At 75.5% G+C, this 57,671-nt stretch carries 50 protein-coding genes (1 of these 50 running past the window's edge); 43 read left to right on the top strand and 7 right to left on the bottom strand.

Going from position 1 to position 57,671, the window contains the following annotated elements; genetic code table 11:
* From argS to E4A51_RS11390, 7 genes are all read left to right on the top strand, one after another.
* Window positions 1-1,053 carry the 3' portion of an arginine--tRNA ligase gene (argS, locus tag E4A51_RS11420; RefSeq protein WP_134851826.1) on the top strand. The gene continues 630 nt to the left of window position 1, outside the view, so 1,053 of the gene's 1,683 nt are visible here — the last part of the coding sequence; its start codon lies off the left edge, out of view; the stop codon is at window positions 1,051-1,053.
* On the top strand, window positions 1,050-2,453 hold the full coding sequence (gene lysA / locus E4A51_RS11415; RefSeq protein ID WP_070318836.1) for a diaminopimelate decarboxylase: 1,404 nt from the start codon (window positions 1,050-1,052) through the stop codon (window positions 2,451-2,453). Before argS ends, lysA begins: the two co-directional genes overlap by 4 nt.
* 153 nt (window positions 2,454-2,606) lie before the next feature.
* Window positions 2,607-3,746, top strand: a complete 1,140-nt coding sequence (locus E4A51_RS11410; RefSeq protein WP_206120032.1) for a hemin ABC transporter substrate-binding protein — start codon at window positions 2,607-2,609, stop codon at window positions 3,744-3,746.
* Between the two features lie 92 nt (window positions 3,747-3,838).
* Window positions 3,839-4,909 carry an iron ABC transporter permease gene (locus E4A51_RS11405; RefSeq protein ID WP_070318852.1) on the top strand — a complete coding sequence of 357 codons (1,071 nt, stop codon included), beginning with the start codon at window positions 3,839-3,841 and terminating at the stop codon, window positions 4,907-4,909.
* Window positions 4,906-5,736 (top strand): heme ABC transporter ATP-binding protein, encoded by an 831-nt coding sequence (locus E4A51_RS11400; protein WP_134851825.1) that lies wholly within the window; start codon window positions 4,906-4,908, stop codon window positions 5,734-5,736. The genes E4A51_RS11405 and E4A51_RS11400 overlap by 4 nt, the downstream gene beginning before the upstream one ends.
* Complete coding sequence (locus tag E4A51_RS11395) at window positions 5,733-6,599, top strand: hypothetical protein (RefSeq protein ID WP_134851824.1); 867 nt, start codon at window positions 5,733-5,735, stop codon at window positions 6,597-6,599. The genes E4A51_RS11400 and E4A51_RS11395 overlap by 4 nt, the downstream gene beginning before the upstream one ends.
* A gap of 117 nt (window positions 6,600-6,716) precedes the next feature.
* The gene (locus E4A51_RS11390) at window positions 6,717-9,173 is read left to right on the top strand and encodes an HtaA domain-containing protein (RefSeq protein WP_134851823.1); all 2,457 of its coding nucleotides are present in this window, start codon (window positions 6,717-6,719) and stop codon (window positions 9,171-9,173) included.
* A gap of 70 nt (window positions 9,174-9,243) precedes the next feature.
* Here E4A51_RS11390 and E4A51_RS11385 read toward each other — a convergent pair whose 3' ends face one another.
* Window positions 9,244-9,918 carry a heme oxygenase (biliverdin-producing) gene (locus tag E4A51_RS11385; protein WP_134851822.1) on the bottom strand — a complete coding sequence of 225 codons (675 nt, stop codon included), beginning with the start codon at window positions 9,916-9,918 and terminating at the stop codon, window positions 9,244-9,246.
* Window positions 9,919-10,208: 290 nt separating this feature from the next.
* On the opposite strand from E4A51_RS11385, the gene E4A51_RS11380 reads away from it, so the two are divergent.
* The 4 genes from E4A51_RS11380 (at window position 10,209) to rho (ending at window position 16,015) form a co-directional block, all read left to right on the top strand.
* Window positions 10,209-11,525: a homoserine dehydrogenase gene (locus E4A51_RS11380; protein WP_070320758.1), complete on the top strand. Its 1,317-nt coding sequence runs from the start codon at window positions 10,209-10,211 to the stop codon at window positions 11,523-11,525.
* Window positions 11,526-11,558: 33 nt separating this feature from the next.
* Window positions 11,559-12,650 carry a threonine synthase gene (gene thrC, locus E4A51_RS11375; protein ID WP_134851821.1) on the top strand — a complete coding sequence of 364 codons (1,092 nt, stop codon included), beginning with the start codon at window positions 11,559-11,561 and terminating at the stop codon, window positions 12,648-12,650.
* A gap of 5 nt (window positions 12,651-12,655) precedes the next feature.
* Window positions 12,656-13,636: a homoserine kinase gene (thrB, locus tag E4A51_RS11370; RefSeq protein ID WP_134851820.1), complete on the top strand. Its 981-nt coding sequence runs from the start codon at window positions 12,656-12,658 to the stop codon at window positions 13,634-13,636.
* Between the two features lie 399 nt (window positions 13,637-14,035).
* Window positions 14,036-16,015, top strand: a complete 1,980-nt coding sequence (gene rho, locus E4A51_RS11365) for a transcription termination factor Rho (protein WP_370297502.1) — start codon at window positions 14,036-14,038, stop codon at window positions 16,013-16,015.
* Between the two features lie 83 nt (window positions 16,016-16,098).
* Here the strand turns inward: rho and E4A51_RS11360 are convergent, their stop codons facing one another.
* Entirely contained in the window at window positions 16,099-16,569 is a 471-nt protein-coding gene (locus E4A51_RS11360; RefSeq protein ID WP_134851818.1) for a hypothetical protein, read from the bottom strand.
* 132 nt (window positions 16,570-16,701) lie between these two features.
* On the opposite strand from E4A51_RS11360, the gene E4A51_RS11355 reads away from it, so the two are divergent.
* The 20 genes from E4A51_RS11355 (at window position 16,702) to E4A51_RS11260 (ending at window position 32,262) form a co-directional block, all read left to right on the top strand.
* A complete protein-coding gene (locus E4A51_RS11355) occupies window positions 16,702-17,430 on the top strand; it encodes a HEAT repeat domain-containing protein (RefSeq protein ID WP_134851817.1) in 729 nt (242 codons plus the stop codon).
* 152 nt (window positions 17,431-17,582) lie between these two features.
* Window positions 17,583-17,798 (top strand): 50S ribosomal protein L31, encoded by a 216-nt coding sequence (rpmE, locus tag E4A51_RS11350; protein WP_046527782.1) that lies wholly within the window; start codon window positions 17,583-17,585, stop codon window positions 17,796-17,798.
* A 110-nt stretch (window positions 17,799-17,908) separates the two neighbouring features.
* On the top strand, window positions 17,909-18,997 hold the full coding sequence (gene prfA, locus E4A51_RS11345; protein ID WP_087509603.1) for a peptide chain release factor 1: 1,089 nt from the start codon (window positions 17,909-17,911) through the stop codon (window positions 18,995-18,997).
* Window positions 18,994-19,911, top strand: coding sequence for a peptide chain release factor N(5)-glutamine methyltransferase (gene prmC / locus E4A51_RS11340; RefSeq protein ID WP_082740241.1), 918 nt, complete (start codon window positions 18,994-18,996; stop codon window positions 19,909-19,911). The genes prfA and prmC overlap by 4 nt, the downstream gene beginning before the upstream one ends.
* The gene (locus tag E4A51_RS11335) at window positions 19,908-20,651 is read left to right on the top strand and encodes an L-threonylcarbamoyladenylate synthase (protein WP_134851816.1); all 744 of its coding nucleotides are present in this window, start codon (window positions 19,908-19,910) and stop codon (window positions 20,649-20,651) included. Before prmC ends, E4A51_RS11335 begins: the two co-directional genes overlap by 4 nt.
* A complete protein-coding gene (locus E4A51_RS11330; RefSeq protein WP_134851815.1) occupies window positions 20,648-21,787 on the top strand; it encodes an MraY family glycosyltransferase in 1,140 nt (379 codons plus the stop codon). The genes E4A51_RS11335 and E4A51_RS11330 overlap by 4 nt, the downstream gene beginning before the upstream one ends.
* 25 nt (window positions 21,788-21,812) lie before the next feature.
* On the top strand, window positions 21,813-22,313 hold the full coding sequence (locus E4A51_RS11325) for a hypothetical protein (protein WP_070320456.1): 501 nt from the start codon (window positions 21,813-21,815) through the stop codon (window positions 22,311-22,313).
* Window positions 22,314-22,496: 183 nt separating this feature from the next.
* A complete protein-coding gene (gene atpB, locus E4A51_RS11320) occupies window positions 22,497-23,216 on the top strand; it encodes a F0F1 ATP synthase subunit A (protein WP_226236535.1) in 720 nt (239 codons plus the stop codon).
* A gap of 100 nt (window positions 23,217-23,316) precedes the next feature.
* Window positions 23,317-23,535, top strand: coding sequence for an ATP synthase F0 subunit C (atpE, locus tag E4A51_RS11315; protein WP_304438274.1), 219 nt, complete (start codon window positions 23,317-23,319; stop codon window positions 23,533-23,535).
* A gap of 4 nt (window positions 23,536-23,539) precedes the next feature.
* The gene (locus E4A51_RS11310; protein ID WP_087509607.1) at window positions 23,540-24,124 is read left to right on the top strand and encodes a F0F1 ATP synthase subunit B; all 585 of its coding nucleotides are present in this window, start codon (window positions 23,540-23,542) and stop codon (window positions 24,122-24,124) included.
* Entirely contained in the window at window positions 24,124-24,939 is an 816-nt protein-coding gene (locus E4A51_RS11305) for a F0F1 ATP synthase subunit delta (RefSeq protein ID WP_070320453.1), read from the top strand. Before E4A51_RS11310 ends, E4A51_RS11305 begins: the two co-directional genes overlap by 1 nt.
* Before the next feature lie 63 nt (window positions 24,940-25,002).
* Window positions 25,003-26,631 (top strand): F0F1 ATP synthase subunit alpha, encoded by a 1,629-nt coding sequence (gene atpA / locus E4A51_RS11300; RefSeq protein WP_046527788.1) that lies wholly within the window; start codon window positions 25,003-25,005, stop codon window positions 26,629-26,631.
* A 2-nt stretch (window positions 26,632-26,633) separates the two neighbouring features.
* A complete protein-coding gene (locus E4A51_RS11295; protein ID WP_046527789.1) occupies window positions 26,634-27,530 on the top strand; it encodes a F0F1 ATP synthase subunit gamma in 897 nt (298 codons plus the stop codon).
* A gap of 67 nt (window positions 27,531-27,597) precedes the next feature.
* Window positions 27,598-29,085, top strand: coding sequence for a F0F1 ATP synthase subunit beta (gene atpD / locus E4A51_RS11290; protein ID WP_070320451.1), 1,488 nt, complete (start codon window positions 27,598-27,600; stop codon window positions 29,083-29,085).
* A gap of 44 nt (window positions 29,086-29,129) precedes the next feature.
* Complete coding sequence (locus E4A51_RS11285; RefSeq protein ID WP_046527791.1) at window positions 29,130-29,417, top strand: F0F1 ATP synthase subunit epsilon; 288 nt, start codon at window positions 29,130-29,132, stop codon at window positions 29,415-29,417.
* A gap of 21 nt (window positions 29,418-29,438) precedes the next feature.
* On the top strand, window positions 29,439-29,876 hold the full coding sequence (locus E4A51_RS11280; RefSeq protein WP_134851813.1) for a DUF2550 family protein: 438 nt from the start codon (window positions 29,439-29,441) through the stop codon (window positions 29,874-29,876).
* Between the two features lie 28 nt (window positions 29,877-29,904).
* Window positions 29,905-30,600 (top strand): endonuclease NucS, encoded by a 696-nt coding sequence (nucS, locus tag E4A51_RS11275; RefSeq protein ID WP_134851812.1) that lies wholly within the window; start codon window positions 29,905-29,907, stop codon window positions 30,598-30,600.
* A 50-nt stretch (window positions 30,601-30,650) separates the two neighbouring features.
* Window positions 30,651-31,154, top strand: coding sequence for a hypothetical protein (locus E4A51_RS11270; RefSeq protein WP_070320449.1), 504 nt, complete (start codon window positions 30,651-30,653; stop codon window positions 31,152-31,154).
* Window positions 31,151-31,813 carry a TetR/AcrR family transcriptional regulator gene (locus E4A51_RS11265; RefSeq protein ID WP_070320448.1) on the top strand — a complete coding sequence of 221 codons (663 nt, stop codon included), beginning with the start codon at window positions 31,151-31,153 and terminating at the stop codon, window positions 31,811-31,813. The genes E4A51_RS11270 and E4A51_RS11265 overlap by 4 nt, the downstream gene beginning before the upstream one ends.
* Complete coding sequence (locus E4A51_RS11260; RefSeq protein ID WP_070320447.1) at window positions 31,810-32,262, top strand: hypothetical protein; 453 nt, start codon at window positions 31,810-31,812, stop codon at window positions 32,260-32,262. The genes E4A51_RS11265 and E4A51_RS11260 overlap by 4 nt, the downstream gene beginning before the upstream one ends.
* Window positions 32,263-32,266: 4 nt before the next feature.
* Here the strand turns inward: E4A51_RS11260 and E4A51_RS11255 are convergent, their stop codons facing one another.
* Both E4A51_RS11255 and E4A51_RS11250 read right to left on the bottom strand, forming a co-directional pair.
* Window positions 32,267-33,520: an N-acetylglucosamine-6-phosphate deacetylase gene (locus E4A51_RS11255; RefSeq protein ID WP_134851811.1), complete on the bottom strand. Its 1,254-nt coding sequence runs from the start codon at window positions 33,518-33,520 to the stop codon at window positions 32,267-32,269.
* A gap of 187 nt (window positions 33,521-33,707) precedes the next feature.
* Window positions 33,708-36,569 (bottom strand): glycoside hydrolase family 3 C-terminal domain-containing protein, encoded by a 2,862-nt coding sequence (locus tag E4A51_RS11250; RefSeq protein ID WP_240696447.1) that lies wholly within the window; start codon window positions 36,567-36,569, stop codon window positions 33,708-33,710.
* Between the two features lie 322 nt (window positions 36,570-36,891).
* On the opposite strand from E4A51_RS11250, the gene E4A51_RS11245 reads away from it, so the two are divergent.
* From E4A51_RS11245 to E4A51_RS11235, 3 genes are read left to right on the top strand one after another with little or no spacing between them, the layout of a single operon-like run.
* Window positions 36,892-38,547 (top strand): extracellular solute-binding protein, encoded by a 1,656-nt coding sequence (locus E4A51_RS11245; RefSeq protein WP_070320400.1) that lies wholly within the window; start codon window positions 36,892-36,894, stop codon window positions 38,545-38,547.
* Complete coding sequence (locus tag E4A51_RS11240; RefSeq protein WP_070320401.1) at window positions 38,544-39,578, top strand: sugar ABC transporter permease; 1,035 nt, start codon at window positions 38,544-38,546, stop codon at window positions 39,576-39,578. Before E4A51_RS11245 ends, E4A51_RS11240 begins: the two co-directional genes overlap by 4 nt.
* Window positions 39,575-40,576, top strand: a complete 1,002-nt coding sequence (locus E4A51_RS11235) for a carbohydrate ABC transporter permease (RefSeq protein ID WP_046527800.1) — start codon at window positions 39,575-39,577, stop codon at window positions 40,574-40,576. The genes E4A51_RS11240 and E4A51_RS11235 overlap by 4 nt, the downstream gene beginning before the upstream one ends.
* A 40-nt stretch (window positions 40,577-40,616) precedes the next feature.
* Here E4A51_RS11235 and E4A51_RS11230 read toward each other — a convergent pair whose 3' ends face one another.
* Complete coding sequence (locus E4A51_RS11230; protein ID WP_070320402.1) at window positions 40,617-41,624, bottom strand: LacI family DNA-binding transcriptional regulator; 1,008 nt, start codon at window positions 41,622-41,624, stop codon at window positions 40,617-40,619.
* 299 nt (window positions 41,625-41,923) lie between these two features.
* Between E4A51_RS11230 and E4A51_RS11225 the strand changes: the two genes are divergently transcribed.
* From E4A51_RS11225 to E4A51_RS11200, 6 genes are all read left to right on the top strand, one after another.
* A complete protein-coding gene (locus E4A51_RS11225) occupies window positions 41,924-43,963 on the top strand; it encodes a beta-galactosidase (protein ID WP_134851809.1) in 2,040 nt (679 codons plus the stop codon).
* Window positions 43,960-46,239: an alpha-xylosidase gene (gene yicI / locus E4A51_RS11220; protein WP_070320404.1), complete on the top strand. Its 2,280-nt coding sequence runs from the start codon at window positions 43,960-43,962 to the stop codon at window positions 46,237-46,239. Before E4A51_RS11225 ends, yicI begins: the two co-directional genes overlap by 4 nt.
* 184 nt (window positions 46,240-46,423) lie before the next feature.
* Complete coding sequence (locus tag E4A51_RS11215) at window positions 46,424-47,872, top strand: GH1 family beta-glucosidase (protein ID WP_134851808.1); 1,449 nt, start codon at window positions 46,424-46,426, stop codon at window positions 47,870-47,872.
* 99 nt (window positions 47,873-47,971) lie between these two features.
* Window positions 47,972-48,277, top strand: coding sequence for a hypothetical protein (locus E4A51_RS11210; protein WP_082740230.1), 306 nt, complete (start codon window positions 47,972-47,974; stop codon window positions 48,275-48,277).
* Window positions 48,274-49,200, top strand: a complete 927-nt coding sequence (locus tag E4A51_RS11205; RefSeq protein ID WP_134851807.1) for an HAD family hydrolase — start codon at window positions 48,274-48,276, stop codon at window positions 49,198-49,200. The genes E4A51_RS11210 and E4A51_RS11205 overlap by 4 nt, the downstream gene beginning before the upstream one ends.
* Before the next feature lie 38 nt (window positions 49,201-49,238).
* Window positions 49,239-49,988, top strand: coding sequence for an alpha/beta fold hydrolase (locus E4A51_RS11200; protein ID WP_046527806.1), 750 nt, complete (start codon window positions 49,239-49,241; stop codon window positions 49,986-49,988).
* Between the two features lie 57 nt (window positions 49,989-50,045).
* On the opposite strand, the gene E4A51_RS11195 is transcribed toward E4A51_RS11200, so the two are convergent.
* Both E4A51_RS11195 and E4A51_RS11190 read right to left on the bottom strand, forming a co-directional pair.
* Window positions 50,046-50,543, bottom strand: coding sequence for a hypothetical protein (locus E4A51_RS11195; RefSeq protein WP_240696446.1), 498 nt, complete (start codon window positions 50,541-50,543; stop codon window positions 50,046-50,048).
* 19 nt (window positions 50,544-50,562) lie between these two features.
* Window positions 50,563-52,737 (bottom strand): hypothetical protein, encoded by a 2,175-nt coding sequence (locus E4A51_RS11190; RefSeq protein WP_134851806.1) that lies wholly within the window; start codon window positions 52,735-52,737, stop codon window positions 50,563-50,565.
* Window positions 52,738-53,073: 336 nt separating this feature from the next.
* Between E4A51_RS11190 and E4A51_RS11185 the strand changes: the two genes are divergently transcribed.
* The 3 genes from E4A51_RS11185 to E4A51_RS11175 all read left to right on the top strand — a co-directional run bounded on the left by E4A51_RS11185 (window position 53,074) and on the right by E4A51_RS11175 (window position 57,000).
* On the top strand, window positions 53,074-54,897 hold the full coding sequence (locus E4A51_RS11185) for a hypothetical protein (RefSeq protein WP_134851805.1): 1,824 nt from the start codon (window positions 53,074-53,076) through the stop codon (window positions 54,895-54,897).
* Window positions 54,894-55,928, top strand: a complete 1,035-nt coding sequence (locus tag E4A51_RS11180) for a hypothetical protein (protein ID WP_134851804.1) — start codon at window positions 54,894-54,896, stop codon at window positions 55,926-55,928. The genes E4A51_RS11185 and E4A51_RS11180 overlap by 4 nt, the downstream gene beginning before the upstream one ends.
* A gap of 133 nt (window positions 55,929-56,061) precedes the next feature.
* Complete coding sequence (locus E4A51_RS11175; protein ID WP_070320409.1) at window positions 56,062-57,000, top strand: tetratricopeptide repeat protein; 939 nt, start codon at window positions 56,062-56,064, stop codon at window positions 56,998-57,000.
* The last annotated feature ends 671 nt before the right edge of the window (window positions 57,001-57,671 follow it).

Below are 57,671 nucleotides of genomic sequence, written 5' to 3'. Positions count from 1 at the left end.
GCCGACGCGCTCGCGGCCGGCGAGCCCGACCCGCGCACGCTCCCGGACGACGAGGCGCGCGAGGCGTTCCGCGCGCGCGGCGTCGAGCTGATGTTCGCCGAGATCAAGCAGTCGCTGCACGACTTCGGCGTGGACTTCGACGTGTACTTCCACGAGGACTCGCTGCACGAGTCGGGTGCGGTCGACCGCGCGATCGCGCGCCTGCGGGACGCGGGGCACGTGTTCGAGGCCGACGGCGCGACGTGGCTGCGCACGACCGACTTCGGTGACGACAAGGACCGCGTCATCGTGAAGTCGGACGGCGAGGCCGCGTACATCGCGGGCGACATCGCGTACTACCTCGACAAGCGCGAGCGCGGCTTCGACCGCGTGTTCATCATGCTGGGCTCCGACCACCACGGGTACGTGGGCCGCATGATGGCCGTGTGCGCGGCCTTCGGCGACACGCCGCACGTCAACCTCGAGCTGCTCATCGGCCAGATGGTCAACCTCGTCAAGGACGGCGCTCCCGTGCGCATGTCCAAGCGCGCGGGCACGGTCCTCACGATCGACGACCTCGTCGACGCGGTCGGCGTCGACGCCGCGCGCTACGCGCTGTCGCGCTCGTCGTCGGACCAGCCGATCGACCTCGACCTCGACCTGCTGGCCAAGGCCACCAACGAGAACCCCGTGTTCTACGTGCAGTACGCGCACGCGCGCACCGCCGCGGTGGCCCGCAACGCGGCCGAGGCGGGCGTGCGTCGCGAGGACGGGTTCGACGCGTCGCTGCTCGACCATGACTCCGAGGGGGTGCTGCTGGGCCTGCTCGCGGACTTCCCGCGGGTCGTCGCGCAGGCGGCCGACCTGCGCGAGCCGCACCGCGTCGCGCGGTACGCCGAGGACGTCGCCGGGGCGTACCACAAGTGGTACGACCAGAAGCGTCGCGTCGTGCCGTGGGGCGACGAGGAGCTCACCGACGCGCACCGCACGCGGCTGTGGCTCAACGACGCGACGCGCCAGGTGCTCGCGAACGCGCTCGCGCTGCTCGGGGTGAGCGCGCCGGAGCGCATGTGACGCGCGACGGGGCGACCGCCGACGGGGGCACGCCGCTCGGGCTGCCGTGGTCGACGGGCGTCGTGCGCGGCACCGACGGGGCCGTGCGGGTCGCGGGCGTCGACGTGCGCGACCTCGCGGCGACGCACGGCACGCCCGCCTACGTGCTGGACGAGGCGGACCTGCGGGCCCGGGCCCGTGCGTACCGGTCGGCGTTCGAGACCGCGTGCGCGCAGGTCGGCACGGGCGTCGACGTCTACTACGCGGGCAAGGCGCTGCTGACGCGCGCGGTCGCGCGCTGGGTGCACGCCGAGGGGCTGCGCGTCGACACCGCGAGCGGCGGCGAGCTGGCGGTCGCGCTCGCGGCCGGCGTCCCGGGCGCCCACCTGGGCCTGCACGGCAACAACAAGTCCGAGGACGAGCTGCGCACCGCGCTCGACACGGGCGTGGGGCGGATCATCGTCGACTCGCTCGTCGAGGTCGACCGGCTCGCGGACCTCGTGCGCGCGCACCGCGGCGACGGCGGTGCGCCCGCCCCCGTGATGGTGCGCGTGACCACGGGCGTGCACGCGGGCGGGCACGAGTTCATCTCGACCGCGCACGAGGACCAGAAGTTCGGGCTGTCGCTCGCGGCCGTGCCCGGCGGCGACAGCCCCGCCCTGACGGCGCTGCTGCGGGTCGTCGCGCGTCCCGAGCTGCGGCTGCTCGGCATCCACTCGCACATCGGCTCGCAGATCCTCGACCCGTCGGGGTTCGCGGTCGCGGCGCAGCGCGTGCTCGCGCTGCGCGCCGAGCTGCACGCCCGCACGGGCGTGCTGGTCGACGAGGTCGACCTGGGCGGCGGGTACGGCATCGCCTACCTGCCCGGCGAGGTGCCGCTCGACCCGGACCGCATCGCGAAGGAGGTCGCGCAGGCCGTGGCCGACGCGTGCCGCGACCTGGGGCAGCCGCTGCCGCGCCTGTCGATCGAGCCCGGCCGTGCGATCGTCGGGCCCGCCGGGCTCACGCTGTACACCGTGGGCACGGTCAAGCCCGTGCGCCTCGAGGACGGGCGCGTGCGCACGTACGTGTCGGTCGACGGCGGCATGAGCGACAACATCCGCCCCGCGCTGTACGGCGCGCACTACCACGCCGAGGTCGTGTCGCGGACGTCGGACGCCGCGCCGGTGCTGGCGCGCGTGGTCGGCAAGCACTGCGAGAGCGGCGACGTCGTGGTCCACGAGGTCCGGCTCCCGGGCGACGTGCGCGCGGGTGACCTGCTCGCGGTCGCCGCGACGGGCGCGTACGGGCGCTCGATGTCCTCGAACTACAACCTGCTGACGCGCCCGCCCGTGGTCGCGGTCACGGCGGGGGAGTCGCGCGTGCTCGTGCGCCGCGAGACGGTGGACGACCTGCTCGCGCTCGACGTCGCGGCCGACTGAGCCGCACCGACCGACCGCCCGGGTGCCCCGCGAGGGTGCCCGGGCGTCGTCGTCCGCGCGCACGGTCGTGCGGTGCAGGACGTGCGTCCCACCACGCCTCGGGACCGGTTTGATAGGTGAGGCTCACCTAGGTTAGGTTCCCCTCACCGACGCGTGGGCGTCGATCCCCTCTCCTCGAAGGCGGTGGCCGGCGTGCGCACGCGTGCGACCCGAGCGTCCCTCGCGGCCCTCGCCGCGCTGCTCGTCGCGGTGAGCGCCGCGTGCTCGAACGGCACCGCGGCCGCGACCGGCGTCCCCGACGGCGGACGCCGCCTCGCGGGCGTCACCCCGGTCGACGACCCGCGCACCCTCGAGGGGCCCGCGACGGCCGTCGTCGCCGACGCCGCCGTGCGTCCCGTCGTCGAGGACCCGGTGCCCGCGCTGCCCGTGACCGTCACCGACGCGCAGGGCACCTCCGTCACGGTCGCCGACGTCAGCCGGATCCTCGCGCTCGACGTCCACGGCACGCTGTCGCGCACGGTCTTCGAGCTCGGGCTCGGTGACCACGTCGTCGGCCGCGACGTGTCCTCGGGGTTCGCCGAGATCGCCGACCGACCGCTCGTCACGTCGGGCGGTCACGACCTGTCGGCCGAGGCGATCCTCGACCTCGCGCCCACCGTGCTGGTCACCGACACGACCCTCGGACCCTGGGACGTCGTGCTGCAGGTGCGCGACGCGGGCATCCCCGTGGTCGTCGTCGACGCGCACCGCGACGTCGCGGGCGTCGGCGACCTCGTGCGCCAGGTCGCGGCCGCGCTCGGCGTCGCCGACGCGGGCGAGCGGCTCGCGCAGCGCGCGCAGGGCGAGATCGACGCGAAGGTCGAGCAGATCGCCGCGGTCGCGCCGGCCGACCCCGCGCAGCGCCTGCGGATCATGTTCCTCTACGCGCGCGGCCAGGCCGGCGTCTACTACCTGTTCGGCGAGGGCTCGGGCGCCGACTCGCTCGTCGAGGCGGTCGGCGGCGTCGACGTCGCCCGGGAGATCGGCTGGCAGGGCATGCGCCCGCTCAACGACGAGGGCCTCGTGGCCGCCGCGCCCGACGTCATCCTCATGATGACCGACGGCCTCGCGTCCGTCGGCGGCGTCGACGGGCTGCTCGAGCGGCTCCCCGCGATCGCCTCGACGCCCGCGGGCGAGCACCGCCGGGTCGTCGACATGGCCGACGCGCAGGTGCTGTCGTTCGGGCCCGCGACCGCCGACGTGCTCGACGCGCTCGCGGTCGCGCTGTACGCGCCGGGCGAGGACGCGGCGTGAGCGTCGACGCGCGCGCCGCGACGCCCTCCGCCACGTCGCCCGCACCCTCCGCACCCTCCGCGCCCGCCGCGGCTCCCGAGGCCGCGGGAACCGTGCCGCGCGGACCCGGGACCGTCCCCGCCCGTCCCCGGGCGGTCCGTCGCGTCGCGCTGTTCGCCGGGCTCGGCGCCGCGCTGCTGGTCCTCGCGGTCGTCGCCGCGGGCACCGGGCAGCTGCACGTGCCGCCCGCCGAGGTGCTCGGCTCGGTGCTGCACCGCCTCGGGCTCGACGTCGGGCCGCTGCCCGCGCACGCGCACGGCGAGGCCGCGCTGTGGACCGTCCGGTTCCCGCGCGTCGTCATGGCCGTGCTCGTCGGCGCCGCGCTCGCGACGGGCGGCACCGTCATGCAGGGCGTGTTCGGCAACCCCCTCGCCGAGCCGGGCGTCGTGGGCGTCTCGTCCGGCGCGGCCGTCGGCGCGTGCCTCGTCATCGTCACAGGGTGGACGTTCGCCGGGTCGTGGACCGTCGCGCTGCTCGCGTTCGCCGGTGGCCTCGCCGCGACGCTCGTGGTCTACGCGACCGCACGCGAGGCGGGTCGCACCGAGGTCGTGACCCTCGTGCTCACCGGCGTCGCCGTCAACGCCGTCGGCGGCGCGGCCGTCGCGTTCCTCACGTTCCTGGGCGACACGCAGGCGCGCGAGCAGATCGTGTTCTGGCAGCTCGGCAGCCTCAACGGCACGCGCTGGGCGTACGTCGCGGTCGTCGCGCCGCTCGTCGTCACGGGGCTCGTCGCGGCCGTGCTGCTCGCGCGGCGGCTCGACCTGCTCGCGCTGGGGGAGCGGCCCGCACGGCACCTCGGCGTCGACGTCGAGCGGCTGCGGCTGGTCGTCGTCGTGGTCGTCGCCGTGCTCACCGCCGCGGCCGTCGCGTTCTGCGGCGTCATCGCGTTCGTCGGCCTCGTCGTGCCGCACGTCGTGCGCATGGTCGTCGGGCCCGGGCACCGCGTGCTCGTGCCCGCCTCGGCGCTGGGCGGCGCGACGCTGCTGCTGGGCGCCGACCTCGTCGCGCGCACGGCCGTGCCCTACGCCGACCTGCCGATCGGCATGCTCACCGCGCTCGTCGGCGGCCCGTTCTTCTTCTGGCTCATCCGCCGCACGCGCCGCGCCGCCGGGGGCTGGGCGTGAGCGCGCGGCTCGCGGCGCGCGGCGTGCGCGTCGCGTACGGCCCGTCCGTCGTCCTCGACGACGTCGACCTGGACGTGCGCGGCGGCGAGCTCGTCGCGCTCGTCGGGCCCAACGGCGCGGGCAAGTCGACCCTCCTCGCGGTGCTGTCGGGCGACCCCCGGCCCGACGCGGGACTCGTGCTGCTCGACGGCGTCGACCTGCGGCGGCAGCCGCTCGTCCACCTCGCGCGGCGACGCGCGGTCATGCTGCAGGAGGCGCGCGTGTCGTTCGCGTTCCGTGCGCTCGACGTCGTGGCCATGGGCCGCCACCCGTGGCGCGGCACGCCCCGCGCGGCCGAGGACGACGCCGTCGTCGCGCGGGCCATGGCCGACGCCGACGTCGCGCACCTCGCGCCGCGCACGTTCCCCACGCTGTCCGGCGGCGAGAAGGCGCGCGTCGCGTTCGCGCGCACGCTCGCGCAGCAGGGCGACGTCCTGCTGCTCGACGAGCCGACCGCCGCGCTCGACGTGCGGCACCAGGAGGCCGTGCTCGCGCGGGCCCGCGCCGCCGCGCGCGCCGGGGCCGCGGTCGTCGTCGTGCTGCACGACCTCACGCTCGCGGCGGCCTACGCCGACCGCGTGGTGGTCCTCGCGGCCGGCCGCGTGCGCGCCGACGGGCCGCCGCACGACGTGCTCACCGCCGCCCTGCTCACCGAGGTGTACGAGCACCCGGTCGACGTCTGGCACCGCCCCGGCGCCGCGGCCGGCGAGCCCCCCGAGCTCGTGGTGCTGCCCGTCCGCGCGGCGCCCGCCGCCCCACCCGCCCGCGTCACCGAGGAGACCGCATGACCCGCCCGGCCCCGACCGCCCGCCCGGCCCCGACGGTTCGTCACCCGCGCGCGGCGCGTCGTGCGCTCGTGGCGCTCGCGGCCGCCGCGCTGCTCGGCGTCACAACCGGCGCGCCCGCGTGGGCCGCCGCCGACCGGACGCTCGGCGCGTCCGGCGCGACGGTCACGGTCGAGGCGCCCGCGGGCGTCGCCGCCGACACGGCGACCACCGTCGAGGTCCGCGGCACCGGGTTCCAGGTGGTGCCCGGCGGGTTCGGCGGCGTCTACGTGCTGTTCGGCTGGGTCGACGACCCCGCGGGCGGCACGTGGCAACCGTCCGCCGGGGGCACGACCGGCACGACCCTGCGCTACGCGGTCGACGACGCGGCCCGCGAGAACGCCGGGTACCAGCGGTTCGTCGCGTTCCCGGGCGCGAGCACCGCGGTCGAGGCCAACGGCGGCGAGCTCGCCGCCGACGGCTCGTGGGCGACCACGCTCACCGTCCCCGGCGCGCGGTTCACGGCGCTCGACGCGTCGGGCGGCACGGTCGAGCTCGACTGCACCACCGTGACCTGCGGCGTCATCACCATCGGTGCGCACGGCATCGCGAACGCCCACAACGAGACGTTCACCCCGGTCGTGCTGACGGGCGCGACGCCCGACGACGCGGCGGTCGGGACGACCCCCGAGCCGCCGCCCGCCGCGACCGACGCACCGACCGGGCCCGCGGTCGCGGACGAGCGCCCCGCGTCCGTCGCGGCGTCGGCCGACGACTCCGCGCGCCCGGCCCGGTCGCTCGCCGTGCCCGTGGGTGCCGCGGCGGCCGCGCTCGCGGCGGTGGCGACGGCCGTCGTCGTCGTGCGCCGCCGGCGCAGCGCGTCGTGACCGGCGCGCGGCCGTCCGCCGTCCGCCGCGACCCCGTGCGGCTCGACCGCACCACCCCCTGACCCCCACCCCCGAGGCGCCCCCGCCCGGTCCCGCACGTCCCGAGGAAGGAACACGATGGAACGACGAACGACGACCCGCGCGAGACGCGGGCTGACGGCGGCGCTCACCGCGCTCGTCATGAGCCTGGGGGCCGCGCTCGCCGCGCTGCCGGCCGCCGCGGCGGGGGGACCCGAGGTCACGGTGCGGCAGACGCCCGCGGCCGACGGCACGCTCGACCTCGTGGTCACGGGGACGGGCTTCGAGGCGGCCGTGGCCGGCCCCGGCGTCTACGTGGCCGTGGGCCCGAAGGTCGGTGCCGACTGGTTCGTCGACGCGTCGCGCTTCCAGAAGGTCAAGTGGGTCAGCGTGTCGGCGACCGCCGAGACCGACTCGCGCGCGCCGCTCACGCCGCAGGGCACGTTCGAGCTCACGATCACCGGCGTCGCACCGACGTTCACGGGCGGCGGCTCGACGTACGACCACGCGACGACGCCGTTCCAGGTGCTGACGATGGCCGCGCACGGGTCGCCCGACCGGTCGCTCGACACCGCGACCGCGCTGACGTTCCCGACGCCCGAGCCGACCCCGGAGCCGACGCCCGAGCCGACCCCCGAGCCGACGGTCGAGCCGTCCCCGGAGCCGACGCCCGGACCCGCTCCCGCCGTGCGCGTGTCGCGGACCGCGCTCTCGGCGGACGGCCCGACCACCGTCACGGTCGAGGGCACGGGCTTCCTGCCCTCGCTCGCGACCGGGACGCGACCGCCGCTGGCGGGGCGCGCCGCGGGCGTGTACGTCGTCTTCGGCGCGTTCCCCGAGGTGTGGGGCGCGTCGCAGGGCGCACCGTCGTCCGCGCGCGCGGCGACCGGCGCGACGCGCTGGGCCGTGCCCGCGGACTCGATGGCGACGATCGGCGGCCCCGGTGCGGGTGCCGTCGAGCTGCGGCCCGACGGGTCGTTCACGGCCGAGGTCGTCGTCGACAAGTCGGCGGTCGACGCGAAGTCGCCGGCGGCGGGCGCGCGGTACGGCATCTACACGTACGCCGGCTCGGGTGCCGTCGTCGCCGCCTACGAGACGGCCACGCCGCTGACGTTCACGTCCCCCGAGCCGACCCCGGAGCCGACGCCCGAGCCCAGCCCGGAGCCGACGCCGGAGCCCAGCCCCGAGCCGACGCCCGGTCCCGCCGTGACCGTGGACCGCACGGTCCGCGCCGACGGCCGGCTCGACCTCACGGTCCGCGGCACGGGCTTCGCCGCGGCCGCCGCCGGCCCCGGCCTGTACGTCGCGGTCGGACCGAAGGTCGGCGACCGCTGGTACGCCGACGCGTCGCGGTTCCAGCAGGCGAAGTGGGTGAGCGCGCGCACGACGGCCGAGACCGCGACGACCGCGCCGCTCGCGGCCGACGGCTCGTTCACGGTCCACCTCACGGGCGTCGCGTCGACGTTCACGGGCGGTGGCACGACGTACGACCACGCGACGACGCCGTTCCAGGTGCTGACGATGGCCGCGCACGGCTCGTCCGACCGGTCGTTCGACACCGCGACGCCGCTCTCGTTCGCCGGGACGCCCGCGCTCCCGGGTGTGGGCGAGCCGACCCCGGCCCCGGTCGAGGCCGGGACGGTCACGGTCGAGGGCCTGACGTCGGGGCGGGTCGTCGCCGGTGGCGAGCTCACGGTGACCGGCAGCGGCTTCGGCCCGGGCGAGACGGGCATCCGCCTCGAGCTGCGCTCCGACCCGGTCGTGCTGGCCGCGAACCTCACGGCCGACGCGTCGGGCGTGGTCACGGCGACGGTCACGGTCCCGGCGGGCACGCCGGCCGGGCGCCACACCCTCGTGCTGGTCGGCGCCGGGCAGACGCTGACGCAGGAGATCACGGTCACGGCGGCGCCCGCACGGTGCGTCGCGCGTGCCGTGACGGGTGCGACCCTCACGTGGGGCGTGCGGGACTCGTTCCGCACGTACGTGACCGGGCCGGTCGCGGGTGGTGCGGTGAGCGCCTCCGGCGTCTCGGGCGACGGTCCGTGGACGTGGTCGGGCGGCACCGGCCGGTTCAACCCGGACGGTCCCGCCGGGGCCGCGTCGTGGTCGGGCCGAGTGCACTTCACGGGCCACCACGGCCAGCTCGACCTCACGGTCGCCGACCCGCGCGTGCAGGTGACGAGCGCGTCGTCGGCCGTGCTGACCGCGAGCGTGACGTCGCCCGAGGGTTCCTCGCGCGTCACGCTCGCGACGCTCGCGCTGGGGTCGGGCTCGCGCACGGCGACCGCGGACCGGGTCGCGTACAGCGGCGTGCCGGCGACGCTGACCGCCGCGGGCGCGACGGCGTTCGCGGGCTTCTACCAGGCCGGTGAGCCGCTCGACCCGGTGTCGTTCACGCTGCCGCTCGGCGGCCAGGTGGAGTGCGACACGTCGACGGGGCTCGCGGTGACGGGTGCGGACGCGGCCGGTGCCGCCGGTGCGGCGGTCGTCTTCGTCGCCCTGGGCAGCGCGCTCGCGGTCGCGGCGCGGCGTCGTGCGCGGCTCGTGACCGTCTGACGTGCGGACGACGACGGGGGCGGCACCGACCGGTGCCGCCCCCGTCGTCGTCGGTGCGGGTGCGTGCCGCTCAGGACAGGTGCGCCGCGCCCAGGTCGGCGAACATCGCGCGGTTGAGGCGGAACGCGAGGCGCGCCTCCTCGACCACGTCGGCGCGCTGGGCGGGCGTGAGGTCGAGCGCGTCGAGGCGCTCGCGGTACACGTCCTTGAACGGCTTGAGCTTGTGGATCTGCGGGAAGTCGTAGAACCGCACGCCGTCGCCGTCGAGCCCGTGGTGGCGCTCGATCATGCGCTTGAGCACCTGCCCGCCGGACAGGTCGCCGAGGTAGCGCGTGTAGGCGTGCGCGGCGTAGCGGGGCAGGTCGTCGCCGACCTCCTCGAGCCGCGCGACGTAGGCGGCGGTCGCGGGCAGGACGCGCACGCGGGCGCGCCAGTCGGGCCCGTGCAGGTGCGTCAGGTCGGCCTCGATCGCGGGCACGCGCTCGAGCTCGGCGAACACGAGCCCGGCGTCGGCGCCCGCGGCGACGAGCCGGTCGCCCGCGGCCTCGAGCGCGCGGTAGACGGCGTGCTGCTGGGCCGCGAGGTCGGCGTACCCGGCGAGCGGCAGGCGTCCGTCGACGAGGTGCTCGACGAACGGCGAGCGCTCGGTGTCCTCGTGGTCGGCGCGCGTGCCGGCGCGCAGCGCGGCGGACAGCGGCACGTCCGCGTCGGTCCCGGGGGCCCGCTCGTCGGTCTGTGCGGTCATGGGCGGGCTCCTCGGTGCGGCGGGGGCATGGACGGGCATGGACGGGCACGGACGCGCGCGGCGGTGCCGCGACGGTTGCTGACAGAACGTCAGGACGACACCGTAGATCAGGTGAGCCTCGCCTAACAAGACCGTCCGTCCAGGACCGCCGCGCCCGCAGCCCGGACGGTTCGGACGGTGCGCGGGCCGCCGCCCTATCCTGGGCGGCGGTCGACGCCCCGCACGCGCGTGCGGGGCGGCGCCGACGACACCCGCGCGGCCCGCCGGCCGCCCCGTCCGGAAGGCACCCCGTGGTCCTCTCGCCCGACGCCCCGTCCGTCCTGCGCATCGCCGTCCTCGGCTGCGGCGTCGTCGGCACGGAGGTCGTGCGCCGCCTGGTCACGGAGGCCGACGAGCTCGCGGCGCGCACGGGCGCGAAGCTCGAGCTCGTCGGGGTCGCGGTCCGCTCGCTCGACGCCGAGCGCGACCCGGTCGTCGACCGCGCGCTGCTGACCACCGACGCCGAGGCCCTGGTGGCCCGCGCCGACGTCGTCGTCGAGCTCATGGGCGGCATCGAGCCCGCGCGCTCGCTCGTGCTGCGCGCCGTCGAGCACGGCGCGTCGGTCGTCACCGCCAACAAGGCGCTGCTCGCGCAGGACGGACCGGCCCTCTACCAGGCGGCCGACGCCGCGGGCGTCGACCTCTACTTCGAGGCCGCGGTCGCCGGCGCCATCCCGATCGTGCGACCCGTGCGCGAGTCGCTGGCCGGCGACACCGTGCAGCGCGTGCTCGGGATCGTCAACGGCACCACCAACTACGTGCTCGACTCCATGACCACCACGGGCGACGGGCTCGACGAGGCCGTCGCCGAGGCGCAGGCGCTCGGCTACGCCGAGGCCGACCCCACCGCCGACGTCGAGGGCTACGACGCCGCCGCCAAGGCCGCGATCCTCGCGTCGCTCGCGTTCCACACGCGGGTCGCGCTCGACGACGTCGAGCGCGCGGGCATCACCGGGCTCACCGCGCAGGACGTCGAGTGGGCCGGGCGCACGGGCCACGTGCTGAAGCTCCTCGCGGTCGCCGAGCGCGCGCAGGGCGACGACGGCACCGCCGGCGTGCTCGTGCGCGTGCAGCCGACGCTCGTGCCCGCCGAGCACCCGCTGGCCGGCGTGCGGCAGGCGTTCAACGCGGTGTTCGTCGAGGCCGAGGCCGCGGGCGAGCTGATGTTCTACGGTCGCGGCGCGGGCGGTGCGCCCACCGCGTCGGCCGTGCTCGGGGACCTCGTGTCGGTCGCGCGGCACCGCGTCCTGGGCGGCAAGGGCCCGGTCGAGTCCTCGCACGCCGACCTGCCGGTGCTCGACGCGGGCCACGCGCGCTCGCGCTACCAGGTGCGCCTCGAGGTCGACGACCGCCCGGGCGTGCTCGCGCGCGTCGCGCACGCGCTGGCGGACCAGCACGTGTCGATCGAGTCGGTCCGCCAGACGCCCCGGGCCACCGGCGACGACGCGTCCGCCACGCTCGTCATCACGACCCACACCGCCCCCGTGCGCGCGCTGCGCACGACCGTCGACGCCGTCGCGGCGCTCGACGTCGTGCGCCGCGTCGTGTCCGTGCTGCCGGTGCTCTGAGACCCACCCCACCCACCCGAGAGAGCCGAACCCATGGCCCACCAGTGGCGCGGCGTCATCGCCGAGTACGCCGACCGTCTGCCCGCGCACGTCCAGGAGCGCGTCGTCACGCTGGGCGAGGGCGGCACGCCGCTCGTGGCCGCCCCGGCGCTGTCGGCGCTCACGGGCGCCGACGTGCACGTCAAGGTCGAGGGCATGAACCCGACCGGGTCGTTCAAGGACCGCGGCATGACGACGGCGATCTCCGCGGCCGCGGCGCGCGGCGCGCGCGCGGTCGTGTGCGCGTCGACGGGCAACACGTCGGCGTCGGCCGCCGCGTACGCGACGCGCGCCGGCATGGTCTGCGCCGTGCTCGTGCCCGACGGCAAGATCGCGATGGGCAAGCTCAGCCAGGCCGTCGCGCACGGCGCGCGCCTGCTGCAGGTCGACGGCAACTTCGACGACTGCCTGGTCGCGGCGCGCAAGCTCGCCGAGGCGTACCCCGTCGAGCTCGTGAACTCGGTGAACCCCGACCGCATCGAGGGGCAGAAGACCGGCGCGTTCGAGATCGTCGACGCGCTCGGCGACGCACCCGACATCCACTGCCTGCCGGTCGGCAACGCGGGCAACATCACGGCGTACTGGCAGGGCTACCGCGAGTACGCCGGGCTCGACGCGGGCGCCGCGCTGCCCGCCGTCGCGACGCGGACGCCCGCGATGTGGGGCTTCCAGGCCGCCGGCGCCGCACCCATCGTGCTCGGGCACCCGGTCGACCACCCCGAGACCATCGCGACCGCGATCCGCATCGGCAACCCCGCCTCGTGGCGGCAGGCCGAGGACGCGCGCGACGTGTCGGGCGGCGTCATCGAGTCCGTGACCGACGAGCAGATCCTCGCGGCGCACCGCGTGCTGTCGGCCGACGTCGGCGTGTTCGTCGAGCCCGCGTCCGCGTCGGGCGTCGCGGGCCTGCTGGCGCGTGCCGAGCGCGGTCTCGTGGCGGCGGGCGCACGCGTGGTCGTGACCGTCACGGGCCACGGGCTCAAGGACCCGCAGTGGGCGCTGCGCACGGCCGACGGCGGCGAGGTGCAGCCCGTGCGCGTGCAGGCGGACGTCGTGTCGATCGCCGACGCGCTCGAGCTGGCCTGACCGCCGTGCGGCTGCGTGCGGCGCACGTCCGGGTCCGGGTGCCCGCGACGTCGGCCAACCTGGGCCCGGGCTTCGACGCGCTCGGCGTCGCCCTCGGGCTGCACGACGAGATCGACGTCCGCGCGCTCGGCACGCCCGAGGTGCGCGTCGAGGTCACGGGGGAGGGTGCCGGCGAGGTGCCCGACGGCGAGGACCACCTCGTGGTGCGGGCGCTGCGTGCCGCGCTGGACCACGTGGGCGCGCCGCAGACGGGCCTGCACCTCGTGTGCCGCAACCGCGTGCCGCACGGCCGCGGCCTGGGCTCGTCGGCCGCCGCGGTGGTCGCGGGGATCCTGGCGGCGCGCGGCCTGGTCGCCGACCCCGCCGCGCTCGACGACGACGTGGCGCTCGCGCTCGCGACGCGCCTCGAGGGGCACCCCGACAACGCGGCCCCCGCGCTGCTCGGCGGCCTGACCGTCGCCTGGTCGGACGACGCGCCCGCGGGCGGCGTCGCCGCGACCGGCCTGCCCCCGGTCCGCGCCGCGCGTCTCGCGGTGCACCCCGACGTCGCGCCGGTCGCGATCGTGCCGCCCGGTCACCTGTCGACGCACGCCGCGCGCGGCGTGCTGCCCGCGCAGGTCCCGCACGCCGACGCCGCGTGGCAGGCGGGTCGTGCCGCGCTGCTCGTCGAGGCGCTCGGCAGGCGCCCCGACCTGCTGCTCGCGGCGACCGGCGACCGCCTGCACCAGGGGTACCGGCGCGCGGTCATGCCCGCGTCGCTCGCGCTCGTCGACGCGCTGCGGGCGCGCGGCGTCGCCGCCGTCGTCTCGGGCGCCGGTCCGACCGTCCTGGCGCTCGCGCGGCATGCGGGCGAGCGCGACGGCACCGAGGGGACCGACGCCGACGCCGCGGTCGCCGACGCGTTCGGCGGCGTCATGGCCGGCTGGCGCGTCCTCCCGCTGCCGGTCGACGCGACCGGCGGCACCGTCGCGACCCTGCTCGACTGACGCGCGCGCGGCCTGGTCCGGGCGGTCGCGGGTGAACACCCGCGACCGGCCACGGGCGTCGGACCCGCGGTGCTAGGCTGTTCGACGTTCCCCGGACCTCGTCCTCCGGCCCCCTGCGGATCCGACCGTCGACACCGTCGACGGACGACCGAGGTCTGCGACCTCCTGCTCGCGGACACCGCCGGACGGTCACCCGAGTCGACGACGAGGGGAACATCCCGCCCGCGTGAGCACACGTCGTCGTACGCAGCACGCGTGGTCACGCTCCACCTGGTCGCCGACCGGGTGCCGGCCCTGCCCCGGGAGCACCGGGAGGGCCCCGACGAGGGGGAAGGATCCTTCGTGACAGACACCATCGACGCCGCCGCGGGCGGCTCGGCCGCGGGCAGCATCTCCGCCATGAAGCTGCCCGAGCTCCAGTCGCTCGCCGCGCAGCTCGGCGTCAAGGGCACGAGCAAGATGCGCAAGGGCGACCTCGTGCAGGCGATCTCCGCCGCGCGCTCGGGCGAGCGCCCGCAGGCGCTCGAGGCGCGCACGACGCGTCGTGCGCGGGCCGTCGTCGAGGAGCCCGCTAAGGCTCCCGCCGAGCGTGCGGCCGAGGCGCCCGCGCCCGTGGCGCAGGCCCAGGACGACGCGCCCCGCGCGAGCCGGTCGCGCACCGCGCCGCGCGCCGCGACGGGTCAGGACGCCCTCGCGGGCCTCGAGGCCGCGCTCGACGCGCGGCTCGCGCCGCACGAGGAGCGCGACGACCGTGCCGCGCGCGCGGTCGACGCCGTGGCCGCCGTGACCGGCGAGCGCCGCTCGCGCCGTGCCGGTCGGGGTGCGGGTGCGCCCGCGGCCGTCGAGCCCGAGGCGCCGCAGGACGACGAGCAGGGTGGCGAGCGCCGCTCGCGCGACCGCCAGCAGGCCGAGCGCCGTCAGGACCGCGCGCCCGACCGTGCCTCCGACCGTGCGCAGGGCGCTGCGGCGGGCGACCGTCGGCAGGCCGAGGCCCGCGACGACGAGCGCGCGCAGGACGACCGTCGCCAGGGTGCGACGCGCGGTGCCGCCCCGCAGGGCGACGCCGCGGACGACGACGAGCGCGGCGGCCGCCGTCGCCGCTCGCGCGACCGCTACCGCGACCGGGACCGCAAGCGCGGCCGCGGTCGCACCGGCGACCTCGCCGGCCTCGACGAGGTCGAGGTCGCCGAGGACGACGTGCTGCTGCCCGTCGCGGGCATCCTCGACGTGCTCGACTCGTACGCGTTCGTGCGCACCACCGGCTACCTCCCGGGCCCGAACGACGTCTACGTCTCGCTCAACCAGGTCAAGCGCCACGGCCTGCGCCGCGGCGACGCGATCACGGGTGCCGTGCGGCAGCCGCGCGAGGGCGAGCAGCCCGCGCCGGGCGGCCGTCCCAGCAAGTTCAACGCGCTCGTGCGGCTCGACACCGTCAACGGCCTCACTCCCGACGAGGCGCGCCAGCGCCCCGAGTTCTCCAAGCTCACGCCGCTGTACCCGCAGGAGCGCCTGCGCCTGGAGACCGAGCCGGGCCGTCTCACGCCGCGCGTGATCGACATCGTCGCGCCGATCGGCAAGGGCCAGCGCGGCCTCATCGTCGCGCCGCCCAAGGCCGGCAAGACGATCATCATGCAGCACATCGCGAACGCGATCACCGCGAACAACCCCGAGGTCCACCTCATGGTCGTGCTCGTCGACGAGCGCCCCGAGGAGGTCACCGACATGGAGCGGACGGTCAAGGGCGAGGTCATCGCCTCGACCTTCGACCGCCCCGCGTCGGACCACACGGTCGTCGCGGAGCTCGCGATCGAGCGCGCCAAGCGCCTGGTCGAGCTGGGCCAGGACGTCGTGGTGCTGCTCGACTCGCTGACCCGCCTGTCGCGCGCCTACAACCTCGCGGCGCCCGCGTCGGGCCGGATCCTGTCGGGCGGCGTCGACGCCTCGGCGCTGTACCCGCCCAAGAAGTTCTTCGGCGCCGCGCGCAACATCGAGAACGGCGGCTCGCTCACGATCCTCGCCTCGGCGCTGGTCGAGACGGGCTCGAAGATGGACGAGGTCATCTTCGAGGAGTTCAAGGGCACCGGGAACATGGAGCTGCGCCTGTCGCGCGGCCTCGCGGACAAGCGCATCTTCCCCGCGGTCGACGTCAACGCGTCGGGCACGCGCCGCGAGGAGGTCCTCATGAGCGGCGACGAGCTGAAGATCATCTACAAGCTGCGTCGCGTGCTGGGTGCGCTCGACCAGCAGCAGGCGATCGAGCTGCTGCTCGGCAAGCTGCGCGAGACCAAGTCGAACGTCGAGTTCCTGCTGCAGGTGCAGAAGACGACGCCCGGGCACAACGGCCCCGCGCTCGAGGACGGCGTGGGCAAGGTCGTCTGACCCGGCCACCGGCACCGACGCCGACGGCCCCGCACCCTCCCGGGTGCGGGGCCGTCGACGTGCCCGGCCGGGGTCCGGCGCGGCTACAGGCTCATCCAGCAGTAGAGCTGCTCGTCGGCGGCGACCGCGCGGCGCGCGAGGGCCGTGAGGTCGGTGACGAACGGGTGCAGGTCGTCACCGGTCGCGCCGGCGAGCTCCTCGGCGGTGGCCCAGCGCTCCGCGACGCCGGGCGCGCGCTCGTCGTCGAGCGACGCGAGCGCGTCGCGCGTGGACGCGGGCAGCTCGACGACCCACGGGCCGTCGGACGCGGCGGCGGACTCCTCGTCGGGCCAGACCAGCGCGGGGTCCTCGTCGTGGTCCTCGCCCGTGATCGCCGAGATCAGCGAGCCGAGCACGACGACGGGCTCGATGCCCTTGGCCTCGACGCCGTCGACCGTGGCGGTGCCCGGCCCCGCGCCCGGCACGGGCGTGAGGGGGCCGGCGTTCTCGCGCGACCCGAGCGCACGCGCGGCGTCCTGGTCCGCGGCGCGGAAGTAGTCGGTCAGCAGGCCCATGCGTGTCCTCCGGGGGGTCGGTCGCCGCGGTCTCGCGGCCTGTCGCATGCTGCCACGCGCGGGCCGTCGTTCCTGCACCGGGGCGCCCGCAGGTCCCGGGTGCGGCGCGCGCGTCGGGTGGACGATGCCCGCATGGACGCGTGGACCGAGCGGGTGGCCGCGGCGTGCGCCGCGGGCGAGGCCGCCGTGACCGAGCTGCTGACGACGCACTCCGGGCTGCCGGGGCCGCGGGCGAACCTCGCGCTGCTCGCGGCGTTCGGGGACGTCGCGCCGGCGGACCTCGTGGTGCTCCTGGCCGACGCCGACGACGAGTACCTGCGCAGCTGCGGGACGGCCGCGCTCGGTCGCCTGCTGCTCGAGCACGCGCGCGCCGCGAGCCCGCGCGCGGCCGACGCCGGGGCGTGGCGCGCGACGCTCGACGCCCGCGCGTGCGACGCGTCGTGGCGCGTGCGCGAGGCCGCGGCGATGGCCGGTCAGCGGCTCGGCGCGGGGGAGCCCGCGGCGCTCGTGGCGCTCGCCGACGCGTGGCTGCGCACCGGCGACCCGCTGCCCGCGCGGGCGGCCGTGGCCGCGCTGTGCGAGCCCGCGCTGCTGCGCGTGCCGGCGCTGCGGGTGGCCGCGCTCGACGCGTGCGCGCGCGCGACCGACCTGCTGCGAGCCGTGCCGGCGGCGCACCGGCGGGACGCCGACGTGCGCACGCTGCGGCAGGCGCTCGGCTACGCGTGGTCGGTCGCGGTCGCGGGCGACCCCGACGCGGGGCTGCCGGCGTTCGTGGTCCTCGCGCGCGATCCCGACGCCGACGTCGCGTGGGTCGTGCGGGAGAACCGGAAGAAGAAGCGGCTCGCGGCGCTGCTGGCCTGAGGGGGCCTGCGCCGGCCGTGCCGGCCCGTGCCGACCCAGCCGGGAAGGTTTCGACCCCGTCGGTGGTTCTGGCACAATGGTTCGTCGGTCTGCGGTTCACCGGCGCGGCACGCGCGTCCGGACCCGGAGGCACCCCCACCAAGGAGAGTTCAGTGAAGTCTGGCATCCACCCGGAGTACGTGGCCACCGAGGTCACGTGCACCTGCGGCAACACCTTCGTGACGCGCTCGACCGTGACGTCCGGCAAGATCCACGCCGACGTCTGCAGCGCCTGCCACCCGTTCTACACGGGCAAGCAGAAGATCCTCGACACCGGCGGCCGCGTGGCCCGCTTCGAGGCGCGCTACGGCAAGAAGAGCGCCAACTAGCACCCCGGCAGCGCCGGTGCGCGCGCGGACGACGGCCCTCCATGGCCGTGCCCGCGGCGCACCGGCGCTGTCGCTTTGTGCCGGTCGGGTCACGCGTGGGAGGTCAGCAGGTGGAGCAGCTCGACGCCGTCGAGGCGGCCCTCGCCGAGCACGCGCAGATCGAGCGTGACCTGTCCGACCCCGCGGTCCACGCCGACGCGGGCCGCGCGCGCCGCCTCGGGCGGCGCTACGCCGAGCTCGGGCGGGTCGTGCAGGCCTACCGGGCGTGGCGGACGGCCGCCGACGACGCGCAGGCCGCCGCCGAGCTCGCGGACGAGGACCCGGCGTTCGCCGACGAGCTGCCCGCGCTGCGCGCCGCGGCCGACGAGGCCGCCGAGCGTCTGCGCCGCGTCCTGGTGCCGCGCGACCCCGACGACGCGCGCGACGTGATCCTCGAGATCAAGGCCGGCGAGGGCGGTGAGGAGTCCGCGCTGTTCGCAGGCGACCTGCTGCGCATGTACACGCGCTACGCCGAGCGGCAGGGCTGGGCGGTGCAGGTGCTCGACTCCACGGCGTCGGACCTGGGCGGCGTCAAGGACGTGCAGGTCGCGATCAAGGCGCGCGGGGCGACGACGCCCGAGGACGGCGTGTGGGCGCACCTGAAGTACGAGGGCGGCGTGCACCGCGTGCAGCGCGTGCCGGTCACCGAGTCCCAGGGCCGCATCCACACGTCGGCGGCCGGCGTCATGGTCTTCCCCGAGGCCGACGACGAGGGCGACGTCGAGATCGACCAGAACGACCTGCGGATCGACGTCTACCGCTCGTCCGGGCCGGGCGGGCAGTCCGTCAACACGACGGACTCGGCCGTGCGGATCACCCACCTGCCGACCGGCATCGTCGTGTCGATGCAGAACGAGAAGTCCCAGCTGCAGAACCGCGAGCAGGCGCTGCGCGTGCTGCGCGCGCGGCTGCTCGCGGCGCGGCAGGAGGAGGCCGCGGCCGCCGCGAGCGAGGCGCGCCGCTCGCAGGTGCGCACGGTCGACCGCTCGGAGCGGATCCGCACGTACAACTTCCCCGAGAACCGCATCGCCGACCACCGCACCGGCTACAAGGCGTACAACCTCGACCAGGTGCTCGACGGCGACCTCGGCCCGGTCGTCGCGTCCGCCGTCGAGGCCGACGAGGCCGCGCAGCTCGCCGCCGCGGGCGGCCACGCGTGACCGACGCCGTGCGCCCGGCGCCCGGGCTGCGGGCGTACGTCGACGGCGCCGCGGCCGTGCTCGCCGAGGCGGGCGTCGCGTCGCCGCGGCACGACGCGCTCGCGCTCGCCGCGTACGCGCTGGGCCTGCCGCGCGTCGAGCTGGTGCTGCCGCCGCCGCTGCCCGACGGGTTCGCCGCCGAGTTCGCGGGGCTCGTCGAGCGTCGTCGTGCGCGCGAGCCGCTGCAGCACATCGTCGGGTACACGGTCTTCCGCTACGTGACGCTGCGCGTCGAGCCGGGCGTGTTCGTGCCGCGGCCCGAGACCGAGACCGTCGCGCAGCTCGCGATCGACGAGGCGACGGCGCTCGCGGCGCGGGGCGCCCGCCCGCTCGTCGTCGACCTGTGCACGGGCACCGGGGCGATCGCGATCGCCGTCGACACCGAGGTGCCCGCGAGCCGGGTCGTGGCCGTGGACCTGTCCGACGAGGCCGTCGGTCTCGCGCGCGCCAACGCGGGCGCGGTCGGCACGGCCGACCTGCGCGTCGAGCGGGGCGACGTGCGCGACCCCGCGCTGCTGGCCGAGCTCGACGGCGCCGTCGACGTGCTCGTCTCCAACCCGCCCTACATCCCGCCCGACGCGGTCCCGCTCGACCCCGAGGTGCGCGACCACGACCCCGACCTCGCGCTCTACGGCGGGGGAGCGGACGGGCTCGAGGTGCCGCGCGCCGTGATCGCCGCCGCGGCCCGGCTGCTGGGCGACGGCGGCCTGCTGGTGATGGAGCACGCCGAGGTGCAGGGCCCCGCCGCACGTGCCGCGGCCGAGGCGACCGGCGCGTTCGCCGAGGTCCGGACGCTGCCCGACCTCACCGGCCGGGAGCGCACGCTCGTCGCGCGGCGGGTCGCACGGCCGGTCGTGGGAGACTCGCCCGCGTGAGCCTCATCCGCATCAAGGACGCGACCGACCCGGCGACCTGGGGCCCTGCGATCGACGAGGCCGTGAACGCGGTCGGTCGCGGCGAGCTCGTGGTGCTGCCCACCGACACCGTGTACGGCATCGGTGCCGACGCGTTCGCGCCGCGCGCCGTGCAGGCGCTGCTCGACGCCAAGGGCCGGGGCCGCCAGATGCCGCCACCCGTGCTCATCCCCGACGTCCGGACGCTCGACGGCCTCGCGACCGACGTCCCCGCCGGCGTCCGCGCGCTCGCCGAGGCGTTCTGGCCCGGCGGTCTGACGATCATCGTGCGCGCGCAGCCCTCCCTCGCGTGGGACCTGGGCGAGACGCACGGGACGGTCGCGCTGCGCATGCCCGACCACCCCGTGGCGCTCGCGCTGCTGCGCCGCACGGGTCCGCTCGCCGTCTCGAGCGCCAACCTCACGGGCCGGCCCGCGGCGACGACCGCGGCCGAGGCGTACCGCCAGCTCGGCGCCAAGGTCCCGGTGTTCCTCGACGGCGGCGAGGCGCCCGGCGGCGTCGCGTCGACCATCGTGGACGCCACGGGCGACGTGCTGCGCATCGTGCGGCTCGGCGCGCTCGACGTCGCGACCCTCGCCGCGGTGGCGCCCGTGATGGGCCCGCCCCCGCCGGCGCCGGCGACGGACGCGCCCGAGGCGGACGGCCGCGGGGACGGTGCGCCCGACGACGACGCCGCGGCGGGCGGGACCGCCGCGCCGTGAGGGTGTACCTGCTCGTCGCGGTGGTCGCCGCGGTCGTCACCTACCTCACGACGCCGCTCGCGCGCTGGTGCGCGCTGCGCTGGGGGGCGATCACGGCCGTGCGCGACCGTGACGTGCACGCGGTCCCGACGCCGCGGCTCGGCGGCATGGCGATGTTCGTCGGACTGCTGGTCGCGCTGCTCATCGGCTCGCGCGTCCCGTTCCTCGAGCCGGTGTACGCCAACCCGCGGCCCATCTTCGGCATCGTCGGCGGTGCCGCGATCGTGTGCGCGCTCGGCGTCGCCGACGACATCTGGGACCTCGACTGGCTCACGAAGCTCATGGGGCAGATCCTCGCGGCCGGGTTCCTGGCCTGGCAGGGCGTGCTGCTCTACCAGCTGCCGGTCGCCGAGAACGTCATCAGCGGCTCGTCGCGCTCGGCGGTGTTCCTCACGGTGGTGTCGGTCGTCGTCGCGATGAACGCCGTGAACTTCGTCGACGGCCTCGACGGCCTCGCGGCGGGCGTCCTGGCGATCGGGGGCGCGGCGTTCTTCGTCTACGCCTACCTGCTGACCATCGGCACGGGCCGGGACGACTACTCGAACCTCGCGACGCTGGTGGTCGCGGCGCTCGTCGGCGTGTGCGTCGGCTTCCTGCCGCACAACTTCTACCCGGCGCGCATCTTCATGGGCGACTCGGGCTCGATGCTGCTCGGCTTCGTCATCGCGGCCGCCGCGATCGTCGTGACGGGTCAGATCGACTTCGCGGCGGTGGTCGACCGCGTGCGGTTCCCCGCGTACGTGCCGATCCTGCTGCCCGTCGCCGTGCTCGTGCTGCCGCTGCTCGACATGGGCCTGGCGATCGTGCGGCGCCTGCTCAACGGCAAGAGCCCGTTCCACCCCGACCGCCTGCACCTGCACCACCGGCTGCTGGCGCTGGGCCACAGCCACCGGCGCGCGGTCGCGATCATGTACGTCTGGACGGGCGTGCTGGCGTTCGGGGTCGCGGCGCTCGCCGCGCTGTCGACCACCACGGTCCTCGTCCTCACCGGCACCGGTGTGGTGATCGCGACGATCCTGACGTTCGGCCCGTTGCGCGGGTCGCGACGCACCCCCGACGACGTGCCGGACGACGCCCCGACCGTCGTCGGGTCCTGACCGCCCCACCCCTGAGGAGACCCCCGTGACGGACCCGGCCGGCCCCCTGGCCCCCGAGGCGCAGGACGCCATCCGTGCCGTGCTGCGCCGCGCGCTGCGCGACCTGCTCGTGCTGCTCGCCGTCCTCGTCGTGCTGGGGGTGGCGGTCGGGGCGCTGGTCGCCGGCCTCCCGGGCGTGTGGGGTGCGCTGATCGGCGCGGCGATCGCGCTCGCGTTCTCGGGCACGACGATCTGGTCGATGCTGCGCACGGTGCGGTCGGGGCTCGGCCAGATGTCGGCGCTCGTCATGGGCGCCTGGCTCGCGAAGGTCGTGCTGCTGGTCGTCGTGCTCGCGGTGCTGCGCGGCATGGACTTCTACGACGCGCGCGTGCTGGTCGTGGTGCTCACGCTCGGCGTGGTCGGGTCGGCGTTCGCCGACTACCGCGCGGTCCAGGCCAGCCGGACACCGTACGTCGTGCCCTCCGCGGGACCGCGGGACGAAGAGCCCAGAAGGGTGGACGGCGGTCAGGATCAGCCCCACCGATAGGTTAGGCTTCCCCCGAATCCACGACGTCCACGTGCTACGGAGCGCTCGCATCGACGCGCGCGTCGGCAGTCATCACGACCACAGGAGTCCGCTCTGTCCAGCCTCTCGACGATCCTGCCGTTCGCCGCGTCGCAGGACGGCGGGTTCCATGCGCCGACGATCGCCGAGTTCTTCCCGCCCACCGTGCTGTTCGGGGGCACCCCGTTCGAGCTGAACCGGATCATCCTCATCCGGATCCTCGCGACCCTCGTCCTGGTGACGCTGTTCTGGCTCGCCGCGCGCCGTGCGCGCCTGGTGCCGGGACGTTCCCAGAACGTCGCCGAGATGTCGCTCGACTTCGTGCGGGTCAACATCGCCGAGGAGATCATCGGCAAGGACACCGCGCGTCGGTTCGTCCCGCTGCTGACCACGATCTTCTTCGCCGTGCTCGCCGCCAACATCACGGGCGTCGTGCCCGGCCTCAACATCGCGAGCTCGTCGCTCATCGGCTTCCCGCTGGTGATGGCGATCATCGCCTTCGTCGCCTTCATCGTGGTCGGCATCAAGGCCCACGGCGCGGTCGGCTACCTGCGCACGACCCTGTTCCCGTCGGGCGTGCCGTGGCCGGTGTACATCATCCTCACGCCGATCGAGCTCATCTCGACGTTCATCCTGCGGCCGGCGACGCTCACCATCCGACTCCTCGTCAACATGGTGGCCGGGCACCTGCTGCTCGTCCTCTGCTTCGGCGCGACCCACTTCCTCTTCTTCGAGGCGGCGGGTGCGCTCAAGGCGGTCGGCGCCGTGACGCTCGCGGCCGGCTTCGCCTTCACGCTCTTCGAGATCTTCATCGCGGCGCTGCAGGCGTACATCTTCACGCTGCTCACCGCGGTCTACATCAGCATCTCGCAGGAGTCGCACTGACCACGTCGTAGTCCTCGTCGGCGGCCCACCGGGCCGTCGTCACGACCGTCGGAGGAACCGGACGAGGGTCCGGCCCCGCCAACCGGAAGGAAGAACACTCGTGGACGTCACGGGCATCACGGGCAACATCGCAACGATCGGCTTCGGCCTGGCCGCCCTCGGCCCCGGCATCGGCCTCGGCATCATGGTCGCCAAGACGCAGGAGGCCACGGCTCGCCAGCCCGAGGTCGCCGGTCTGCTGCGCACCAACATGTTCATCGCGCTCGCCGCCATCGAGGCGCTGGGCCTCATCGGCTTCGCCGCCGGCTTCGTCTTCTGATCCGATGATCGCGACGACTCTCGTCCTGGCGGCCGAGGGAGGCGAGCAGTCCATCCTCCTCCCGGCCACGTACGACATCGTGTGGTCGGCGGTGTGCGCGCTGATCATCGGGCTGGTCTTCTGGAAGGTCGTCCTGCCCGTCTTCACGCGCATCCTCGACGAGCGCACCGAGCTCATCGAGGGTGGGCTCAAGCGCGCGGAGGTCGCCCAGGAGGAGGCCGCCGCACTCATCGAGCAGTACAAGGCGCAGCTCGACGAGGCCCGCACCGAGGCCGCGCGCGTCCGTGAGGAGGCGCGTGCCGAGGGGCAGGCGATCCTCGCGGAGCTGCGGGCCAAGGCCACGGCCGACGCCGAGCGCATCGTCGAGACCGCGCACCGGCAGATCGAGGCCGAGCGTCAGGCGGCGGCGATCTCGCTGCGGTCCGACGTGGGCTCGCTGGCCACCGACCTCGCCGCGCGGATCCTCGGTGAGTCGCTCTCCGACGACGCGCGCGCGTCGCGGGTCGTGGACCGGTTCCTCGACGAGCTCGACGGCCAGCTGGGCGCGTCGGCCGACGAGGCGGACGCGGACCGCGTGAAGGGACGCTGATGCGAGGCACGAGCCAGCAGGCGCTGACGGACGCGGAGGACCGGTTCGAGCCGGTCCTCGCCGCCGCGGGTGCGGACGCCGCGACGCTGGGCGACCAGCTGTTCGCGGTGGTCGACCTGCTGGACGGGAACGCGTCGCTGCGGCGCGCGCTGACCGACCCCGGCGCGACGGGCGAGGCCAAGGCCGGGCTCGTCGGCGCCGTGCTCTCCGGGCGCGTCGACGGCCGGGTCGTCGACCTGGTCGCCGGCATGGTCCGGGCCCGCTGGGCGGGTGAGCGCGACCTCGTCGAGGCCGTCGACCGTCTGGGCACGGTCGCGGTGCTCGCGTCCGCGCAGGCGGCCGGCGAGCTCGAGCGCGTCGAGGACGAGCTGTTCCGGGTCGACCGGCTGCTCGCGGCGAACCGCGACGTCCGCCAGGCGCTCGGGGACCGGACGGCCGACGTGGCCCGCCGGACCACGCTCGTGCGCGACCTGCTGGGCACCAAGGCGGCCGCGGCGACCCTCACGCTCGTGACCCGCGCGGTCGCGGCCCCCCGGGGCCGCACGCTGACCGCCGCGGTCATCGAGCTCGGCCGGCTCGCGGCCGCGCGTCGACGCCGGCTCGTGGCCCAGGTGACGGCCGCCGCCGCGCTCACGCAGGCGCAGCGCGAGCGGATCGAGCGGCTGCTCGAGCGCCGCTACGGCCGCCCCGTGCAGCTCAACGTCTCCGTCGACCCCGCGGCCCTGGGCGGCCTGCGGATCCAGGTCGACGCCGACGTGATCGACGCGACCGTGCGCGCACGGCTGGACGACGCCCGCCGCCGGCTCGCCGGCTGACGAACCCTCTCGACGACCCCACCGCCGGTCCGCACCGGGCGGACACGACAGGAGTAACCGCTGATGTCTGAGCTGACGATCCGGCCGGAGGAGATCCGCGCCGCGCTGGACAGCTTCGTCAAGTCCTACGAGCCCGCCGACGCGGTCGCCGAGGAGGTCGGGCGCGTGACGCTCGCCGCCGACGGCATCGCGCAGGTCGAGGGCCTGCCCGGGGCCATGGCGAACGAGCTGCTGCGCTTCGAGGACGGCACGCTGGGCCTCGCGCTCAACCTCGACGTGCGCGAGATCGGTGTCGTCGTGCTCGGCGAGTTCGCCGGCATCGAGGAGGGCCAGGAGGTCCGCCGCACGGGTGAGGTCCTGTCGGTCGCCGTCGGCGACGGCTACCTCGGCCGCGTCGTCGACCCGCTGGGCAACCCCATCGACGGCCTGGGCGACGTCGCCACCGAGGCCCGCCGCGCGCTCGAGCTGCAGGCCCCCGGCGTCATGGCCCGCAAGTCGGTCCACGAGCCGCTGCAGACCGGCCTCAAGGCCATCGACTCGATGATCCCGATCGGGCGCGGCCAGCGTCAGCTCATCATCGGCGACCGCCAGACCGGCAAGACGGCGATCGCGATCGACACGATCATCAACCAGAAGGCGAACTGGGAGTCGGGCGACCCGACCAAGCAGGTGCGCTGCGTCTACGTCGCGATCGGCCAGAAGGGCTCGACCATCGCCGCGGTGCGCGGCGCCCTCGAGGAGGCCGGCGCGCTCGAGTACACGACGATCGTCGCGGCCCCGGCGTCCGACCCGGCGGGCTTCAAGTACCTCGCGCCCTACACCGGCTCGGCCATCGGCCAGCACTGGATGTACCAGGGCAAGCACGTCCTCATCGTGTTCGACGACCTGTCGAAGCAGGCCGAGGCGTACCGCGCCGTGTCGCTGCTGCTGCGTCGCCCCCCGGGCCGCGAGGCGTACCCCGGTGACGTCTTCTACCTGCACTCCCGCCTGCTCGAGCGCTGCGCGAAGCTCTCGGACGAGCTGGGCGCGGGCTCGATGACGGGCCTGCCGGTCATCGAGACCAAGGCCAACGACGTGTCGGCGTACATCCCGACCAACGTCATCTCGATCACCGACGGCCAGATCTTCCTGCAGTCGGACCTGTTCAACGCCGACCAGCGCCCCGCCGTCGACGTCGGCATCTCGGTGTCCCGCGTCGGTGGTGCCGCGCAGGTCAAGGCGATGAAGCAGGTGTCCGGCACGCTCAAGCTCGACCTCGCGCAGTACCGCTCGCTCGAGGCGTTCGCGATGTTCGCGTCCGACCTCGACGCGGCGTCGCGCGCGCAGCTGACGCGTGGTGCGCGGCTCATGGAGCTGCTCAAGCAGGGTCAGTACTCGCCGTACCCGGTCGAGGACCAGGTGGCGTCGATCTGGGCCGGCACCAAGGGCAAGCTCGACGACGTCCCGCTCGAGGACGTCCGACGCTTCGAGTCCGAGATGCTGGAGCACCTGCGCCGCAAGACCGACGTGCTCTCGACGATCGCCGAGACCGGCAAGCTCGACGAGGCCACCGAGCAGGCGCTCGGCTCGGCCGTCGACGACTTCCGCAACGGCTTCATCACGTTCGACGGCAGCGCCCTCGTGGGCGAGGCCGAGGAGGACGAGCACGTCGAGGTCGAGCAGGAGCAGATCGTCCGCCAGAAGCGGGCCTGAGCATGGCGGGACAGCAGCGCGTCTACAAGGCGCGGATCAAGAGCACCCAGTCGCTCAAGAAGATGTTCCGCGCCCAGGAGCTCATCGCCGCGTCGCGCATCGGCAAGGCGCGCGACCGGGTGGCCATGGCCACGCCGTACGCCCGGGCGATCACGCGTGCCGTCTCGGCGGTCGCGACGCACTCCGACGTGTCCCACCCGTTCCTCGTGGAGCGCACGGACACGACGCGCGCCGCGGTGCTGCTGATCGCCTCGGACCGCGGCATGGCGGGCGCCTACTCGGCGAGCGTCATCCGCGAGACCGAGCGGCTCGTGCAGCGGCTCGAGAGCGAGGGCAAGCAGGTCGCCCTCTACGTCTCGGGACGTCGCGCCGTGGCGTACTACACGTTCCGGCAGCGCGAGCTCGCGGGGCAGTGGTCCGGCTTCTCGGACGCGCCGACCCCCGAGGTCGCCGACGAGATCGCGAACGAGCTGCTCGACGCGTTCCGCGCGGCGCCCGAGGAGGGCGGCGTGAGCGAGGTGCACGTCGTGTTCACGCAGTTCGTCAACATGGTCACGCAGCGCCCGCGCGTCGTGCGGCTCCTGCCGCTCGAGGTCGTCGAGGGCGTGGCGCCGGTGGGCGAGAACGACGCGCTCCCGCTGTACGAGTTCGAGCCGAGCCCGGCCGAGGTGCTCGACGCGCTCCTGCCGCGGTACGTCCGTACGCGCATCTACGCCAACCTGCTGCAGGCCTCGGCCTCGGAGCTCGCGGCGCGGCAGCGGGCCATGCACACCGCGACCGAGAACGCCGAGGACCTCATCCGCACCTACACGCGACTGGCCAACCAGGCGCGGCAGGGCGAGATCACCCAGGAGATCAGCGAGATCGTGTCGGGCGCCGACGCGCTCGCGTCCTCCTGACCCCCGACAGCACGACACCGACCCCAGCCGGGCACCGCACCGCCCGGACGAGCGAAGCGAGGCAGACATGACCGCCACCACCGTCGACGCGACGGCCGCGAACGCCGGCACGCCCGGCGTCGGCCGGGTCGCGCGGGTCATCGGGCCCGTCGTGGACATCGAGTTCCCGCCGGACCAGATCCCCGAGATCTACAACGCGCTCGAGGTCGACATCGACCTCTCGGCGCAGGGCGAGGGGGAGGGCGACGGCGCCTTCACCATGACGCTCGAGGTCGAGCAGCACCTGGGCGAGTCCCTGGTGCGCGCCATCGCGCTGAAGCCGACCGACGGCCTCGTGCGCGGTGCGCAGGTGCGCGACACGGGCCTGCCGATCTCGGTGCCCGTCGGCGACGTCACCAAGGGCAAGGTCTTCAACGTCACGGGTGAGGTGCTCAACCTCGCCGAGGGCGAGAAGCTCGAGATCACCGAGCGCTGGCCCATCCACCGCAAGCCCCCGGCCTTCGACCAGCTCGAGTCGAAGACGCAGATGTTCGAGACCGGCATCAAGGTCATCGACCTGCTGACCCCGTACGTCCAGGGCGGCAAGATCGGCCTGTTCGGCGGCGCGGGCGTCGGCAAGACGGTCCTCATCCAGGAGATGATCCAGCGCGTCGCGCAGGACCACGGCGGCGTCTCGGTGTTCGCCGGCGTCGGCGAGCGCACGCGTGAGGGCAACGACCTCATCGTCGAGATGGAGGAGGCGGGCGTCTTCGACAAGACGGCCCTCGTCTTCGGCCAGATGGACGAGCCCCCGGGCACGCGTCTGCGCGTCGCGCTGTCGGCGCTCACGATGGCGGAGTACTTCCGCGACGTCCAGAAGCAGGACGTGCTGCTGTTCATCGACAACATCTTCCGGTTCACGCAGGCCGGCTCCGAGGTGTCGACGCTGCTCGGCCGCATGCCGTCCGCCGTCGGCTACCAGCCGAACCTCGCCGACGAGATGGGTCAGCTGCAGGAGCGCATCACCTCGACGCGCGGGCACTCGATCACGTCGCTGCAGGCGATCTACGTCCCCGCCGACGACTACACCGACCCGGCGCCGGCCACGACGTTCGCGCACCTCGACGCGACGACCGAGCTCAGCCGTGAGATCGCGTCGCGCGGTCTGTACCCCGCGGTCGACCCGCTCGCGTCGACGAGCCGCATCCTCGACCCGCGCTACGTGGGCCAGGAGCACTACGACGTCGCGACGCAGGTGAAGTCGATCCTGCAGCGCAACAAGGAGCTGCAGGACATCATCGCGATCCTCGGCGTCGACGAGCTCTCCGAGGAGGACAAGACGATCGTCGCGCGTGCGCGCCGCATCCAGCAGTTCCTCTCGCAGAACACCTACATGGCCGAGAAGTTCACGGGTGTCGTGGGCTCGACCGTGCCGGTCACCGAGACCGTCGAGGCGTTCAAGAAGATCGCCGAGGGCGAGTTCGACCACATCGCCGAGCAGGCGTTCTTCAACATCGGCGGCCTCGAGGACCTCGAGCGCAACTGGGCCCGCATCCAGAAGGAGTACGGCGTCTGACCTGCGGGTCGGGCGGCGTACGGCAGGGCTGAGGGAGGAGCACGGTGGCAGAGCTCGAGGTGGACGTCGTCGCCGCGGACGGCAAGGTCTGGTCGGGGACGGCACGTCAGGTGTCGGCCCCGGCCGCGGACGGTGACATCGGCATCCTCGCGGGGCACACGCCGATCCTGTCGGTGCTGCGCGAGGGCCCGGTGCGGATCGTGCCCGCGGGCGGGGGAGCCCCGCTCGCGTGGCACGTCGACGGCGGGTTCCTGTCGGTCGACGACAACCAGGTGACGGTCGTCGTCGACGCCGTGTCCGAGGCGGCGGCCGCTGCCACGTCCGGGCACTGACCCCGGCGGGCGGGTGACGGCGTGAGCGGGCAGGTCCTCGCCGTCGTCGCGGGCGTCGTCGCCGTGCTGGTGCTGGCGCTCGTGGCCCTGTGGTTCTCGCGGACACGCACGCTCGCGCGACGGGTCGGGTCGTTCGGGTGCGTCCTCACCGAGGCGAACGACCCGCGCCCGGCCCGCGGCACCGCGCAGTACGGCGCGACGCGCCTCTACTGGTGGCGTCGCGTCTCGGTGATGCCCCGGCCGGCGCGCACGTGGTCCCGCTACGGGCTCGTCGTGCTGGAGAGGTCGGTGCTCCCGCCCGCCCCGGGCCGGCCGCAGGCCGTCGTGGCGCACTGCCGGGTCGTGCCGGCCGCGGGTGGTCCGGCGCAGGAGGTCCGCCTGCAGATGTCCGTCGAGGCGTACGCCGGGTTCACGTCGTGGATCGAGGCGACGCCGTCGCGCGTCGCGACGATCATCTGATCCCGGCGCGACCAGAGGAAGGAAGCGCATGCGCTTGGTCGTCGCGGAGTGCGCGGCCCGCTACACCGGTCGGCTCTCGGCGCACCTGCCGCGTGCCCGCCGGCTGCTCGTGGTCAAGGCCGACGGTTCGGTGCTGCTGCACTCGGACGGCGGCTCCTACAAGCCGCTGAACTGGATGAGCCCGCCCTGCTCCCTCGCGGTCGGCGAGCCCGACGCCGAGCAGGCGGCCGCCGGTGTGACGCAGGTGTGGACCGTGCAGCACGCGAAGTCCGACGACCGGCTCGTCATCGACCTGTACGACGTGCAGCACGACTCGGCGCACGAGCTGGGCGTCGACCCCGGCCTCGTGAAGGACGGTGTCGAGGCGCACCTGCAGGAGCTGCTGGCGGCGCAGATCGCGCTGCTCGGCACCGGCCACCAGCTGGTGCGGCGCGAGTACCCGACGGCGATCGGCCCGGTCGACATCCTGGCGAAGTCGCCCGACGGCGGCACGGTCGCGGTCGAGATCAAGCGCCGGGGCGACATCGACGGGGTCGAGCAGCTCACGCGGTACCTCGAGCTGCTCAACCGGGACCCGCTGCTGCGGCCCGTGCGCGGCGTCTTCGCGGCGCAGGAGATCAAGCCGCAGGCGCGGGTGCTCGCGGCCGACCGGGGGATCGCGTGCCTCGTGCTCGACTACGACGCGATGCGCGGCGTCGACGACGTGGACTCGCGACTCTTCTGACCGGCCGCAGCGCTGTTGAACATGTTCAGTTGAACGTGTTCAATGGCGCCATGGATCAGTCCCCGCAGCCCGTCGACGGTCCGGCCGTGCGCGGCATGTCGCCCGTGCTCGGCGTCGTCGGCTGGACCGCGGTGGTCGTCGTGTCCGTCAACGTCCCGCTCGGCACGGGTCTCATGGTCGTCGAGGAGGCCGGCGCGGGACTGGGCGGGCTCGGCTTCGTGCTGGTGCTCGCGGCCTTCGTCGCCGTCGTGCCGACCGTCGTGCTCGGCTTCCCGCTGGGGCTGCTCACCGCCTGGGCGCTGCGGTCCGTGCCGCACGAGCGTCTGCACGTCGCCGCGTTCGCCCTGGTCGGGGCCGTGACAGCGACCGCGATGGCCATGGTCCCCGACCTGTGGGCGGGCACGGAGACCGCGTCGCCGCCCCCGGTGACCGTGCTCGTCTACGCGCTCGAGGGTGCGCTCGGCGCGGGCGGCGGGCGGTGGGCCGCGGGAGCGGTGCGTCGACGTCGCGCCTCGCGTGCGCGCGCCCCCCACGACGCCGGGGTCGCCGCATGAGCGCCCGGCGGACGGCGGACGAGACGCGGGACCTGATCCGCACGACGGCGCTGCACCTGTTCCGCGAGCGGGGCTTCGACGCGACGACGATGCGCGCGGTCGCGCAGGAGGCGGGCGTCGCGGTGGGCAACGCGTACCACCACTTCGCGTCCAAGGACGACCTCGTGCAGGAGGTCTACCTCGAGGTGAACCGCGAGCACGCCGCGCGGGCGCGCACCGCCCTCGCGACGGGCGGCGACCTGACGTCGCGACTGCGGGCGACCTGGCACGCGGGCCTCGACGCCTTCGGCCCCTACCGCCGGTTCGGAGTCGAGTCCATCGGGGTCGCGATCCGGCCGGGCTCGGCCGCGAGCCCGTTCTCGGCCTCCTCGGTGCCGAGCGCCGACCTCAGCCGGGCGATCTTCCGCGAGGTCGTCGACGGGGCCAGCCCCGCGGTCCCCGCGCACCTGCGCGCCGACCTGCCGGAGCTGCTGTGGCTCGCGCAGCTCGGCGTCGTGGTCGCGTGGGTGCACGACACGACGCCCGACCAGCGGCGCGTCCGCGCGCTCGTCGACGGCGCCGCGCCCCTGGTCGGGCGCCTGGTGGGCCTCGCGCGTCTGCCGGTCGCGCGGGGGGTCGCCGAGGACGCGCTGCGGCTGCTCGCGGCGGTGCGGCCGTGACCCGGCGGTGGACGGCGCCCGGGGTGCTCGGGGTGCTCGCGGCCGTCGTCACCGTGTGGGTGCTGCGCGCCGCGCTGGTGCTCGCCGTCGACGGTCCGGGCGCACCGGCGCTGACGCGACCGTCCCTGCTGCTGGTGTACGCGGCCGGGCCGGCGCTGCTGTGCGCGGTGCCGATCGCGCTCGTCGCCCGCGCGGCGCTGGCCCGCACCGGGCCCGCCGTCCTGGCCTACGGCGCGGTCGGACTGCTGGGCGGGGCCCTCGTCGGCGTCGTGCAGCCCCTGGTGCTGCTCTCGACGTGGCCGTGGCTGCTGGGCACCGGCCCGCTCGTCGAGCTCGTGGTGCTCCCCGCGGTCGGGGGGCTCGTGGGCGGGCTGACCGCCGGGCTGGTGCGCCGCGGGCAGGAGCGCCAGCGGGGTGACGGTCCGCGCGGCGACGCGTCGCGCGGCTGAGGTCTCAGGCGACCCAGGCACCCGCGCGCAGCACGCGCGTGGGTTCGAGCCCGGGCGTGGTCACGAGCAGGTCGGCCCGGTGGTCGGGCAGCACCGCCCCGAGGTCGGGGCGGCCGAGCACCTGCGCGGGCGTGCTCGAGGCCGCGCGCACCGCGGCGACCAGCGGGACGCCCGCGGTGACGGTCGCGCGCACGACGTCGAGCAGGTGCGCGACGCCGCCCGCGATCGCCCCGACGCGCGGCGCTGCGCCCGGCTCGGCGAGGTCGTGCTCGAGGAGCCGTGCCACGCCGTCGGCCACGCGGACCGCCATCGGCCCGAGGCGGTAGTCCCCGTCGGGCATGCCGGCGGCGGCCATCGCGTCGGTCACGAGCACCGCGGCGTCCGCCCCGACCAGGTCGAGCACCGACCGGACCGTCGCGGGCGCGAGGTGCGTGCCGTCGGCGACGAGCTCCACGACGAGCTCGCCGCGCGCCGCCGCGGCGAGGCACGCGGCCACCGGGCCGGGGTCGCGGTGGTGCAGCGGACGCATGCCGTTGAACAGGTGCGTCGCCGTGGGGCGGTGCGAGCGCGCGCCCGGCGAGGTCGCCAGCAGGTCGAACGCGCGGTCGATCGCGGCGTCGGTCTGCTCGGCGCTCGCGTCGGTGTGGCCCACCGACGGCAGCGCGCCGGCCTCGACGAGCGCGCGCAGCACGTCGTCGTCGCCGACCACCCCGGCGACCTCGGGCGCGACGGTCATCGTCACGAGGTGGCCGCGGGCCGCCGCCGCGACGGCGCGGACGAGCCCCGGGTCGCCGGGCACCATGTCGTCCGGGTGCTGCGCGCCGCAGCGCGCGGGGGAGAGGAACGGCCCCTCGAGGTGGATCCCGGCCACGACGCCGGCGTCGACGGCGTCGGCCAGCAGCGCGGTGCGCGCGAGCAGGACGTCGCGCGGCGCCGTGACGAGCGACGCGACGAGCGTCGTCGTGCCGTGGCGCAGGTGCTCGTCGGCCGCGCGGCGCACCTCGTCGGGCGTCGTCGCGTCCGGGAAGCTCGCGCCGCCTCCGCCGTGGCAGTGCAGGTCGACGAGCCCGGGCAGCACGAGCGTGCCCGGCGCGGGCCGTGGTGGGCGGTGCGTCGCCGGCACGTCGTCTGCGGCGCCGACCCAGACGATCCGGTCGCCCTGCACGGCGACGGCCGCGTCGGGCAGCACCTCGGCGGGGGTGACGACGTCCCCCCGGACCACGAGCGCACCGGTGAGGTCGGACGGACCGTTCGTCATGCCCCGATCATCGCGCAGGTGACGGCTGCGCGTCAGGGCCCGGCCTCGGCGGCTCTGGGCCCGCCGCGCACCGCCGCCCGTGCACCCCACCACCCACGGACCCCACCGGCCACGGACCCCACCGCCGACGGACACCGCGACGGCCCGGCGGACCTCCGCGCGCCGTCGAGGGGGAGCGGTGCGCCGGTCACACGAGGCGCAGCGTCGCGAGGCGTGCGGTCCCCACGAGGCGGACGCTCAGGTCGGCGACGTCGCGCGCGGGGACGGTCAGCGGCACGGTGGTGAGCGTCCAGTCGTGGCGTCCGACGCCGTCGGGGACGTCGAGGCGGGCGAGCTCGGCGCCGGTCGAGGCGTCCCGGACCTCGACGCGGGCGGGTCCGGGCCCCGTGCGGGCGACCTCGAACGCGATCGCGGTCGCGCCCGCGACCCGGCAGTCGCGCAGCAGCACCTCACCCGCGGTGCGGCCCCGCCGGACCTGCACGCACGTGCCCGTCTCGCGCGTCCGCTCGGACAGGTCGACGCCTCGCAGGTCGTCGGCGTCGGCGACGCGCACGGGCCGGTCCCGCAGCTCGCGCGGCGGCACGGGCGCGCCCGCGACGTCGACGTCCGCCCGCTGCGCGACGGCGGTGCTCGACGGGCCGGCCCCCAGCTCGTAGCGGCCCGGTTCGACGACCCACCGATCGCGGGTCGCGTCCCACACCGCGAGGTCGCGCACCGGCACGCGCAGCGCGACGACGCTCGTCGCGCCCGGGGCCACGACGACCCGCGCGTGCGCGACGAGGCGGTGCGGGTACGGCAGCCGGTGCTCGGGTGCGTCGACGTAGAGCTGGACCAGCTCGTGGGCGGGTCGTGCGCCGCGGTTCTCGACGGTCACGTGTGCGACGAGCGTCGCGTCCTCGTCGACCGGCGCGCGGTCCGCGGCGACGTCGAGCGCCACGTAGCGCACGTCGCCGTACGTGCGGCCGTGCCCCAACCCGTACCGGTGGGGCGTGGGCGAGTACCAGCTCGTGGTGCGCGTGGCGATGAGGTCGTAGTCGAGCAGGTCACCGGCCTGCGCGGCGTCGGCGGGCCACTCCTGCGCGAGCCGACCGGTGGGCTCGACGTCGCCGAGCAGCACGTCGGCGAGGCCGTGCCCGTGCTCCTGCCCGCCGTGCGACGACCACACGACGGCGGCAGCGGCGTCAGCCTCGCCCTCCAGCACGTACGGGTACGACGAGACGACGAGCAGCACGGCGCGCGGGTTCGCGGCGACGGCGGCCTGCCACAGCGCCCGCTGGCTCGCGGGCAGCCCGAGGTGCGGGCGGTCCTCGGTCTCACGGCCGTGCAGGTGCGGGTCGTTGCCTGCCGTCACGACGACGACGTCGGCCGCCGCCGCGGCGCGCGCGACCTCCTGCGTGCCGCTGCGCAGGACCCGGGCCGCGAACCGCTCGGCGTGCGCGGCGTCGGGCGCCTCGGCCACGAGCGTGCCGGCCTCGTCGTGCTGCACGCGCAGCCAGCGGCCCGACCCGACGTGCTGGAGCGACCACGTGCCGTCGTCGTGGCGGTGCGCGCGGAACGACTCCTGGGCGACCCACCCGCCGACGCGCGTCGCGTCGGCGCGCACGACCCACGCGGCGCCGCTCCAGAGGCGGTCGGACGCGACGCCGCGCAGCGTGAGCAGGCCGTCGCCCCAGTCGGTGACGTCGTGCGCGACGGGCTCGTCCGCGTCGGCGACGAGCGTGCCGTCGGCCAGCGCACGGACGCCGCGGCCCGTGGAGGTCGCGGTCAGGGCCACGCGGTCGGCGCCGTCGGCGACGTGCACGCGGTCGGGCCCGAGCGCCTCGGCGAGCGCGGTGCCGAGGCCCACGAGGTAGGGCGGGGTCCCGGAGTACCAGTCGTGCAGCACGCGGTCGGCGTGCGGTCCGACGACCGCGACGGACGCGTCGCGGGGGAGCGGCAGCACGCCGTCGTCCTCCAGCACGACGACCGCCCGCGCGGCGGCCTCGCGTGCGAGCGTGCGGTGCTCGGGCAGGTCGATCGACTCGGGGCCGACGACCCACGGGTCGAGGTCGGGGTCGAGCTCGCCCGTGCGCAGCCGCAGCTCGAGCTGCCGCAGCACGGCGCGGTCGACGTCGGCCTCGGTGAGGAGCCCGCGCTCGAGCGCCGCGGTCACGCGCTCGACGGTCGGCCGGGGGTCGGCGTCGTCGGCCGTGAACGAGTCGACGCCGGCGCGCAGCAGCGCCGCGTGCGACGTGACGTGGTCGTCGTGGTAGCGCTGGAACGTCACGACGTTGCCGGGGGCGGCGGCGTCCGAGACGACGAGCAGGGACGTGGCCGACCACGACCGCAGCTCGTCGAGCAGCTCGCCGCACAGGTGCGCCGGGCGGCCGTTGACGAGGTTGTACGACGGCATGACGGCGCCGACGACGCCCGCGGCGATCGGGCCGCGGAACGCGGGCAGCTCGTACTCGCGCAGCACGCGCGGGCGTAGCTGCGTGCTGGTCACGGCGCGGTCGGTCTCGTTGTCGTACCCGAGGAAGTGCTTGAGCGTGGGCACGGTGCGCCAGTAGACGGGGTGGTCGCCGCGCAGGCCGCGCGCGTAGGCGGTCGCGAGGTGCGCGGTCACGTGCGGGTCGCTGGACCAGCCCTCCTCGTTGCGGCCCCAGGCGGGGTGGCGCAGCGGGTCGACCACGGGTGCCCACACGTTGAGCGAGACCGCCGGGTCGGCCGCGTGCTTGGCGCGCACCTCGACGCCGACGGCGGCGCCGACGCGTTCGAGCAGGTCGACGTCCCAGGTCGCGGCGAGGCCCACGGGCTGCGGGAACGTGGTGGCGGTGCCGAGCCAGGCGACGCCGTGCAGGGCCTCGGTGCCCGTGCGGAACGCGGCGAGCCCGAGCCGCTCGACGGCCGGGGCGTGCTGGTGCAGCAGGGCGATCCGCTCGTCGCGCGTGAGCTCGGCGAGCAGCACGGCGGCGCGTTCCTCGACCGGCAGCGCGGGGTCGCGCCACCGCGGCGTCCCGGGGTCGGGCGCGGTCGCTGCGGGGGTGGTCGTGGGGGCGTCGTCGGCCACGGCGGTCCTCGTCGGTCGGGGTGGGCGGGTGGGCCTGGCGGGGTCGACGACGGTCGGAGGCCCGGTCTCGATCGAACCGTTTCGACGTCGTCGTCGGGTCCTTCGCGCAGCCATCGTGGTCGAAGTCCTGCTCAGGGACAAGCCCCGATCGTCTGGTCTGCGTGTCTTGCCTCACATACCGGACCTGCCCTAGATTCGCCAAGGCGATATGAATCGAACCGCTTCGACGCCGTGGCGGGACGCCGGGTCACCGAGGACCCGGCGTCGCGACCGTCCCGCCGTCCCGTGCACGTCCGTTTCCACGAGGGAGTGAAGGACGCTGATGAAGACCACCACCTCCACCGCACGCCTCGGCGACGTCGAGGTCCGCCGCCGCTCGTTCCTCGGGCTGGTCGCCGCCGGCGCCGCCGTGGTCGGCGTGCCGTCGCTGCTCACGGCGTGCAGCACCGACGCGCCGCCCGCCGCCGCGCCCGGGGCCACGCCCTCGGCCGACGTGCTCCCGAAGTACGTCCCCGTCGACTACGTCGCGCCCGACTACCCGAGCGTCAACGGCTCGACGCCCGGCTACGAGACCCTGCCTGCCGAGCTCGTGCAGTCGGTGCCCGAGCCCCCGGGCGCGGGGTCCTCGTTCACGGCCATGACCCCGCTGTGGGGCACGATCCCGCCCACCAAGGGCAACCAGTACTACGAGGCGGTCAACGGCCTGCTCGGCTCGACCATCGCGTTCCAGATCACCGACGGGAACGTCTACGGCGACAAGCTCGCGACCGTGCTCGCGTCGGCCAAGGACGTGCCGGACTGGGTCAGCGTCCCGTCCTGGAACATCCCGCCGCGCTTCGGGTCCGAGATCGTGCCGAACCTCTTCCAGGACCTCACGGACTTCCTCGGCGGCGACAAGGTCGAGCAGTACCCGAACCTCGCCAACATCCCGACCGACGCCTGGAAGTTCTGCGTCTTCAACGGCCGCCTGTACGGCCTGCCGTTCCCGGGCGAGATCATCACCGACGCGATCTTCTACCGCAAGGACGTGCTCGACGAGCTCGGCATCACGCCGTCCGTCAGCAACGGCCAGGACCTGCTCGACCTCGCCAAGGAGCTCACGGGCGGCAACCGGTGGGGCGCCGAGGACCTGTGGAACACCGCGGCGATCATCCACGGCGTGCCGCCCAGGTGGATCCTCGAGGGCGACAGGCTCGTGCACCGCGTCGAGACCGAGCAGTACCGCGCGGCGCTCGCGTGGAACGCCGAGCTCTTCGCGAGCGGCGCGGTCCACCCCGACGCGGTCGCCGACCAGGCCGGCGAGGCCAAGACCCGGTTCCAGTCCGGCCAGTCGCTCATCATGAACGACGGCCTCGGCGGCTGGCACGAGGCGCTGCGCGACAACCTCGCGAGCAACCCGGCGTTCTGGCAGCAGCCGCTCGACCCGTTCGCGGCCGACGGCGGCACGCCCGTGCTGTGGAAGGGCAACCCCGCCAACATCTTCTCGTTCCTCAAGAAGAGCGACGACGAGGCCCGCATCACCGAGCTGCTCGCGATCGCCAACGTGCTCGCGGCGCCGTTCGGTACCACCGAGTTCGACGTCATCAACAACGGCGTCGAGGGCGTGCACTACGAGCGCGGCGCCGACGGCCTGCCCGTGCCCACCCCGCTCGCGGCCACCGAGATGCAGCCCACCTACATGTTCCTGGTCGACCCGCCCATCGCGAACGCGCGCGTGCAGTACCCCGGGTACGTCAAGGCGTCCTCGGAGTGGCAGACCAAGGCGGCGGAGTTCATCACCGAGCCGCTGTTCTACGCGCAGCAGATCGTCGAGCCCGTGCAGTACGCGTCGATCGGGCAGCCGTTCGTCGACCTCGAGAAGGACATCTCGCGCGGGCGCAAGTCGCTCGACGACCTCGACGCGGCCGTCGACACGTGGCGGGCGTCCGGCGGCGAGGAGCTGCGGACGTTCTACCAGGAGATCCTGGACGCGCGGTGACGAGCCCCGGTCAGGTCGTCCGTCGCGGCGCGGGTCGGCGCGCCGCGGCACCGGACCCGGTCGCGGAGGGGGCGGGTGCGCCCGCCCCCTCCCGCCCGGCGAAGGTGCCCGTCCGCAAGGTCCCGCTGCGCACGCGGCTGCGTCGCGACGGCGCGCTGCTCGTCATGGTGCTGCCCGCGGTCACGCTGCTCGCGGTCTTCGCGTACGTGCCGATGCTCGGCAACGTCATCGCGTGGCAGAGCTACTCGCCGTACGTCGGGTTCCTGCGCAGCCCGTTCGTCGGGTGGGCGAACTTCGAGCGCGTGTTCTCCAACCCGCTGTTCCTCGACGCGGTGCAGAACACGCTCGTCATCACGGCGTTCCAGCTCGTGTTCTTCTTCCCCGTTCCGATCGTGCTCGCGCTGCTGCTCAACAGCGTCGTCACGCCGCGCGTCCGGACGACCATCCAGTCGATCGTCTACCTGCCGCACTTCTTCTCGTGGGTGCTGGTCGTGACGATCTTCCAGCAGATCTTCGGCGGTGCGGGGCTGGTCAACCAGACGCTGCGCGGCGCGGGGCTCGGGTCGGGCTTCGACCTCATGACCAACCCCGACACGTTCCTCGTGCTCATCACGATGCAGTCGGTCTGGAAGGACGCGGGCTGGGGGATCATCATCTTCCTCGCCGCGCTGTCGACCGTGTCGCCCGAGCAGTACGAGGCGGCGGCGGTCGACGGCGCCAACCGGTGGCGGCGCATGTGGCACGTCACGCTGCCTGCGCTGCGGCCCGTCATCATCCTGCTGCTGATCCTGCGCCTGGGCGACGCGCTCACGGTCGGGTTCGAGCAGCTCATCCTGCAGCGCGGGGCCGTCGGCGCGGACGTCGCCGAGGTCATCGACACGTACGTCTACTACCAGGGCGTCATCTACGGCGACTGGAGCTTCGCGGCCGCGGCGGGCCTGATCAAGGGCGTCGTCAGCCTCGCGCTCGTGCTCGGGGCCAACAAGCTCGCCCACGTGTTCGGCGAGTCGGGGGTGTATCGCAGGTCATGACCACGCAGAGCGGAACGACACCGGAGATCGACACCGACGTCGCGCTGATCCCGCGCGACCTCGCGGCCGACGCGGCGGGCCGTCCCCGCCGCCCGCGCCGCTCGCGGCACCGCCCGGCCTGGGAGGAGCCGCCCGGCAAGGTCGGCGCGGCCGTCAAGTTCGTCGTGCTGGCGGGCGTCGTGCTGGCGGTCGTGTTCCCGCTGTGGACGGTCGTCGTCACGAGCCTGTCGACGCAGGCCGAGACCATCCGCGCGGGCGGCCTCGTCGTGGTGCCGGGCGAGCTGACGCTCAACGCTTACAAGCAGATCCTGTCCGGCGGCGTCGTGACGCGCGCGGCGCTCGTGAGCATCGGCATCACGGCGGTCGGCACCGTGATCTCGACGATCGTGTCCGTGCTCGCGGCGTACGGGCTCTCGCGGCCCTCGTCGCTGTGGCACCGCCCGATCCTGTTCGTCTTCCTCATCACGATGTTCTTCGGCGCGGGCCTGATCCCCACGTACCTCGTGGTGAGCGGCCTCGGGCTCGTCGACTCGTACTGGGCGCTGATCCTGCCGGGCGCGGTGTCGGCGTTCAACGTGCTGATCCTGCGCAACTTCTTCATGGGTCTCGAGCCGGCGATCCTCGACGCCGCGCGCATCGACGGCGCGGGGGACTGGCGGATCCTGGGCCGGGTCGTGCTGCCGATGTCGCGCGCGGTGGTCGCGGTCATCGCGCTGTTCTACGGCGTCGGGTACTGGAACGCGTTCTTCAACGCGATCCTCTACATCAACGACAACGCCAAGTGGCCGCTGCAGCTCGTGCTGCGGTCGTACGTGCTGCAGGGCGTGACGCTGCCCGGCTCGGGCGTGGGGCAGGTCGACGTCGCGACGGGGGCCGTGACGGGTCTGCCCGTGAAGATGGCGGTCATGGTGCTGGCGATCGTGCCGATCCTCGTCGTCTACCCGTTCGTCCAGCGGCACTTCACCAAGGGCGTCATCTTCGGTGCGATCAAGGGCTGACGCGGTGCCCGTCCCCCGCCGCGGCGCCGCGGCGCCCGGCTCAGCGCACGGGGGCGACGGTGCTGGCGCGCTCGACGAGCATCGGTGCGATCAGCCGGGTCTCGGCGGGCTCGTCGCGCTCGACGCGCGCCATCGCCATCTCGACCGCGACCTTGCCGATGGTGTGCGCCGGGATGTCGACGTTCGTCAGCGGCAGGGCCTGGCCGACCGCCACGTCGGGCGGGCACACGGCGACGACCGAGACGTCGTCGGGCACGTGCCGCCCGCGCTCGCGGAGCGTCGCCAGCACCCAGGGCAGCGCGACCTCGTTGTGGACGACGAGCGCGGTGACGTCGGGCAGCGCGGCGAGCACGCGGTCGACCGCGGCGACGGCGCCCGCCATCGAGGACTCGCACGGCTCGACCAGACCCGTGAGGCCCGCCTCGGCGGCGCCGCGGGTGAACCCGCGGATCATGCGCTCGGCGTACGACGTGTGGCGGTCGAGGACCGCCTGCGGCGACCCCAGCAGCGCGACCTGCCGGTGACCGAGCCGCGCGAGGTGCCGCACCGCGAGGTGCCCGGCGGCCTCGAAGTCGAGGTCGACGCACGACAGGCCCTCGGGGTCGCGCGGCAGCCCGATGAGCACGGCGGGCTGGCTGAGGCCCGCGAGCACGGGCACGCGCGGGTCGTCGGCCTCGATGTCCATCATGACGAGGGCGTCGACCATGGACCCGTTCGCGACGCGCTCCATGCCGGCGATCTCGTCGGCGGTGAGCAGGAGCACGTCGTGGTCGAACGTGCGGGCGGCGGTGACGACGCCGGTGACGAACTGCATGATGACGGAGACGTTGACGTCGACGCGCAGCGGCGCCATGAGGGCGAGGACGTCGGTGCGGCTCGACGCGAGGGCGCGGGCGCCCGCGTGCGGGCGGTACCCGAGGTCGCGGATCGCGCGCTCGACGCGTTGCCGCGTCGGCGCGGAGATCGGGCGCTTGCCCGACAGCACGTAGGACACGGTGGAGGTCGACACGCCCGCCGCGCGTGCCACGTCGTCGATCGTCGTCGCCATGTCGCTCCGTTCGTCACGCGCTGCGGGCCGGTCCCGTGCCGCGCGGTCCGTGTCCCGCGCCCGCACCCCGAGGTGCGGCACACCCTAGCGCGGGCCCCGGGACCGGCCGAGGAGTCGGCCGGGCCGGGGCAGGAGCGGCGCGTCGCCGCATCGGCGCGCAAGCGCTTCGCCTGGCACCTGGTCGGGCGTCCGGCTCGACCGCGCGGCACCGACCCGCATCGACATCGATATCGACGCACTACGCTGGCGAAGCGCTTCGACGCTTCCCGTCGACGCCGCGGGGACGAGAGGGTGAGGGCATGACCGGGTCGGACGGGAGCGGCGGCACCCCCGCGCTCGCCGCGCTCACGGACGAGGTCGGCCTGCTGTACGGCGCCGACTGGAACCCCGAGCAGTGGCACCCGGACGTCTGGCGCGAGGACGTGGCCCTCATGCGCGCCGCGGGGGTCAACCTCGTCACGGTCGGCGTCTTCTCGTGGGCCAGCCTCGAGCCGCGCCCCGGGCGGTTCGAGCTCGACTGGCTCGACCGCGTCGTCGACCTCGCGCACGACCACGGCGTCCTCGTCGACCTCGCGACCCCCACCGCGTCGCCGCCGCCCTGGCTGGGCGTGCTCTGGCCGAGCGCTCGCGCGGTGACCGCCGACGGCGTGCGGATGTCGCACGGCTCGCGCAACCACTTCTGCCCGTCCTCGCCGCACTACCGCGAGCGCGCGCTCGCGGTGACCCGCGTGCTCGCCGAGCGCTACGGCGCCCACCCGGGCGTGCGCATGTGGCACGTCGGCAACGAGTACGGCCAGGTCTGCTGGTGCGAGCACTGCGCGCACGAGTTCCGCGCGTGGCTGCGCGCGCGCTACGGCAGCCTCGACGAGCTCAACCGCGCGTGGGGCACCGCGTTCTGGAGCCAGCGGTACGACGAGTGGGGCCAGGTGATCCCGCCGCGCGCAGCGCCGTACCTGGTCAACCCGACCCAGGCGCTCGACCACCGCCGGTTCGCGTCCGACCAGCTGCTCGCGCTCTACCTCGAGCAGCGCGACGTGATCCGGGCGCACGCTCCGGGCGTGCCGGTGACCACCAACCTCATGGGCTTCCACCACCCGACCGACTACCGGCGGTGGGCGCCCCACCTCGACGTCGTCGCCGACGACGTCTACGGCGACCCCGCCGACCCGTCCGACGTGGTGCGCGTCGCGCTGACGCACGACCTCGCACGCGGCCTCGCCGGCGGCGCGCCGTGGCTGGTCATGGAGCAGGCCGCGGGAGCGGTGAACTGGCGGCCGCACAACGTGCCCAAGACCTCGGCGCAGCTGCGGCTCGACTCGCTGCGCGCGGTCGCGCGCGGCGCCGACGGGTCGTGCTTCTTCCAGTGGCGTGCGTCGACGGCCGGCGCCGAGCGGTACCACTCGGCCCTCGTGCCGCACGCCGGCCCCGACACCGCCCTGCACCGCGCGGTCGTCGCGCACGGTGCCGAGCTCGCGCGCCTGCGCCGGGTCGTCGGCACGCGCGTGACCGCGCGCGTCGCGCTCGTGTTCGACTGGCCGAGCTGGTGGGCCGCCGAGGAGCCGGCGTCCCCGTCGCAGCGGCTGCGCGCGCTGCCCCAGGTGCTCGCGTACTACCGGCCGCTGTGGGAAGACGGCGTCGCGGTCGACGTCGTGGGTCCCGACGCCGACCTGGACGCCTACGACCTGGTCGTCGCGCCGCAGCTGCACCTGGTCGAGGACGCGGACGTCGCGGGGCTGCGGCGGGTCGTCGAGCGCGGCGGCGTGCTGCTGCTCGGGCCGTTCTCGGGCGTCGTCGACCGCGACGCGCACGTGCGCACCGGCAGGTTCCCCGTGCCGTTCGCCGACCTCGTCGGCGGCTCCGGCGAGGAGTGGGTGCCGCTGCCGGACGCGGGCGTCGACCTGCGCTCCGACCTGCTGGGCGACGTGCGCGTGCACGACTGGGCGGAGCGCGTGCGCGTCGACGACGGCGAGGCCGTCGCGGCCGTCGTCGGCGGCGACCTCGACGGCTGCGCCGCGGTCGTGCGCCGCCGCCACCCGGGCGGCGGGCAGGGCTGGTACGTCGGCGCGCTGCTGCCCCCGGACGCGCTCGCGGGCGTCGTGCGGGCGTGCCTGGACGCCGCCGGCGTCGCCGGGCCCGCGGGCGTGCGCGCCGCTGCCGACGTCGAGGTCGTGCGCCGCGGCGACGTCACCTTCTGCCTCAACGCGGCCGACCGGCCGCGGACCGTGCACCTGACCGGCACCGCCGACGGGTGGCACGACCTGCTCACCGGCGCCGACGTCGCCGGTGACGTGCCGCTCGCGCCGCACGGCGTCCTGGCCCTGATCGAGAGGACCCCATGAAGTTCACCGACGGCTACTGGCAGCTGCTGCCCGGGGTGACCGAGCTGCGTCCCCGCCAGGTCGACGACGTGGTCGCGACCGACGACACGCTCACGGTCTACGCGTCGACCGCGCCGATCACCACGCGCGGCGACACGCTCAACCGCCCGCTCGTCACCGTCACGCTGCACTCGCCCATGGACGGCGTGGTCGGCGTGACGATCGAGCACTTCCAGGGCGGCCTCGAGCGCGGTCCCCGGTTCGAGCTGCACCGCGACGCGGGCGACGTGAAGATCGCGACGCCCGACCTCACGGGGCAGGCCGTCGCGACGCTGCGCTCGGGGCAGCTCGAGGCGCGCGTCGCGACCGCGGGCGACTGGTCGGTCGAGTTCGTCGACGTCGCGGACGGCCGCGTGCTCACGGCGTCGACGCCGCGCAGCGTGGGCGTCCTGACCGACGCGGACGGCCGGCACTTCGTGCGCGAGCAGCTGACCATGGGGGTCGGCGAGCACGTCTACGGCCTGGGGGAGCGGTTCGGCGCGCTCGTGAAGAACGGCCAGACGGTCGACATCTGGAACGCCGACGGCGGCACCGCGAGCGACCAGGCGTACAAGAACGTGCCGTTCTACCTGTCGTCGGCCGGGTACGGGGTGTTCGTCGACCAGCCCGAGCGGGTCTCGTTCGAGATCGGCACCGAGGTCGTGTCGCGCGCGCAGTTCTCGGTCGAGGGGCAGTCGCTCACGTACTACGTCGTCGCGGGCCCCACGCCCAAGGACGTGCTGCGCCGCTACACGGCGCTCACGGGCCGCCCGGCGCGCGTGCCGGACTGGTCGTACGGGCTGTGGCTGTCGACGTCGTTCACGACCAGCTACGACGAGGCGACGGTCACGCACTTCGTCGACGGCATGGCCGAGCGCGACCTGCCGCTGAGCGTCTTCCACTTCGACTGCTTCTGGATGCGGCAGTTCCACTGGAGCGACTTCATCTGGGACCCCGCGACGTTCCCCGACCCCGAGGGCATGCTGCGCCGCCTCAAGGAGCGCGGCCTGCGCATCTGCGTGTGGATCAACCCGTACGTCGCGCAGCGCTCGGTGCTGTTCGCCGAGGGCAAGGAGCGCGGGTTCCTCGTGAAGAACCCCGACGGGTCGGTGTGGCAGTGGAACATGTGGCAGGCCGGCATGGGTCTGGTCGACTTCACGAACCCCGACGCCGTCGCGTGGTACCAGGACAAGCTGCGCGGGCTGCTCGCGCAGGGCGTCGACTGCTTCAAGACCGACTTCGGCGAGCGGATCCCGACCGACGTCGTGTGGCACGACGGGTCGGACCCGCAGCGCATGCACAACTACTACACGCACCTGTACAACCGGAGCGTGTTCGAGCTGCTCGAGGCCGAGCGGGGCACGGGCGAGGCGGTGCTGTTCGCGCGGTCCGCGACGGCGGGCGGTCAGCAGTACCCCGTGCACTGGGGCGGCGACTGCGAGTCGACGTTCGTGTCGATGGCGGAGTCGCTGCGCGGCGGGCTGTCGCTCGCGCTGTCGGGCTTCGGGTTCTGGAGCCACGACATCGGCGGGTTCGAGGGCGTGCCGGACGCCGCGGTGTTCAAGCGCTGGCTGCCGTTCGGCCTGCTGTCGTCGCACAGCCGGCTGCACGGCTCGGACTCCTACCGCGTGCCGTGGGCGTTCGACGACGAGGCGGTGGACGTGACCCGGCGGTTCACGCGCCTGAAGATGTCGCTCATGCCGTACCTCGCGCAGGCCGGGCGGGTCGCGCACGAGGAGGGGTTGCCGGTCATGCGCCCGATGGTGCTGGAGTTCCCGGAGGACCGCGGCGCGGCGACGGTGGACACGCAGTACATGCTGGGCGACGCGCTGCTGGTGGCGCCCGTGTTCTCGGCGGCGGGCGACGTCGACGTGTACGTGCCCGAGGGCACGTGGACGTCGTGGCTGACGGGGGAGCGGGTCACGGGGCCGCGCTGGGTGCGCGAGCGCCACGGGTTCGACTCGGTGCCGCTGTACGTGCGGCCGGGCACGGTGCTGCCGGTCGGCGCGCACGACGACCGGCCCGACCGTGACCACGCGGACGGCGTGACGCTGCACCTCGTGGAGCTGCCCGACGGTCACCGGTCGACGACGCGGGTGCCGAGCGGCGACGGCGAGGCGGTGTTCACGGTGCGGCGCACGGGTGCGGAGGTGCGGGTGCGGGCCGTGGGCGCGCCGGGGGCGTGGGCCGTGCAGCCGTTCGGTCGCGACCGCGTCGAGGTGCCGGCGGGGGTCGACGAGGTCGTCGTCGCGGTGTGAGGCGCCGCGGCCGTCCCGGTCCCGAGGGGGCCGGGGCGGTCCGCGCGAGCCCGGGGTGCGGGAGCGGTCCCACGCCCTGTATCGTATCGATTCGACCCGCGCGGCGCCGCTGCCCCGCGGACTCGGCGAGCGGTCCGTCAGGGCCGCCGAGCAGCACCCACTCACCGCTCCCGGAGGGCATGTCATGACCAGCACCACGCGGCCGTCCGGCCGCACGTTCCCGGCCGACTTCCTCTGGGGGTCGGCGACCGCGTCGTACCAGATCGAGGGTGCCGCGGCCGAGGACGGTCGCACGCCGTCCATCTGGGACACGTTCTCGAAGACGCCCGGCAAGGTCCTCAACGGCGACACCGGCGACGTCGCGGTCGACCACTACCACCGCGTCCCGCAGGACGTCGCGATCATGTCCGACCTCGGGCTGCAGGCGTACCGGTTCTCGATCTCGTGGTCGCGCGTGCTCCCGCAGGGCACCGGCGAGGTCAACCAGGCCGGCCTCGACTTCTACTCCGACCTCGTCGACCGCCTGCTCGCCGCGGGCATCAAGCCCGTCGTGACGCTCTACCACTGGGACCTGCCGCAGACGCTCGAGGACGCGGGCGGCTGGACCAACCGCGCCACCGCCGAGGCCTTCGCCGAGTACGCCCGCGTCGTCGTGCGCGCCCTGGGCGACCGCATCCACCTCTGGACGACCCTCAACGAGCCCTGGTGCTCGTCGTTCCTCGGCTACGGCTCGGGCGTCCACGCGCCCGGCGTGACCGACCCCGCCGCCGCGCTCGCGGCCGTGCACCACCTCAACCTCGCGCACGGGCTCGCCGCGCGCGTCATCCGCGACGAGCTCGGTCCGGCCACGCCCGTGTCGATCACGCTCAACCTGCACGTGACGCGCGCCGCGTCCGACGCGCCGCAGGACGTCGAGGCCAAGCGCCGCATCGACACGATCGCCAACGAGGTCTTCCTCGGCCCGCTCCTCGAGGGCGCGTACCCCGCGCGCGTGTTCGCCGACACCGCGGCGATCAGCGACTGGTCCTTCGTGCAGGAGGGCGACCTCGAGCTCATCCGGGTCCCGATCGACCTGCTCGGCGTCAACTACTACTCGACCGGCCGCGTGCAGCACGGCACGCCGCCCGTCGGCGACGGCACGCCCGGCCCCGACGGGCACCGCTCGTCGGTCGTCAGCCCGTGGGTCGGCGCCGACCAGGTCGAGTGGCTCCCGCAGCCCGGCCCGCACACCGCGATGGGCTGGAACATCGAGCCGCAGGGCCTCGTCGACCTGCTGATCGAGCTCCACGACCGCTACCCGGGCCTGCCGCTGGCCATCACGGAGAACGGTGCCGCGTTCTACGACACCGTGACGCAGGACGGCCGCGTGCACGACGTCGAGCGCGTCGCCTACCTGCACGACCACGTCGACGCCGTCGGCGAGGCCATGGACAAGGGCGTCGACGTGCGCGGCTACTTCGTGTGGTCGCTCTTCGACAACTTCGAGTGGGCCTACGGCTACGACCGCCGCTTCGGCGTCGTGCACGTCGACTACGACACCCAGGTCCGGACCGTGAAGGACTCGGCGCGCTGGTACCGCGAGCTCGTCCGGACCGGCACGATCCCGACGCCGGAGTCCGCCGCGACGCTCTGACACGACCCGCACCCCCGACGGCCGGTGCCCCGCTCGCACGAGCGCGGCACCGGCCGTCCGCGTTGGTGCGCGGGCCCGGCCGTGCGTGAGGATGGACCCGTGCCCCGGTCCCGTCCTTCGTCGCGTCGCCCCTACGGGGCCGAGCACGTGCCGCTCGACGTCGACCGCGCGACCGGAGGGCGGCGCTCCGAGTCCGGCCCCGACGGCGAGTGGACCGTGCAGCGCGTGCGTGGGTCCGACCGGGAGTACCGCTGCCCGGGGTGCGACCAGCTGGTCGCCGCCGGCACGCCCCACGTCGTCGCCTGGCGCACCGACGACTGGCGCGGCGCCGGTGTCGACGAGCGCCGGCACTGGCACGCCGCGTGCTGGGACGCGCGCGGTCGGCGCGGGCCGACGCGCCGGTGAGCCGCGTCCCCGGCCCCGTCGCGCCGCACGACCCGGCGTGGCGCGGCCACGCCGCCGCCGACGCCCGGTCCGCCGACGCCCCGGCCCCCGACGTCCGGCTGGTCGCCACCGACCTCGACGGCACGCTCCTCGCGCCCGACGGGACCGTCTCGCCCCGCACGGCCGCCGCGCTCGCGGACGCCGAGGCGGCCGGGCTCGACGTCGTCTTCGTGACGGCACGGCCGCACCGCTGGCTCACCGAGCTGCAGGCCCACGTGGCCGGCCACGGCGTCGCGATCTGCGCCAACGGCGCCTCCGTCGTCGACGTCGCGGGCCTGCGGGTCCTCGAGGAGCACGGCATGGACCGCGCGCGCGTGGCGGCGCTCGCGGCACGCCTGCGGGACGCGTGGGGCGCCGACGCGGTGCACCTCGCCGTCGAGAGCGCCGAGGGCTTCGCCGCCGAGCACGGGTTCGTCTCGACGCACGACGTGCCGCTCGGCTCGCGCACGGCGGCACGCATCGAGGACGTCCTGCCCGCCACCACGCTCAAGGTCCTGCTGCAGGCGACCGGACGGACCGCCGAGGTCGACGCGTTCGTCGCCGAGGCGCAGCGCGCCGTCGGCGACCTCGCGCACGTGTCGTCGTCGGCGACCGTGCCGCTCGGCGAGATCGCCGCACCCGGCGTCACCAAGGCCGCGACCCTCGCGGCGTGGGCCGCGCGGCGCGGTGTCGCGCCGTCCCAGGTGTGGGCCGTCGGCGACGCCCCGAACGACCTGCCGATGCTGCGCTGGGCCGGGCGGTCGTTCGCCGTCGCGAACGCGCTGCCGGCCGTCCTCGCGGCCGTCGACGCGACGCTGCCGTCCAACGCCGACGACGGCGTGGCGGTGCTGCTCGAGCGTGCGGCGGCGCTCGCCCGGGCGCGCGACCTGCGGGGTCGCGGCTAGGGTCGACGACGTCCGTCGTCGACCACGAAGGAGGGCGCATGCCCGCGACCCCGATCGTCCTGCTCCACGCGTTCCCGCTGGACCACCGGCTCTGGGACGACGTCGCCGCCGGGCTGCGCGGCGACCGGACCGTGATCGCCCCCGACCTCCCCGTCCCGTCGGAGCTCGCGCTGCCCGAGCCGTCGCTCGACGCGGTCGCCGACCGCGTGGCCGACCTGGTGCGCGACGCGGGCGGCCGCGCGCTCGTCGCGGGGCTCTCGATGGGCGGCTACGTCGCGCTCGCGCTGCTCGAGCGGCACCCCGACGTCGTCGCGGGCCTCGCCCTGGTGGACACGAAGTCCACGGCCGACACGCCTGACGCGGCCGAGAACCGGCACCGCGTGGCCGACGACGTCGAGGCCGCCGGGACCGTCGCACCCGTGCGGGGCTCCGTCGCGACGCTGCTGGGGGAGAGCACGCGGGCCGCGCGTCCCGAGGTCGTCGAGCGCGTCACGGGCTGGGTCGAGGAGCAGGACCCCGCACGCGTCGCGTGGTGCCAGCGCGCGATGGCGGCGCGCCCCGACCGCACCGAGGTGCTGCGCGCGTTCACCGGGCCCGTCTCCGTGGTCGTCGGCGACGAGGACGCGGTCACCGGCGCCGACGCGGCCGAGCACATGGCGAAGGCGGCCGCGCAGGCCACGCTCGTCGTCGTGCCCCGCGCCGGGCACCTCTCCGCGGTCGAGGACCCGGCGGCCGTCACGACCGCGCTGCGCGAGCTCGCGCAGCGCGTGGACGCCGCCGACGCCTGACCCCGCGACGACGCGGCGTCGCCGGGTCGAGGTCGTCGGGGCGTCGGCAGCCGGCGGTCAGGCGCCGCCGGCGAGGACGCGCGCGAGCGCGTCGGGCAGGTCGATGGACTCGCCGTCCTTGCCGCCGGCGCCGATGACGAGCGGCGGGTCCTGCGGGGTCGGTCGCACGCCCCGGAACCGCGCGACCACCGACGACGGCGCCGTCAGGACGTAGAACGCGCCGTCCGTGTCGATGCCGACCGTCTCGTCGCGGCGCAGGTACCAGCCGGTCAGCGAGGTCCGGTAGCGCGCGCGGCCGTCGTACGAGCGCACGTGCAGCGGCACCGGGTCGAGCCCCGCGGCACGCGCGTCCGTGAGGAACTGCGCGATGTGCGCGCGGGCCCGGTCGGACTCCGCACGCTGCCGCGCGGCCAGGGCGTCGGCGTGCGCGGCGGCCGCCTCGCGGCGTCCCGCCCGCCAGCGCGCGGTCGCGTCGTCGTGCGGGTCGGGGGGCGCGGCGTCCGCGGGCCGTCCGTTCCCGGACGGCCCGCTCGTGGGCGGCTGCTCGTTGCTCATGGCGACGTGGACCCGCCGGTCAGCGGGCCGCGGCGTCCTTCGCGCCGTCCGCCGACGCGCCCTGCGGCGCCGCGGCGTCCGCGGGCGAGTCGCTCGCGGTCGCGTCCGACGGCTCCTCGGCCGGCTCTGCGTCGGCCGCCGCCGGGGACGGGACGACGGGGACGGCCGCCGACACCGGGGCCGGCCGCGCCTTGGTGGGACGCGTGGCCTTCGCGGCGGGCTTGGCCGCGCGCGCCGGCGCCGCGTCGCCCTGCGTGCCGCGCGTCGTGCCGGCGCCCTCGGCGTCGGTGCCCGCGGCTCCGCCGCGTGCCTTGCCCTGCGCCTGGTCCTTCTCGAACCGCTCCTCGATGCGCCCGGCCTTCTCGAGCGCCGCGCGGTCGGGGTTGGTGCCGAGCAGGTTGCGCAGCTCGTCGAGGTAGGACGTGATCGACTCGCGCTGCCGGTTGAGGTCCTCGACCTGGCGGGTCGCGGTCGTGCGCTCGCGCTCCGACTCCGTCATGGCGTCGGAGATCTGCTTCTCGGCGTGCTCGCGGGCCTCGGCGACCACGCGGTCGGCGTTGCGGCGCGCGTTCGACAGCAGCTCGGCGGCCTGCTTCTCGGCGTCGGTGCGGACCTTCTCGGCGTGCGCGAGGGCCTTGGCGACGCGCTCCTCGGCCTCCTGCGCGTGCGACTCGGCGTCGGCGACGAGCCGCTCGGTCTCGACGCGGGCCGCCTCGTGACGGTCGGCGTCCTGCTTCTCGGCCGCCTCGTGCTGCGCGGCGATCGCGAGCTCGGCGTCGGCGAGCTGCTGCTCGGCGCGGTGCACGAGCTCACCGGCACGCGTGCGCGCCTCGGTGGTCGCCTCGGTGATCGCGCGCCGCGCCTCGGTCTGCAGCCGCTCGACCTCCAGGCGCGTGCGCTCGCGCAGCTCGGTGGTCTCCCGCTCGGCCGCGGCCCGCGCCTCGGCGGTCTCGCGCTCGGTGGTCGAGCGCAGCTCGTCGGTCTCGCGCTGCGCGGTCTCGCGCAGGTGCGCGACCTCGTGGCCCGTGCGCTCGCGCAGCTCGGTGGTCTCGCGGTCGGCCAGCGCGCGCAGCTGGCTGGCGTACTGCTCGGACTCGGTGCGCAGCGTCGCGACGGCGTCCTCCGCCTCGGCGCGTGCCTGGGCGATCTCGTCCGACGTCGACGCGCGGAGCTCGCCGGCCTCGCGCTCGGCGGTCGCGCGCACGTAGGCGGCGTACTGCTCGGCCTCGGTGCGCAGCGCCGCGACCTCCGCCGCGACGCGCTGCTGGAGCGCGGTCGCGTCGCGGTCCGCGGCCGCGCGGGTCGCGTCGGCGTACTCGGCCGCGGCGGCGCGCAGCGCGGTGGTCTCCTCGGCGGCGGACTGCCGCCACGCGGCGACCTCGGCGTTGACCTCCGAGCGCACGCGGGCCGCGTAGCGGTCCGCGTCGCCGCGCAGCGCGGCCACCTCGGCCTCGACTCGCTGCCGCAGCTCGGTGGTCTCCTGGTCGGCGCTCTGCCGCAGGTCCTGCGCGTACCGCTCGGTCTCCTCGCGCAGCGCGGTCGTCTCGGCCTCGGTGCGGCTGCGGAGCTCGGTCGCCGTGCGCTCGGTCGCGATCCGCAGCTGCGTCGCCTCGTGCTCGACCCGCGCCCGCAGCGTGCCCAGCTCGCGCTCGAGCGACGTGCGGCGCTCGCTCTCCTCGGTCGCGACGGCGCTCTGGATGCGCGCGGCCTCGCGCTCGGCGCTCCCGACCAGCTCCTCGGCGCGGCGCTGGGCCGCGGCCACCGAGCTCTCGGCCTCGGCGTGCGCCGTGGTCCGGACCTCCTCGGCCTCGCGGCGCGCGGTCGCGAGCAGCTCGGCGACCTCGTTCTCCGCGCGGGCACGCAGCTGGCCGGCGGCGAGCTTCGCGCGGGCGAGGGCGTCGGCGGCCTGCGCGTTCGCCTGCGTCATGACGTCGGAGGACTGCTCCTCCGCCGAGCGCAGCAGCTGCTCGATCCGCGACCCGAGACCCGAGTAGGTGGGCCGCTCGGCCTCCCGCAGCTGGCGGTGCGCCTCGGAGAGCTCGCCCGCGACGCGCAGCTTCTCGGCGTCGAGCGCCTCGACCTGGGCACGCGCCTCCGCCAGCGCCTGCTCGAGCGAGGCGACGGACTCGTCGACCGCGTCGCGGTCGTAGCCGCGGAAGCTGACGACGGGGAACGGGTTCCGGGCTTCGGGCACGAGGGATCCTCCTGGGACGGGGGCCCGGCGGGCGGGGTGGCCGAGGGAGTCCTCGGCGCGCCGGTGCCCCGCAAGGATACGCGGCGGGCACGCCCTGACCAGGGTGCTGCGGTCCCGCGACGCCCCGGGCAGGACGGTCGTCCGGGAGTCGACGCGCAGGTCGCGCGGCCACGGCCCGTCGGCGACGGGTGCGGCGCGCGCCGTCCGGTGCGATGTGGACGTCGCGTGCGCACCGCGTCGGGGTCGTGGGCGGGAGCGGCGCCGGATCCGCCCCGGTTCGGCCCGTGGCGCCGGGTCCGCCTATCCTGGATCGTTCGTCTGCGGAGAGGACTGTGCGTGCTCAAGCGACTCGTGATCGCCTTCGTGGGGCTCGTGGGCGCCGTCGTGATCGCGCTCGGCGTGGCCTCGGCGACGCTGTGGCGTGCCGACGACGTGCTCGTCGCCGACCTGCGGGCCGACGCGCCGATCGTCGTGACGGAGCCCGGCGTGCTCGAGCTCGCCGCGTCCGAGGTGACGGTCCGGGTCGAGGCCGACGGCCCCGTGGTGCTCGCGGTCGGGCGCGACACCGACGTCGACGGGTGGGTGGGCGACGACGCGCACCAGCGGGTCACCGGCCTGGCCGGCTGGCACGAGCTCGCGGCCGAGGACGTCGCGGCCCCGGCGCCCGAAGCGACCCCGGAGGGTGAGGCGACGCCCGAGGGAGAGGCGCCCGCCGACGGTGAGGCGACGCCCGAGGGTGAGGCGCCCGCGGACGGCGAGGCCGCCCCCGCGGAGGGCGAGGCCGCCCCGGAGGGCGAGGCCACGGCCGACGCGCAGGCGACCACCGGGGAACCGGCCGCCGCGGCCGCCGTGCCGAACCCGTCGGGCTCGGACATGTGGGTGGTCGAGGCGTCGGGCGACGGCGAGGCCGAGCTGACGTGGGCCCGGCAGCCGGGGCGCTGGACCGTGCTCGCCGTGAGCACCGACGGCTCCGCCCCTCGCGTGTCGCTCGCGTGGCCCCAGGAGGTCACGACGCCGTGGCTGTGGCCCGCCGTGGGCGTCGGCTCGCTGCTGGTCGTGCTGGCCGCGGCCCTGCTGGTGCGTGACCTGCGCCGGGCGCGCCGTGGTCCCGAGGCCGACTGGACCCCGGTGCTGACGGGCCCGCTGCCGACGGTCGGCGCCGACGGCGCGCCCGTCCAGCTGACGCGGCGGCAGCTGCGCGAGCTCGCCGCGCACGGCGCGCTCGCCGACTCCGGTGTCGCCGCGCCGCGCGACGAGACGCCCCGGCACGACGAGACGCCCCGACGGCCCGACGGCGCGCCCGCCGCACCGACGTCGTCCGCGCCCACCGGCGCCGAGGACGCCGCGGCCGGCCGTCGCGCGCGTCGCTCCGGCGCGGCACCGGACGACGCGTCCCGCCCCGAGGGCTCCACGCAGGTGCGGCCCGTCCCGGAGGGGCCCGTCCCCGATGGTCCGCCGTCGGTCGCGCAGGGCCCCGGCCTGGCGGCGCTCCGGCCCGACGACGCGCGGCACCGCGGGCCCGCCGGTGACCCGGTCCGCGGCCCGGATGGCCCCGAGACGTCCCCGACGACGCCAGGACCGGCGTGGCTGAGCCGCGCCCCGAAGCCGTCGCCGGGCGTGGGCCCGTCGAGCACCGCACCCTCGGCGCCCGTCGCGGGCGGTGACGTCGCGCGCGAGGCGCGGACCAGCGGTCGTCCGGACTCCGCACCCGGCGCCGGCGCGGCGGCGGACGCCCGGCGGGCGGCACCGGGCACGCCGCCGGCCCCGACGGCGCAGGACCCGCACGGCACGGCACGGCAGACGGCGCACGGTGCGTCGCACGGCACGGCGCGTCCCGGCTGGGCTCCCGTGCCGCCGCCCCCGGGGGCCGTGGTCGGCCGTGCGGACGGGCCCGACGCGGGCGGGCGCGCACCCGACTCGCGTGCGCCCCGGACGCCGACCGGCCCCGAGGGGGCCGAGGAGCGCGCGGGGGAGACGTCCGGCGCTGCTGCCCCGCGACCCGCCTGGCTGCGCGACGCGCCGACGCCCCCCGGGCCGCGTGCCGCGGGTCGTGACGCCGCGGGTGCCGACCCGGCGGCCTCGCGCGCCGACGCCTGGCGTCGCGCGTGGGGGCTGCCGCCGCTGCCGACCGACGACGACTCCCCGGAGGAGGGCCGATGACCGCCACACGTGTCCACGCGCGGACGACCGCGCCCCGACGAGCGACCGTCCGGAGCCTCGTCCTGGCCGCCGTCCCGCTCGCCGTGCTCGCGGGCTGCGCGACGCCGCTGCCGCAGGCGACGCCCGAGCCGGTCCCGGCCGTACCGCCGCCGGCCGTGTCGGTCGCCCAGTCCCAGCGCGTGCTCGACGCGGTCGCCGAGGTCGTGGCCGCGGGTGACGTCGCGAACGACCCGGCCGGCCTGCCGGCGCGCCTCGAGGGCCCGGCGCTCGCCATCCGCACGGCGGAGTACGTCCGGAACGCCGCGACGGAGGGTGGCCGCCCGCCCACGGTGCTGCCGTTCGAGGAGCAGGCGCTGATCGTGCCGGAGACGGACGCGTGGCCGCGCACCCAGCTCGTCGTCACCGAGCAGCCCGACGACCTGCAGGCGCCGCGCATCCTCGTGCTGCGGCAGGACGGTCCGCGCGACCCGTACCGCATGTGGGGGTGGGCGCGGCTCCTCCCGGGCGTGACGATGCCGCCGACGGCCGCGCCGGAGGTCGGCAGCCCGACGCTCGCGCCCGACGCCGAGGGGCTGCTGATGACCCCGGCCGAGTCGCTGACGCAGTACACCGACGTCCTCACCCACGGCGACGCGTCGTCCTTCGCGGGGTCGTTCGCGCCCGACGCGTTCCGGACGGCGGTCGAGTCCGAGCGCGCCGAGCGTGCCACGCCGCTGGGCGACGCGGCCACGCTGACGCAGTCGTACCAGGCGGGCGCGGAGCCGGTCGTCGCGCTGCAGACCGTCGACGGCGGCGCGATCGTGGTCGGCGAGCTGTCGACGACCACGACGTTCGCGCTGACGGAGCCCGGGGGCAAGATCGACGTCGAGCCGTTCTACTCGCGGCTGGCGGGTGGCGCGACGACCGCGGGCACCAGCCTGACCCGGGTCTTCGGCGGGGTCGTGGTCATGTACGTGCCGCCGGCCGGCAGCGGCGCGCAGGTGCAGGTCCTCGCGGGTGAGCAGGCGGTCACGGGAGCGTCGGTGCAGTGACGCGACGTCCCCGGGGCCCGGTGTGCCGGACCCCGGGCCGAGCGGGCAGAATCGCTCCCGGTGCCGTGACGCGTGCAGCGTCCGCCGGTGCCGCCGCAGGACAGCGAGTGACCACGAGACCGAGGAGCACCTGATGTCGCAGCCGTCGCAGCAGCCCCGACCCCGGCTGGATGCGCGAGGAGCCGTCGACCTGTCCGCCCTGGCGCGGCCGGCGACGCCGCCCCCGGGCAGCCCCGGCGGGCTCCCGGTGCCGACGGCCTACGTGCGCGACGTCGACGAGGCGGCGTTCCCCGAGGTCGTGCAGTCGTCGACGCAGCACCCCGTGGTCGTGGTGCTGTGGGCCGCGTGGAGCGAGGTCAGCCAGCAGGTCGCGGCCGAGCTGTCGACGCTCGCGGCGGAGGACGGCGGCCGGTGGCTGCTGGCGCGGATCGACGCCGAGGCCAACCCGCAGGTGGCCGCGGCGTTCCAGGCACAGTCGGTGCCGACGGTGGTCGCGGTGCTGGGCGGGCAGCCCGTGCCGCTGTTCCAGGGTGCGCACCCGCGCGAGCAGGTGCGGGGCGTGCTCGACCAGCTGCTGGCGGCGGCGGAGGCCAACGGCATCACCGGGCGGGTCGCTCCGGGGGAGGCCGCGCCCGAGCAGCCCGACCCCGAGCCGACCCTGCCTCCGCTGCACCAGGCCGCGTACGAGGCGATCGAGCGCGACGACCTGCCGGCCGCGCGCGCCGCCTACGAGCAGGCGCTCCGGGAGAACCCCCGCGACGCGATGGCACGTGCCGGCCTCGCGCAGGTCGGCCTGATGGAGCGCACGGCGGGGCTCGACCAGCGCACCGTGCGCGAGGCGGCGGCCGCTGCGCCCGACGACGTCGACGCGCAGCTCGCGGTGGCCGACGTCGACCTGTTCGCCGGCGCCGTCGAGGACGCGTTCGCGCGCCTGGTCGACGTGGTGCGGCGCACGACGGGTGACGAGCGCGAGCGGGTGCGGGTGCGGCTCGTCGACCTCTTCGAGGTGGTCGGCACGGACGACCCCCGCGTGGTCGCGGCGCGTCGCGCGCTCGCGTCGGCCCTGTACTGAGCGTTCGGAGTGCTGAGCGTCCGGACCCTCGGTCGCCGGAGCCGGGCGTGCGTCGCGGCGGGGTGCGCCGCTCGACGCTTCTCGCGTCGTGCGGGGTGCCGCCGGCCCCGAGACCGCGTGCCGCGCCTCGTTGTGACGGCCGATGACCGACGTCGACCCCCGAAAGCCCAGGTCAGAGGGCTCTTCGGGGGTCGACTTGCATCCTGGCGCGAGTGTGCGTAACTTTCTCCAGGCCGCCCGGCAGGGAGGAACGGACACCGAGCAGGACTCGGTGGTCGGTCCCCCGGGTAGGCACCCCGGACCACATCTCGTCGAGGCACTTCTGTGCCCGGCGGCGACGGACACCGGGTGGATCGAGAGGGACTGACGATCCGGTAAGGTCTTCCAGGCGCCGAACCCCACGGGGTGAGGCCAGGACGAATCCGATCCGGGTCCCAGGACCTCGGTGACCGGTCGACGACAGCGACAAGTTGAAGTTGACAGGGAGCAAGCGATCAGATAAGTTTGAACGGTTGCCTCCGAGCAGAACCCGACAGGGTGAGCGGGATGCGCGTCTGTTCCTTGAGAACTCAACAGTGTGCCAAGTAGTCGATGCCATGTAAATGGTGTCGAGCTCGGATCAGGTCCACCCCCGTGGGTCTGGTTCGGGGATGATGCCAGTTGATGCCCTC

Origin of the sequence: Cellulomonas sp. HD19AZ1 (genome assembly GCF_004535805.1) — a bacterium.
Taxonomy (GTDB): domain Bacteria; phylum Actinomycetota; class Actinomycetes; order Actinomycetales; family Cellulomonadaceae; genus Cellulomonas; species Cellulomonas iranensis.
Note: the sequence above shows the minus strand (reverse complement) of the source record. Positions and strands in the feature narration are given on the sequence as shown.

Coding starts and splice junctions, on each gene's coding strand:
- E4A51_RS11395 (WP_134851824.1), top strand. CDS start 5,733: ATGACCCGCCCGGCCCCGACCGCCCGCCCGGCCCCGACGGTTCGTCAC.
- E4A51_RS11390 (WP_134851823.1), top strand. CDS start 6,717: ATGGAACGACGAACGACGACCCGCGCGAGACGCGGGCTGACGGCGGCG.
- E4A51_RS11385 (WP_134851822.1), bottom strand. CDS start 9,918: ATGACCGCACAGACCGACGAGCGGGCCCCCGGGACCGACGCGGACGTG.
- thrC (WP_134851821.1), top strand. CDS start 11,559: ATGGCCCACCAGTGGCGCGGCGTCATCGCCGAGTACGCCGACCGTCTG.
- rho (WP_370297502.1), top strand. CDS start 14,036: ATGAAGCTGCCCGAGCTCCAGTCGCTCGCCGCGCAGCTCGGCGTCAAG.
- E4A51_RS11360 (WP_134851818.1), bottom strand. CDS start 16,569: ATGGGCCTGCTGACCGACTACTTCCGCGCCGCGGACCAGGACGCCGCG.
- E4A51_RS11355 (WP_134851817.1), top strand. CDS start 16,702: ATGGACGCGTGGACCGAGCGGGTGGCCGCGGCGTGCGCCGCGGGCGAG.
- E4A51_RS11310 (WP_087509607.1), top strand. CDS start 23,540: ATGATCGCGACGACTCTCGTCCTGGCGGCCGAGGGAGGCGAGCAGTCC.
- E4A51_RS11305 (WP_070320453.1), top strand. CDS start 24,124: ATGCGAGGCACGAGCCAGCAGGCGCTGACGGACGCGGAGGACCGGTTC.
- atpA (WP_046527788.1), top strand. CDS start 25,003: ATGTCTGAGCTGACGATCCGGCCGGAGGAGATCCGCGCCGCGCTGGAC.
- E4A51_RS11295 (WP_046527789.1), top strand. CDS start 26,634: ATGGCGGGACAGCAGCGCGTCTACAAGGCGCGGATCAAGAGCACCCAG.
- atpD (WP_070320451.1), top strand. CDS start 27,598: ATGACCGCCACCACCGTCGACGCGACGGCCGCGAACGCCGGCACGCCC.
- nucS (WP_134851812.1), top strand. CDS start 29,905: ATGCGCTTGGTCGTCGCGGAGTGCGCGGCCCGCTACACCGGTCGGCTC.
- E4A51_RS11270 (WP_070320449.1), top strand. CDS start 30,651: ATGGATCAGTCCCCGCAGCCCGTCGACGGTCCGGCCGTGCGCGGCATG.
- E4A51_RS11265 (WP_070320448.1), top strand. CDS start 31,151: ATGAGCGCCCGGCGGACGGCGGACGAGACGCGGGACCTGATCCGCACG.
- E4A51_RS11255 (WP_134851811.1), bottom strand. CDS start 33,520: ATGACGAACGGTCCGTCCGACCTCACCGGTGCGCTCGTGGTCCGGGGG.
- E4A51_RS11245 (WP_070320400.1), top strand. CDS start 36,892: ATGAAGACCACCACCTCCACCGCACGCCTCGGCGACGTCGAGGTCCGC.
- E4A51_RS11235 (WP_046527800.1), top strand. CDS start 39,575: ATGACCACGCAGAGCGGAACGACACCGGAGATCGACACCGACGTCGCG.
- E4A51_RS11230 (WP_070320402.1), bottom strand. CDS start 41,624: ATGGCGACGACGATCGACGACGTGGCACGCGCGGCGGGCGTGTCGACC.
- E4A51_RS11225 (WP_134851809.1), top strand. CDS start 41,924: ATGACCGGGTCGGACGGGAGCGGCGGCACCCCCGCGCTCGCCGCGCTC.
- yicI (WP_070320404.1), top strand. CDS start 43,960: ATGAAGTTCACCGACGGCTACTGGCAGCTGCTGCCCGGGGTGACCGAG.
- E4A51_RS11215 (WP_134851808.1), top strand. CDS start 46,424: ATGACCAGCACCACGCGGCCGTCCGGCCGCACGTTCCCGGCCGACTTC.
- E4A51_RS11200 (WP_046527806.1), top strand. CDS start 49,239: ATGCCCGCGACCCCGATCGTCCTGCTCCACGCGTTCCCGCTGGACCAC.
- E4A51_RS11195 (WP_240696446.1), bottom strand. CDS start 50,543: ATGAGCAACGAGCAGCCGCCCACGAGCGGGCCGTCCGGGAACGGACGG.
- E4A51_RS11180 (WP_134851804.1), top strand. CDS start 54,894: ATGACCGCCACACGTGTCCACGCGCGGACGACCGCGCCCCGACGAGCG.
- E4A51_RS11175 (WP_070320409.1), top strand. CDS start 56,062: ATGTCGCAGCCGTCGCAGCAGCCCCGACCCCGGCTGGATGCGCGAGGA.